Annotated in this window: 53 protein-coding genes (1 of these 53 running past the window's edge); 45 read left to right on the top strand and 8 right to left on the bottom strand. The window is 34.7% G+C overall.

Annotated features, from left to right (window positions below):
• A protein-coding gene (gene holA / locus FD26_RS04415; RefSeq protein WP_057867229.1) for a DNA polymerase III subunit delta crosses the window boundary here: on the top strand, window positions 1–830 show its 3' portion. Its footprint begins 184 nt before the window's first position; the window shows 830 of its 1,014 coding nt (coding positions 185–1,014); its start codon lies beyond the left edge, outside the window; the stop codon is at window positions 828–830.
• Between the two features lie 120 nt (window positions 831–950).
• Here holA and rpsT read toward each other — a convergent pair whose 3' ends face one another.
• On the bottom strand, window positions 951–1,199 hold the full coding sequence (rpsT, locus tag FD26_RS04410; protein WP_057867228.1) for a 30S ribosomal protein S20: 249 nt from the start codon (window positions 1,197–1,199) through the stop codon (window positions 951–953).
• A 216-nt stretch (window positions 1,200–1,415) separates the two neighbouring features.
• Between rpsT and rpsO the strand changes: the two genes are divergently transcribed.
• The 7 genes from rpsO (at window position 1,416) to yihA (ending at window position 9,441) form a co-directional block, all read left to right on the top strand.
• Window positions 1,416–1,685, top strand: a complete 270-nt coding sequence (gene rpsO, locus FD26_RS04405) for a 30S ribosomal protein S15 (protein ID WP_057867227.1) — start codon at window positions 1,416–1,418, stop codon at window positions 1,683–1,685.
• A 172-nt stretch (window positions 1,686–1,857) separates the two neighbouring features.
• Window positions 1,858–3,555, top strand: a complete 1,698-nt coding sequence (locus tag FD26_RS04400; protein ID WP_057867226.1) for a ribonuclease J — start codon at window positions 1,858–1,860, stop codon at window positions 3,553–3,555.
• A gap of 31 nt (window positions 3,556–3,586) precedes the next feature.
• Window positions 3,587–4,534, top strand: coding sequence for a hypothetical protein (locus FD26_RS04395; protein ID WP_057867225.1), 948 nt, complete (start codon window positions 3,587–3,589; stop codon window positions 4,532–4,534).
• A gap of 205 nt (window positions 4,535–4,739) precedes the next feature.
• A complete protein-coding gene (tuf, locus tag FD26_RS04390) occupies window positions 4,740–5,930 on the top strand; it encodes an elongation factor Tu (protein ID WP_057867224.1) in 1,191 nt (396 codons plus the stop codon).
• Between the two features lie 204 nt (window positions 5,931–6,134).
• Window positions 6,135–7,421 carry a trigger factor gene (gene tig, locus FD26_RS04385; protein WP_057867223.1) on the top strand — a complete coding sequence of 429 codons (1,287 nt, stop codon included), beginning with the start codon at window positions 6,135–6,137 and terminating at the stop codon, window positions 7,419–7,421.
• A gap of 139 nt (window positions 7,422–7,560) precedes the next feature.
• A complete protein-coding gene (gene clpX / locus FD26_RS04380; RefSeq protein ID WP_057867222.1) occupies window positions 7,561–8,808 on the top strand; it encodes an ATP-dependent Clp protease ATP-binding subunit ClpX in 1,248 nt (415 codons plus the stop codon).
• A gap of 48 nt (window positions 8,809–8,856) precedes the next feature.
• Window positions 8,857–9,441, top strand: coding sequence for a ribosome biogenesis GTP-binding protein YihA/YsxC (gene yihA, locus FD26_RS04375; RefSeq protein ID WP_057867221.1), 585 nt, complete (start codon window positions 8,857–8,859; stop codon window positions 9,439–9,441).
• A 49-nt stretch (window positions 9,442–9,490) separates the two neighbouring features.
• Here the strand turns inward: yihA and FD26_RS04370 are convergent, their stop codons facing one another.
• Complete coding sequence (locus FD26_RS04370; protein WP_057867220.1) at window positions 9,491–10,045, bottom strand: histidine phosphatase family protein; 555 nt, start codon at window positions 10,043–10,045, stop codon at window positions 9,491–9,493.
• 361 nt (window positions 10,046–10,406) lie between these two features.
• On the opposite strand from FD26_RS04370, the gene tyrS reads away from it, so the two are divergent.
• From tyrS to FD26_RS04340, 6 genes are all read left to right on the top strand, one after another.
• Window positions 10,407–11,651 carry a tyrosine--tRNA ligase gene (tyrS, locus tag FD26_RS04365; protein WP_057867219.1) on the top strand — a complete coding sequence of 415 codons (1,245 nt, stop codon included), beginning with the start codon at window positions 10,407–10,409 and terminating at the stop codon, window positions 11,649–11,651.
• 266 nt (window positions 11,652–11,917) lie between these two features.
• On the top strand, window positions 11,918–12,865 hold the full coding sequence (locus tag FD26_RS04360) for an aspartate carbamoyltransferase catalytic subunit (RefSeq protein WP_057867218.1): 948 nt from the start codon (window positions 11,918–11,920) through the stop codon (window positions 12,863–12,865).
• Window positions 12,822–14,096: a dihydroorotase gene (locus FD26_RS04355; RefSeq protein WP_103429326.1), complete on the top strand. Its 1,275-nt coding sequence runs from the start codon at window positions 12,822–12,824 to the stop codon at window positions 14,094–14,096. Before FD26_RS04360 ends, FD26_RS04355 begins: the two co-directional genes overlap by 44 nt.
• 16 nt (window positions 14,097–14,112) lie before the next feature.
• Window positions 14,113–14,805 carry an orotidine-5'-phosphate decarboxylase gene (gene pyrF, locus FD26_RS04350; RefSeq protein WP_057867217.1) on the top strand — a complete coding sequence of 231 codons (693 nt, stop codon included), beginning with the start codon at window positions 14,113–14,115 and terminating at the stop codon, window positions 14,803–14,805.
• Window positions 14,805–15,443: an orotate phosphoribosyltransferase gene (gene pyrE, locus FD26_RS04345; protein WP_057867216.1), complete on the top strand. Its 639-nt coding sequence runs from the start codon at window positions 14,805–14,807 to the stop codon at window positions 15,441–15,443. Before pyrF ends, pyrE begins: the two co-directional genes overlap by 1 nt.
• Entirely contained in the window at window positions 15,443–16,582 is a 1,140-nt protein-coding gene (locus FD26_RS04340; protein WP_057867215.1) for a quinone-dependent dihydroorotate dehydrogenase, read from the top strand. Before pyrE ends, FD26_RS04340 begins: the two co-directional genes overlap by 1 nt.
• A 42-nt stretch (window positions 16,583–16,624) precedes the next feature.
• On the opposite strand, the gene FD26_RS04335 is transcribed toward FD26_RS04340, so the two are convergent.
• Window positions 16,625–16,996 (bottom strand): hypothetical protein, encoded by a 372-nt coding sequence (locus tag FD26_RS04335; RefSeq protein WP_057867214.1) that lies wholly within the window; start codon window positions 16,994–16,996, stop codon window positions 16,625–16,627.
• Window positions 16,997–17,789: 793 nt separating this feature from the next.
• On the opposite strand from FD26_RS04335, the gene FD26_RS04330 reads away from it, so the two are divergent.
• The 6 genes from FD26_RS04330 to FD26_RS04305 all read left to right on the top strand — a co-directional run bounded on the left by FD26_RS04330 (window position 17,790) and on the right by FD26_RS04305 (window position 23,147).
• Window positions 17,790–18,122 carry an ArsR/SmtB family transcription factor gene (locus FD26_RS04330; RefSeq protein WP_057867213.1) on the top strand — a complete coding sequence of 111 codons (333 nt, stop codon included), beginning with the start codon at window positions 17,790–17,792 and terminating at the stop codon, window positions 18,120–18,122.
• Window positions 18,122–19,132 (top strand): NADP-dependent oxidoreductase, encoded by a 1,011-nt coding sequence (locus FD26_RS04325; RefSeq protein WP_082596231.1) that lies wholly within the window; start codon window positions 18,122–18,124, stop codon window positions 19,130–19,132. Before FD26_RS04330 ends, FD26_RS04325 begins: the two co-directional genes overlap by 1 nt.
• Before the next feature lie 305 nt (window positions 19,133–19,437).
• Window positions 19,438–21,078 (top strand): PTS transporter subunit EIIC, encoded by a 1,641-nt coding sequence (locus FD26_RS04320; RefSeq protein WP_057867212.1) that lies wholly within the window; start codon window positions 19,438–19,440, stop codon window positions 21,076–21,078.
• 4 nt (window positions 21,079–21,082) lie between these two features.
• Complete coding sequence (locus tag FD26_RS04315; protein ID WP_057867211.1) at window positions 21,083–21,568, top strand: PTS sugar transporter subunit IIA; 486 nt, start codon at window positions 21,083–21,085, stop codon at window positions 21,566–21,568.
• A gap of 67 nt (window positions 21,569–21,635) precedes the next feature.
• Window positions 21,636–22,343 (top strand): helix-turn-helix domain-containing protein, encoded by a 708-nt coding sequence (locus FD26_RS04310; protein ID WP_057867210.1) that lies wholly within the window; start codon window positions 21,636–21,638, stop codon window positions 22,341–22,343.
• 36 nt (window positions 22,344–22,379) lie between these two features.
• A complete protein-coding gene (locus FD26_RS04305; protein ID WP_057867209.1) occupies window positions 22,380–23,147 on the top strand; it encodes a DeoR/GlpR family DNA-binding transcription regulator in 768 nt (255 codons plus the stop codon).
• 70 nt (window positions 23,148–23,217) lie between these two features.
• Here FD26_RS04305 and FD26_RS04300 read toward each other — a convergent pair whose 3' ends face one another.
• Together FD26_RS04300 and FD26_RS04295 are read right to left on the bottom strand one after the other, a co-directional pair.
• Window positions 23,218–24,804, bottom strand: a complete 1,587-nt coding sequence (locus FD26_RS04300) for an L-lactate permease (protein ID WP_057867208.1) — start codon at window positions 24,802–24,804, stop codon at window positions 23,218–23,220.
• 188 nt (window positions 24,805–24,992) lie between these two features.
• Entirely contained in the window at window positions 24,993–25,256 is a 264-nt protein-coding gene (locus FD26_RS04295) for a hypothetical protein (RefSeq protein ID WP_057867207.1), read from the bottom strand.
• A 151-nt stretch (window positions 25,257–25,407) separates the two neighbouring features.
• On the opposite strand from FD26_RS04295, the gene FD26_RS04290 reads away from it, so the two are divergent.
• Window positions 25,408–25,905 carry an acyl-CoA thioesterase gene (locus FD26_RS04290; RefSeq protein ID WP_057867206.1) on the top strand — a complete coding sequence of 166 codons (498 nt, stop codon included), beginning with the start codon at window positions 25,408–25,410 and terminating at the stop codon, window positions 25,903–25,905.
• 59 nt (window positions 25,906–25,964) lie between these two features.
• Here FD26_RS04290 and FD26_RS04285 read toward each other — a convergent pair whose 3' ends face one another.
• Window positions 25,965–26,504: a hypothetical protein gene (locus FD26_RS04285; protein ID WP_057867205.1), complete on the bottom strand. Its 540-nt coding sequence runs from the start codon at window positions 26,502–26,504 to the stop codon at window positions 25,965–25,967.
• Window positions 26,505–26,669: 165 nt separating this feature from the next.
• Between FD26_RS04285 and FD26_RS04280 the strand changes: the two genes are divergently transcribed.
• The 14 genes from FD26_RS04280 (at window position 26,670) to FD26_RS04215 (ending at window position 43,092) form a co-directional block, all read left to right on the top strand.
• Window positions 26,670–28,175, top strand: coding sequence for a YfcC family protein (locus FD26_RS04280; RefSeq protein WP_057867204.1), 1,506 nt, complete (start codon window positions 26,670–26,672; stop codon window positions 28,173–28,175).
• A 27-nt stretch (window positions 28,176–28,202) separates the two neighbouring features.
• Window positions 28,203–29,537 carry a M20 family metallopeptidase gene (locus FD26_RS04275; protein ID WP_057867203.1) on the top strand — a complete coding sequence of 445 codons (1,335 nt, stop codon included), beginning with the start codon at window positions 28,203–28,205 and terminating at the stop codon, window positions 29,535–29,537.
• Between the two features lie 209 nt (window positions 29,538–29,746).
• The gene (gene aroA, locus FD26_RS04270) at window positions 29,747–31,051 is read left to right on the top strand and encodes a 3-phosphoshikimate 1-carboxyvinyltransferase (RefSeq protein ID WP_057867202.1); all 1,305 of its coding nucleotides are present in this window, start codon (window positions 29,747–29,749) and stop codon (window positions 31,049–31,051) included.
• 80 nt (window positions 31,052–31,131) lie between these two features.
• Window positions 31,132–31,950 carry a Cof-type HAD-IIB family hydrolase gene (locus FD26_RS10875; protein ID WP_075887755.1) on the top strand — a complete coding sequence of 273 codons (819 nt, stop codon included), beginning with the start codon at window positions 31,132–31,134 and terminating at the stop codon, window positions 31,948–31,950.
• 232 nt (window positions 31,951–32,182) lie between these two features.
• On the top strand, window positions 32,183–32,491 hold the full coding sequence (locus tag FD26_RS04260; protein WP_057867201.1) for a PTS sugar transporter subunit IIB: 309 nt from the start codon (window positions 32,183–32,185) through the stop codon (window positions 32,489–32,491).
• Between the two features lie 102 nt (window positions 32,492–32,593).
• Entirely contained in the window at window positions 32,594–32,929 is a 336-nt protein-coding gene (locus FD26_RS04255) for a PTS lactose/cellobiose transporter subunit IIA (RefSeq protein WP_057867200.1), read from the top strand.
• Window positions 32,930–32,934: 5 nt separating this feature from the next.
• The gene (locus FD26_RS04250) at window positions 32,935–34,380 is read left to right on the top strand and encodes a 6-phospho-beta-glucosidase (RefSeq protein ID WP_057867199.1); all 1,446 of its coding nucleotides are present in this window, start codon (window positions 32,935–32,937) and stop codon (window positions 34,378–34,380) included.
• A 40-nt stretch (window positions 34,381–34,420) separates the two neighbouring features.
• Window positions 34,421–35,878, top strand: coding sequence for a 6-phospho-beta-glucosidase (locus tag FD26_RS04245; protein ID WP_082596230.1), 1,458 nt, complete (start codon window positions 34,421–34,423; stop codon window positions 35,876–35,878).
• A 137-nt stretch (window positions 35,879–36,015) separates the two neighbouring features.
• Complete coding sequence (locus tag FD26_RS04240) at window positions 36,016–36,789, top strand: MurR/RpiR family transcriptional regulator (protein WP_057867198.1); 774 nt, start codon at window positions 36,016–36,018, stop codon at window positions 36,787–36,789.
• A gap of 139 nt (window positions 36,790–36,928) precedes the next feature.
• Complete coding sequence (gene celB, locus FD26_RS04235) at window positions 36,929–38,233, top strand: PTS cellobiose transporter subunit IIC (protein WP_057867197.1); 1,305 nt, start codon at window positions 36,929–36,931, stop codon at window positions 38,231–38,233.
• Between the two features lie 28 nt (window positions 38,234–38,261).
• Entirely contained in the window at window positions 38,262–39,347 is a 1,086-nt protein-coding gene (locus FD26_RS04230) for a DUF871 domain-containing protein (protein WP_057867196.1), read from the top strand.
• Between the two features lie 53 nt (window positions 39,348–39,400).
• The gene (locus FD26_RS04225; RefSeq protein WP_057867195.1) at window positions 39,401–40,564 is read left to right on the top strand and encodes a GNAT family N-acetyltransferase; all 1,164 of its coding nucleotides are present in this window, start codon (window positions 39,401–39,403) and stop codon (window positions 40,562–40,564) included.
• 279 nt (window positions 40,565–40,843) lie between these two features.
• Window positions 40,844–41,803 (top strand): GGDEF domain-containing protein, encoded by a 960-nt coding sequence (locus tag FD26_RS04220; protein WP_235525300.1) that lies wholly within the window; start codon window positions 40,844–40,846, stop codon window positions 41,801–41,803.
• Window positions 41,804–41,964: 161 nt separating this feature from the next.
• Entirely contained in the window at window positions 41,965–43,092 is a 1,128-nt protein-coding gene (locus FD26_RS04215) for a GGDEF domain-containing protein (protein ID WP_057867194.1), read from the top strand.
• A gap of 99 nt (window positions 43,093–43,191) precedes the next feature.
• On the opposite strand, the gene FD26_RS04210 is transcribed toward FD26_RS04215, so the two are convergent.
• Window positions 43,192–44,544, bottom strand: coding sequence for a uracil-xanthine permease family protein (locus tag FD26_RS04210; RefSeq protein WP_057867193.1), 1,353 nt, complete (start codon window positions 44,542–44,544; stop codon window positions 43,192–43,194).
• On the bottom strand, window positions 44,534–45,871 hold the full coding sequence (gene guaD, locus FD26_RS04205) for a guanine deaminase (RefSeq protein WP_057867192.1): 1,338 nt from the start codon (window positions 45,869–45,871) through the stop codon (window positions 44,534–44,536). Before guaD ends, FD26_RS04210 begins: the two co-directional genes overlap by 11 nt.
• Before the next feature lie 649 nt (window positions 45,872–46,520).
• Between guaD and FD26_RS04200 the strand changes: the two genes are divergently transcribed.
• The 10 genes from FD26_RS04200 to FD26_RS04155 all read left to right on the top strand — a co-directional run bounded on the left by FD26_RS04200 (window position 46,521) and on the right by FD26_RS04155 (window position 57,495).
• On the top strand, window positions 46,521–47,372 hold the full coding sequence (locus tag FD26_RS04200; protein ID WP_057867191.1) for a PRD domain-containing protein: 852 nt from the start codon (window positions 46,521–46,523) through the stop codon (window positions 47,370–47,372).
• A 13-nt stretch (window positions 47,373–47,385) separates the two neighbouring features.
• Window positions 47,386–47,727 carry a PTS lactose/cellobiose transporter subunit IIA gene (locus FD26_RS04195; protein WP_057867190.1) on the top strand — a complete coding sequence of 114 codons (342 nt, stop codon included), beginning with the start codon at window positions 47,386–47,388 and terminating at the stop codon, window positions 47,725–47,727.
• Between the two features lie 20 nt (window positions 47,728–47,747).
• Window positions 47,748–49,457: a PTS lactose transporter subunit IIBC gene (locus FD26_RS04190; RefSeq protein ID WP_057867189.1), complete on the top strand. Its 1,710-nt coding sequence runs from the start codon at window positions 47,748–47,750 to the stop codon at window positions 49,455–49,457.
• Window positions 49,458–49,469: 12 nt separating this feature from the next.
• On the top strand, window positions 49,470–50,906 hold the full coding sequence (lacG, locus tag FD26_RS04185; RefSeq protein WP_057867188.1) for a 6-phospho-beta-galactosidase: 1,437 nt from the start codon (window positions 49,470–49,472) through the stop codon (window positions 50,904–50,906).
• 282 nt (window positions 50,907–51,188) lie between these two features.
• Window positions 51,189–52,043, top strand: a complete 855-nt coding sequence (locus FD26_RS04180) for a PRD domain-containing protein (protein ID WP_057867187.1) — start codon at window positions 51,189–51,191, stop codon at window positions 52,041–52,043.
• A 13-nt stretch (window positions 52,044–52,056) separates the two neighbouring features.
• The gene (locus tag FD26_RS04175) at window positions 52,057–52,407 is read left to right on the top strand and encodes a PTS lactose/cellobiose transporter subunit IIA (RefSeq protein ID WP_057867186.1); all 351 of its coding nucleotides are present in this window, start codon (window positions 52,057–52,059) and stop codon (window positions 52,405–52,407) included.
• Between the two features lie 63 nt (window positions 52,408–52,470).
• On the top strand, window positions 52,471–54,207 hold the full coding sequence (locus tag FD26_RS04170) for a lactose/cellobiose PTS transporter subunit IIB (RefSeq protein WP_057867185.1): 1,737 nt from the start codon (window positions 52,471–52,473) through the stop codon (window positions 54,205–54,207).
• The gene (gene lacG, locus FD26_RS04165; RefSeq protein ID WP_057867184.1) at window positions 54,204–55,652 is read left to right on the top strand and encodes a 6-phospho-beta-galactosidase; all 1,449 of its coding nucleotides are present in this window, start codon (window positions 54,204–54,206) and stop codon (window positions 55,650–55,652) included. The genes FD26_RS04170 and lacG (FD26_RS04165) overlap by 4 nt, the downstream gene beginning before the upstream one ends.
• Before the next feature lie 91 nt (window positions 55,653–55,743).
• Complete coding sequence (locus tag FD26_RS04160; protein ID WP_057867183.1) at window positions 55,744–56,556, top strand: Cof-type HAD-IIB family hydrolase; 813 nt, start codon at window positions 55,744–55,746, stop codon at window positions 56,554–56,556.
• 84 nt (window positions 56,557–56,640) lie between these two features.
• A complete protein-coding gene (locus FD26_RS04155) occupies window positions 56,641–57,495 on the top strand; it encodes a PRD domain-containing protein (protein WP_057867182.1) in 855 nt (284 codons plus the stop codon).
• Window positions 57,496–57,671 lie beyond the last annotated feature (176 nt).

The following is a 57,671-nucleotide window of genomic DNA, read 5'->3' as shown; positions in this document are numbered from 1 at the left end:
TAATTAATGAAGTTATTTCAGCACCTTTTTTTGGTGAAAGACGATTAGTGTTTGTTGAACATCCATATTTTTTAACGGGCGAAAAAGTTAAGAATGCTGTTGAACAAAATCCGGATTTACTTTTAAAATATATTCAAAATCCTACACCATCGACAATTATGGTTATTTTTGCTTCATACGATAAGTTGGATTCACGAAAGAAAATTGTTAAACAGTTAAAAAAGTCTGCAGTAACAGTTAATGCTGGTCAGATGGAAGGACCAATTTTGACCAGAACAATAAATAATGACTTAAAAAATGATGGATATCAGATTGAGCCAGCGGCTTTGGATTTGTTAGTTAACAAAACTAAAGGCAATTATTCATTAATAATTAATCAATTAGATAAATTAAAAATGTACGCTTTACAGTCTAAAAAAATCAATCAGGCCGCTGTATCTGAATTAGTTCCACAATCTTTAGAGGATAATGTCTTTGATCTAATGACAGAAATCTTGAACAAAAATATCTATAAGGCAGAGGAATTATATAATCAATTTCTTTTACAAAAAATTGACCCTATTTTGTTAGTGGCTATTATAATCTCTCAGTTACGCTTGCTTATTCAAGTGAAAATTATGTCTGAAAGAGGCCTGTCTGAATCATCAATTGCTAAAAATCTACGTTTAAATCCTTATCGAGTAAAATATTCTTATCGCCAAGCAAGAACATTGGATCGCAAGAGGTTACAAGTGATGTATGGAGATATTGTTAATTTGGATTATCAAATTAAATCAGGACAAGGGGATAAGGAATTACTTTTTGATCTGTTTATAGCTAAATTTGCGTAAGAAACTATAATTGTAGTAATTTAAAATGAAAAAAGACCAGTGCAATCAACCATTTTAATGGTTAAACGCACTGGTCTTTTTATAAACAAAATAAAAAAGCAACCTAGCGGCTGCTTATCATTAATTCATCTTAGCAAGTCTTGACTTATCACGAGCAGCCTTGTTAGCCTTAATTAGGCCTTTTGACTTAGCCATGTCAATAGCACGGACAGCTGTTCTGAATAATTCATCTTTGTTGTCAGCGTTTTTAGCAGCAGATGTTTCAAAGTTCTTAATTGCTGAACGCATTGAACTTCTTTGTGCATTATTGCGAAGGTTAGCGCTCTCTGCAGTCTTTACACGTTTCATAGCTGATTTAATTTGTGGCATTAATTTCACCTCCGATTACCTAGTAAGCTTAAAACTCAATACATAGAATTATACATAATTAACTTTAGCAATGCAATGAAATGTCGATTTTTTTTCATCATTGCAATATTTCTTCTTTTGTAGTAAATTAGTTAGATGTATTAACCATGCTCTGTTTGACGAATCACCAACGCAGACATAGTTTGGCTAAATAATATAAGGAAAAGGTGAATTGAAATGGCTATTTCAAAACAAAAGAAAAACGAAATTATTAAACAATATGCACGTAAAGACGGAGACACTGGTTCTCCCGAAGTACAAATTGCTGTTTTAACATACGATATTAATGCACTTAACGATCACTTGAAAGTTAACAAGAAGGACCACCATTCATATGTTGGTCTATTGAAGAAGATTGGTCACCGTCGTAATCTATTAGGTTACCTACGTGGTAAAGATATTCAACGTTACCGTGAATTGATCAAGTCATTAGGTCTACGTCGTTAATAGTAATTAGGAGTATCCAGCGATGGAACTCCTATTTTTTTTGCTTATTTTTTCTAATCGCTCGTTGATATGTTAAAATAAAAAACAGGTATAGCTTAAATAGTCTTAAAAGACTTAAGAATCACAATAGAATATTATGATCTATGCTATTTTAATGAAATGAGAGATGAAAATGAGCAAAAAAATTAAGATAATTTTGTTAAGTGGTGTACGCGAAAATGGAAAGAACATGTACGCCGTCGAAGTAAATGATGAGATTTATATTTTAGATATTGGTTTGCAATATCCAGATAATGATCTTTATGGTATTGATTTGGTCGTACCTGATATGACTTATATCAAACAAAACATTGATAAGGTAGTAGGTGTGTTCTTATCACATGGACATGCTGATGCAATTGGAGCTTTGCCTTATCTGATCAGCGACTATGATATTCCAGTCTTTGGTTCAGAAATGACTATTGAATTGGCTAAAATCGTTTGTTCAAACGATCGTCGCAGTAAGAAATTTTCAAATTTCCATATTATTGACGAAAATACAGCTATTGATTTTGAAGAAGCTTCAGTATCCTTCTTTAAGACTACCCACTCAATTCCTGGTTCCTTAGGAACCGTTATTAAGACTAGTGAAGGTCAGATCGTCTATACTGGAGACTTTAAATTTGATCAAGCTGCTGCACCAACATATAAAACCAACTATGGTCGTATTGCCAAAATTGGTAGTGAAAGAGTTTTAGCCCTATTAAGTGATTCAGCTAACGCCGAGTCCCCATATGAAAATTCTAGTGAAAAGGATATTTATGAATATATCCTTGATACATTTAGTTATCACAATGGACGTATTATCGTAGCGCAAGTTGCTTCAAATATTCAAAGAATGCAACAAGTACTTGATGCAGCTGCTAAGACAGGTCGCCGAGTTTTTCTTTCTGGAACTGATGCTGAGAAAATTCTTAAGACAGCCATGCATTTAGGTTATTTGAAGATCAGCAATAAAGATTTAATTCTGAAACCTAAGGAATTAAAGACAGTCGATACAAATAAATTAGTTGTAATTGAAACTGGTAAGATGGGCGAGCCAGTTAAACTTTTACAAAAGATGGCTAATCCAGCTGCTAAGACTAAATTCCAAATTGAAGAAGGGGATCTTGTCTTTATTGCTACGACGCCATCACATGCTATGGATACAACGGTTGCCAAAGCTCGTGATGCTATTTATCGGACTGGTGCTGAAGTAAAAGCTTTGAGTGATGACAAACATTCATCAGGACATGCCAATAAGTCAGATTTGCAATTGATGATCAATTTGTTGAATCCTGAAAATGTTGTTCCAGTACAAGGCGAGTATCGTTTGTTAGATGCACATGCACGTATTGCTCATGAAACAGGCGTTCCTTATCAAAATATCTTCCTAACTAAAAAGGGTGATGTTTTGAATTATGAAAATGGTCAATTTTATCAAGGTAAAAGCGTTGATGCCGGCGATACTATGATTGATGGTATTGGTGTTGGCGATATTGGCAGCATTGTGCTTCGAGATCGTGAATTATTGGCCGAAGACGGTGTCTTTATTGCTGTGGCTACAATTGATCGTAAAAAGAAGAAAGTCGTTGCTAAGCCTAAAATTACGGCTCGTGGCTTTGTTTACATGCGTGCTAGTCGTGATTTGTTGAGCGAGAGTTCAGATATTATCGTGAATACAATTGTCGATTATATGCAAACTAGCAAAGATTTTGATTGGTCAGATCTAAAACAAGGCGTTCGTGATAAGTTGAATCATTTCTTGTATGAACAAACTAATCGACACCCAGTTATTTTGCCTGTCATTATGGAAGTTAATCAAAACAGACATCGTAAAGCTAAGAACTAGTTTAATTATTTAAGTATGGTTGAGGTATTTTATGGACGATTCAGATAATCTAAAAAAACTTATTAGTCAAGCTGAAGAGGCCTTTGACCAAGGAAATTGGGATGAGGCAACAGATTTATATACACAAGCATATGCCATGCAGCAGTCATTCTTAATCAATAGAGGACTTGCTGCTTCTTTATTGAATCAACAAAGACCCGGCGATGCGGAGGCTGTGATTTTAGATTATTTTAGTTATTACCTCAGCGAACCGGATACGGCAGAATTAGCATTAGACATTATTTTGGAAAATAATGATTTTTTGTTGGCTAATCAATTGCTTAGTTTTTATGACAGTAATTCTTTACCCAATATCAAACCAGAGCTTATTGATAGTTTTGTCAAAAGAATTAAAATAGCTGAAGATCGTCATGAAAGATCTTTTAAACCTGAAAAGGAAAAAATATCAGCTCGCTTATTGTCAATTGTCACTGAACCAACAGCTGAGCAAATTCAATTGTTAAGAAAGTTAAGAGAATTCAATAGGGCTGATTACATCAAAAATGCTAAAGTTTTATTGGAAAATCCCTTGTTACATCCGCTTTTGAAGAGTGAAGCTTTAGAAAATCTATTAAAATTAGGCGTTGATGAAACCATCGATATTTCGTTCTACGGTAAAAATAAAACTTGCAATCCAAGTCAACTAATGCCTATTATGTCAACTGATGTCTATTTGAAAATGTGTGACGAATTAGAAAAATTATTAACTGATGAGAACGAAACTCAGTTGGAGAACTTTAAAGGTGAATTGTCACTTTACGCGGCATTTGTCTATCCTTTTGGTGATGAAATAATAAAAACGCCAGAACTCTGGACAAAAGCAATGCTTTTAAGGTATGGTTTAGTAGATGATTCACAGGTAAGTGATAATCAGGGTTTAGACGATGTAAAAACTTGGTTGAAACGGTTCGATGAACTGATAAATACCTTTCAGGAGTGAAAAAGTTTAACTTTTTTCGCTTTGAGTATTTACAATTACGTTTACGGCCTGTATACTCCAAAGAGTATATTTTTAGTCGGTGATTTGCGTTGAATTGCTTTGCTTTCACCTCTGAAAGTAGTATAATTTTTCAGTAAAGAGTCGTCTAAAGAACATTTTCTTTGGATCAATCTTATGAAATGAAATTTTAGGAGGATTCTTTGTAATGGCAGAAAAAGAACATTATGAGAGAACAAAGCCCCATGTAAATATTGGGACAATTGGTCACGTTGACCATGGTAAGACTACTTTAACAGCAGCAATCACTAAGGTTTTGGCTGACAAAGGTTTAGCTAAGGCTGAAGATTACGCTGATATCGATAAAGCCCCAGAAGAAAAGGAACGTGGGATTACTATCAACACTGCTCACGTTGAATACGAAACTGAAAAGCGTCACTATGCACATATCGATGCTCCAGGACACGCTGATTACGTTAAGAATATGATCACTGGTGCTGCACAAATGGATGGTGCCATCCTTGTTGTTGCTGCAACTGATGGTCCTATGCCACAAACTCGTGAACATATCTTGCTTGCTCGCCAAGTTGGTGTTGAATACATCGTTGTATTCTTGAACAAGACTGATCTTGTTGACGATCCAGAACTAACAGATCTTGTTGAGATGGAAGTTCGTGAACTTCTATCAGAATACGATTTCCCAGGGGATGACATTCCTGTTATCCGTGGTTCAGCTTTGAAGGCTCTTGAAGGAGACCCTGAAGAAGTTAAACACGTTGAAGAATTACTTGATGTTGTTGATGAATATATCCCAACACCAGAACGTGATAATACAAAACCATTTATGATGCCTGTTGAAGATGTCTTCACTATCACTGGTCGTGGTACTGTTGCATCTGGTCGTATCGATCGTGGTGAAATTAAGATTGGTGACGAAGTTGAAATCGTTGGTTTGAAGCCAGAAGTATTGAAGTCAACTGTTACTGGTCTAGAAATGTTCCGTAAGACTCTTGATTTAGGTGAAGCCGGAGATAACGTTGGTATCTTACTACGTGGTGTTAACCGTGATCAAATCGAACGTGGACAAGTTCTTGCTAAGCCAGGTTCAATCCAAACTCACAACAAGTTCAAGGGTGAAGTTTATATCATGAGTAAAGAAGAAGGTGGACGTCATACTCCATTCTTCTCAAACTACCGTCCACAATTCTACTTCCATACAACTGATGTTACTGGTGTTATTGAATTGCCAGAAGGTGTAGAAATGGTTATGCCTGGTGACCAAGTTACTTTTGAAGTTGACTTGATTGCTCCAGTTGCTATCGAAAATGGTACAAGATTTACTGTTCGTGAAGGTGGCCGTACTGTTGGTGCCGGAGTTGTTACAGAAATCTTAGACTAATCTAAGTAGTAATGATAAAAAAAGAGTTGGTTAATCCGGCTCTTTTTTTTTGTATAAATTATTCAAAAATCTTTAAAAGTATCATATAATAGAAAAATGATGTCTTAAAGTTACCTAGAAATCACGTCGAATGTTTACAATATCACCATTTTAAGGTAATATTACAAAGTATGAGATCGTTGAAATACCGGAGGGATAATATAAATGTCTGCTAAGGCTAAATTTACAAAAAAAGAAAATAATACTGGTGAATTGAAATTTGAAATTGACCAGGACACAATCAAGCAAGGTTTGGATACTGCATTCAACCGTGTAAAGAAGAGTTTAAACGTACCTGGTTTTAGAAAGGGTCGTGTACCTCGTCAAATCTTCAACCGTATGTATGGTGAAGAAGCATTGTACGAAGATGCTTTGAATGCTGTTTTACCAACTGCATATCAAGATGCTGTTGATGAAACTAAAGTAGAACCAGTTGATCAACCACAAATTAACGTTGAATCAATGGAAAAAGACCAACCATGGGCAATTACAGCAACAATTACTGTTAAACCTGATGTTGAACTTGGTGACTACAAAGGTATCGAAGTTAAAAAACAAAAACGTAATGTCATGAAGGCTGATGTTGAAGATCGTCTTGCTGAATTACAAAAACAACAAGCTGAACTTGTTCTTAAAGATGGTAAGGCTGAAAAGGGCGACACAGTTGTTATTGACTATGTTGGTACAGTTGATGGTAAAGAGTTCGATGGTGGTAGTGCTCAAAACTACTCACTAGAACTTGGTTCAGGTACATTCATTCCTGGATTCGAAGATGACTTGATTGGTCATTCAGCTGGTGATGACGTTGACGTTAACGTTACATTCCCAGAAGATTACCAAGCAAAGGAATTAGCTGGTAAGAAGGCTATTTTCAAGACAAAACTTCATGAAGTTAAAACAAAGGAATTGCCTAAGTTAGATGATGACTTTGCTAAGGATGTTGACGAAGATGTTGATACTCTTGAAGAATTAAGAACAAAACTTCATGATGAAATCAAGGATCAAAAGAAAGAAACTGCTGAAGAAAATATTCAAGAAGAAGCAATTTCTGGTGCAGTTAAGAATGCTAAGATCGATTCAATTCCTCAAGCAATGATTGATACAGAAGTTGAAAATCAATTGAACCAATACTTAGCTAACTTACGTCGTCAAGGTATCGATCCTAAATTGTACTATCAAATGACAGGTACAAACGAAGATAGCTTGAAGAAACAATTTGCTAAAGATGCTGAAGAACGTGTTAAGACTGACTTAGTTATCGAAGCAATCGTTGCTAAAGAAGGTATCAAACCTTCAGAAGATGAAATTAAGGCTGAAATCAAGTCACTTGCTGATGAATATAAGATGGAAGAAAAAGCTGTTAGAAACGCTCTTTCAGATGATATGTTGGCACATGATATTGCAGCTAAGAAGGCAATTGAATTGATCGTTGATTCAGCTGTTGAAAAGTAATCGATTTCTTTTATTAAACTTTAGGAAGCCAAAGGGCTTCCTTTTTTGTAATTAGGGGTGGCAAAACTAATTGCTTTACTCTTAGTTATTAGCATGCTAGACTTTCACAGTATTGGAACTATTGAAGGAGAAATTGCATATGTTTGATAGTACAGAAAATACTGGTACAATCAGTTGTTCGTTTTGTGGCAAAACACAAGATCAAGTTAAAAAGATTGTTGCCGGTCCCGGAGTCTATATTTGTAATGAATGTATTGATTTGTGCAAAGAAATTATAGATGAAGAATTAAATGAAGCTACACCATTGGATTTAGATAATATTCCTACACCAGTAGAAATTAAAAAAATTCTTGATGATTATGTAATTGGACAAATTGATGCTAAGAGGGCACTGTCTGTTGCTGTTTATAATCATTACAAACGAATTAATAAAATGGAACACCTTAAAGAAGGGAAAACTGAGTTACAAAAGAGTAATATTGCTTTGATTGGACCAACTGGTTCGGGTAAAACCTTCTTGGCTCAAACTTTAGCTCGTATTCTAAAAGTTCCATTTGCAATTGCTGATGCTACTACCTTGACCGAGGCAGGTTACGTTGGTGAAGATGTTGAGAATATTCTATTGAAACTCTTGCAAAATGCCGATTTCGATGTTGATAAGGCTGAACATGGCATTGTTTACATTGATGAAATTGATAAGATTGCTAAAAAGAGTGAAAATGTTTCAATCACACGTGATGTTTCTGGTGAAGGTGTTCAACAGGCACTTTTGAAGATTCTTGAAGGTACTATTGCTAGCGTGCCACCACAAGGTGGAAGAAAACACCCTCAACAAGAGTTGATTCAAATTGATACAACGAATATTCTCTTCATTGTTGGTGGTGCTTTTGATGGTATCGAAACAATTGTTAAGAATCGTTTAGGCGATAAAACAATTGGTTTTGGTGCAGAGCAAAAAGCTAATATTGCTGAAGAGAAGAGCTTGATGCAGCAGATTATTCCAGAAGATTTGATGAAGTTTGGTATTATTCCTGAATTTATCGGACGTATTCCAATCGTTACAGCGCTTGAGAAGCTAACTGAGGACGATTTAGTTAATATCCTTACAAAACCTAAGAACGCTCTAATTAAGCAGTATAAGGAATTATTGGAACTTGATGGCGTTAACTTGATTTTTACCGATGGAGCATTGAAAGAAATTGCTAAGATGTCGATAGAAAGAAATACTGGTGCCCGTGGTTTGAGATCAATTGTTGAAGAGACAATGCTTGATACCATGTTTGATATTCCTGGACGTGATGATGTTGAAAGCGTGAAGGTTACTAAAGATGCTGTAAGAAAAGTAAAAGAACCAGAATTGATTTTGAAAGATGGAGAGGTTGCCTAGTAGGCAGCCTTTTTTTTGTATGGTAAAATTATGTTATTGAGGTGAAATATGCAAGTAAATAACGTATCGATGAATTTGAGTGCAGTTAGCTCTAAACAATATCCAGGTGAAGGATTTCCTGAGATCGCGCTTTTAGGCCGCTCTAATGTTGGAAAGTCTTCTTTGATCAACACGCTTATTAATCGTAAAAGCTTTGCCAGAACGTCAAGTACACCCGGAAAGACGCAGACATTAAATTTTTATAATATTGAAGACCAATTATATTTGGTTGATGTTCCAGGCTATGGTTTTGCCAAAGTTTCTAAGAAACAACGTGAAGAATTTGGAACTATGATTGAAGAATATTTGACGACACGTGATGTATTAAGAGGCGTGGTTATTTTAGTTGATGGACGTCATGCACCAAGTGAAGATGATATTTCGATGTATCAATTTGTCAGTTATTATAATATTCCTACGTTAGTGGTTGCTACTAAGATGGATAAGGTCAAGGTCAATCAATGGAATAAAACTGTCAGTCAAGTTAAAAAAACGATTGGTCTTAATCAAACTGATTCATTGCAGTTGTTTAGTTCTGAAACAAAGTATGGAAAAGATGAAGTTTGGGAATGGATCGAAAATCATATGGCTTAAAAAAAACTAGCAATCATTTTTAATAATTGATTGCTAGTTTTTTTATAGATTAATTTTTAAAATTAATTATTTTTTCAAATGTAAATTTATTATTATTAAAGCTAAATTTTAAAATACTACAATTAGTGAAGCCACTAGCTCGTAATTTAGCAGCATCAGTCCATAAATCTGAAAACATCATGATAGCTCCAGCATGGCTGACTACCAATACTGTTTGATTATCCTGATTCATAATTTTAGTCAAGGTATCATTAACACGTTTTTGAGCGAGTTGATCGTCCTCGCCTCCAAATTGAACGTAGTAGTTGCCAAAATGCTTTGCAGGATCACTTTGCGGATGCAGGTATTCGTGTTCGCCTTCAAATTTACCAAATGAAAGTTCTCTCAATCCTTTGAGACGCTTATAAGGCATATCTGTGACCGTTTCTAGGGTATCGCTTGCACGTTCTGCTGTGGAGCAATAAGCGGCATCAAAATGGATCTGTTGATCTTTAAAGTATTGTCCAGCAATTTGAGCCTGTTTAATGCCAGTTTTTGTCAGCGGTGAATCGCACCAACCTTGAATTTTATGTTGAACATTAAAAAGTGTTTGACCATGGCGCATAATATAAAGTGTTTTTTCATTTTTATTTCCCCCAAGATAAAAGCGATTACATTATACAATAAGTGTTCACACTCAAAAAAGGTCTTGAAATATTTTCTAGGGCTGTGTATCATCATATTTATAGATAGTTTTAGTTTTAATTTAAGTAGTGACTGATTTCAGTGAACAGAGAATTGACGGTTGGTGTGAGTCAAGCAGGATCAGTTATGAAATACAAAACTAAAATTCGAGTCCTACGTTATAGGAGTAAAGAGCAAGTTATTAAACTTGAATCTGGGTGGTACCGCGCTAAAGGCGTCCCTGCATTAATTGCAGGGATGCCTTTTTTTCTTATAACGAGGATAACTTGGGAGGAAAATTTATGAATATTATTGATGAATTGTCATGGCGTGGCTTGATCAATCAACAATCAGATGAAGAGGGCCTACGTAAGTTAGTCGATGAAAAAGATATTTCATTGTACTGCGGAATGGATCCAACTGGAGATTCGATGCATATTGGTCACTTATTGCCCTTTATGACTTTGGAAAGATTTGCTAATGCTGGTCATCATCCATACATTGTTATTGGTGGAGCCACTGGTTCAATTGGTGATCCTAGTGGTAAAAAAGCTGAACGTCCTATGCAAACCATGGATCAAGTTAATCATAATGTGGAGGCTTTGAGTAATCAGGCCAAAAGAATTTTCAGCAACTTTACAATGGTTAACAATTATGATTGGACAGAACCAATTGGTATCCTTGATTTCTTACGTGATTATGGAAAACTGTTCAATGTAAATACAATGCTTAACAAGGAAATCATTTCTAGTCGTTTGGAAGTTGGTATTTCCTTTACAGAATTTACTTATCAAATTTTGCAATCAATTGATTTCTTAACACTTTATCGTGAACACAATATCCAACTACAAGTTGGTGGTGGCGATCAATGGGGAAACTTAACTGCTGGACTTGATTTGATTCACAAGGCTGAAGGTCAGGATGCTAAAGTGTATGCTTTAACAATTCCATTATTGCTTAAGTCTGATGGTACTAAGTTTGGAAAGACAGCCGGTGGAGCCGTTTGGCTAGATCCTAAGAAGACATCTCCTTATGAATTTTATCAATTTTGGTTCAACCAAGATGATAAAGATGTTATCAATTTATTGAAGAAGTTTACCTTCTTAAGCCAAGAACAAATTGCTGAGTTAGAGGAATCAGTTAAAACTGCTCCTGAGAAACGTTTAGCTCAAAGAACTTTGGCTCAAGAAGTTACTAAATTCGTTCACGGAGAAGAAGCCTTAAAGACCGCTGAAAAGATCACTGACGTGCTATTTTCTGGAGAAATCCAAGAGTTGACTACTGCCGAAGTGGCGGAAGCCTTCCATGGTGTTCCTAGTGCAGAAATTCCCGCTGAACCAATTAATTTGGTTGATTTATTGATTGCTGTTAACGTTGATAAATCAAAGCGCCAAGCTCGTGAAGATATTCAAAACGGAGCCATTAGAATCAATGGTGAAAAACTAACTGAAACGACGACTGAGATTGATCCTAAAGACTCTTTTGACGGTAAATATATTGTTATTCGTCGTGGTAAGAAGAAGTACTTCTTAGCAACAATTAAATAAAAACTATTGACTGTAACTGTGAAATCGTTTATATTATTTGCAACGAAAACTTTTAATCAAGTCCTGTGAGGCTTGGAAGGTTACTTACACATTTGACAGAAAAAGTGTAAACTTCCTTTCCTTGTGGGATAGGAAGTTTTTTGTTTACTTAAAAAAATCAGGGAACTTTTAAATAGATCCAGCGAGGTCTAAAAGGTCAGGATAACACCAAACTTTTAGGGACTAGCTGGATAAAAAGCTAGCCCCTTTTAATTTGGAGGAAAACAATGAAAAATATACTTTCTATGTCACAATTATCAAACCAAGAGGTCTATAGCTTAATTAATTCTGCTATGGAGTTTAAGGCCGGTAAGAAGTCGAGTATAGGTACTAATAAATTTGCTATTAATCTTTTTTTTGAAAATAGCACTAGAACTAAATCTAGTTTTCAAGTTGCCGAAATGAAATTAGGGATGAATGAAATTGAATTTGAAGCTAAAACTTCTTCAACTACCAAAGGTGAAAGTCTTTACGATACAGTAAAAACAGAAGAGAGCATTGGAGCTGATATCGTAGTTATCCGTCACAGTGAAGATAATTACTATGAAGATTTAGTTAACAATCATGATTTAAAAATTCATATTATTAATGGTGGCGATGGTACTGGTCAGCATCCTTCGCAGTCACTGTTGGATTTGATGACGATCTACGAGCATTTTGGAAAGTTTGAAGGACTAAAGGTTGGTATTATTGGTGATTTAAGTCATTCCCGGGTAGCTCATTCAAATGCAGAAATTTTAACTCGTTTGGGAGCTAAAATGTACTTTGGTGGTTTAAATGCTTGGTATACTCCAGAATTTGCCGAGATAGGTCCCCACATGAGTGTCGATGAGCTTTGTCAGGAGATGGATGTGGTGATGTTACTCAGAGTACAGCATGAACGACTTTCAGCTGAAGAAAATCACAATTTTTCCAAGGCGGACTACTTCAAAAACTATGGTTTGGATCAGCGCCGGGTAGCGTTAATGAAACCAGAAACAATGATTATGCATCCTGCACCAGTAAATCGTGGAGCTGAAATAGCGGATGATGTTGTCGAATGCGATAAATCTTATATTTTTCCACAAATGGCCAACGGGGTGTTCATGCGTATGGCTATGATTGAAGCTGTTTTAGAGGGAGATAAGGCTAGTGAAGAAGTTGCTGATCAAAAACGTCAAACTGTTCTACGCTAATAAGCTAATCAATTGCGATATTTTAGTAGAAAATGGCAGATTTACTCAGATTGCTGAAAATATTGTCGCCAAAGATAGTCAAATTATTGATGCTAAATTTCAACTAGTAACTCCAGGTTTAGTCGACGTACATGTGCATTTTAGAGAACCCGGTCAAGTGCATAAGGAGACAATTGCTACTGGTAGCGAGGCCTCGGCTCATGGCAGTTTTACTACGGTTGGAGCAATGCCAAATGTTATACCTGTACCAGATGATGCTGAAAAATTTGCTAAGCAAATAGAGCTTAATCAAACTAATTCAATTATTAATACTTTGCAGTATGCTCCGGTTACTAAAGCGGAGACAAGTGATGAATTAGTTGATATTGAAACTTTATCTAAATTAGGGGCCTTTGCTTTTTCTAATGATGGTCACGGAATAATGAATGCACAATCCATGTTTCAAGCTATGGAACAAATTGCTGCCGTTCATAGTCATCTAGCGGCTCATGTTGAAGATAAAAATCTTTTTAATCGGGGCGTAATTAACTTCGGTTCAGTTGCTCAACGCTTAGGCTTGCCAGGGATTCAGCAAGTAGCAGAAACATCGCAATTAGCTAGGGATTTGGTTTTGGCTAAAGAAACTGGCGTTCACTACCATGTCTGTCATATTTCTACCAAAGATAGTGTTCAACTAGTGAGAATGGCTAAAGATGCTGGGATTAACGTTACTTGTGAGGTATCGCCACATCATTTGATTTTAAGCGATCAGGATATTTTGACAGATGACGCTAATTTTAAAATGAATCCGCCATTGCGTAGTGAAGTTGATCGTCAGGCTCTGATCGACGGTCTGCAAGATGGCACTATTGATATGATTGCTACTGATCATGCACCGCATGCCGAAAATGAAAAGAATCAAGGTTTTGAAAAGAGTGCATTTGGTATCACTGGAATTGAGACGGCCTTTCCAATGATGTATACGAAATTTGTTAAGACGGGAATTATTAGTTTGGAAAAGCTATTGCAATTAATGGCAACAAAGCCAGCAACCATTTTTGGACTCAAGGAAGCTGGAAGCATTAAATTAGGTCAGACAGCCGATTTTGCGATTATTAATTTAGAAGAACCATTCGAAATTAAAAAGTCAGCATTTTTATCTAAGGGTACAAACAGTCCTTTTATCGGTCAAATGGTCTTAGGACAAGTAAAACAGACTTACGTTAACGGAAAATGTGTTTATTCAAAATAGAGAATGAGGGGTAACAATGAGCAAACCAGTAATAGTAGCATTAGATTTTGCAGATGATTTTGAGTGTATTAATTTTTTGAACCAATTTCCTAAAGATGAGAAGCTTTTCTTGAAGATAGGGCTGGAAATGTTCTGTCAGTTTGGCTATCCGTTTGTCAGAAGTTTACGTGAACGGGGTTATAACATTTTTCTGGATCTGAAATTGCACGATATTCCGAATACAGTTAAAAGAACCTGTGAGATGATTGCCAAATGGGATGTCCAAATGTTAACAGTTCACGCCTCAGGTGGTTCAGAAATGATTGCCGCTGCTAAAGCCGGACTGGCAGGTTCAGCAACTAAATTATTGGCAGTAACTCAGTTAACTTCATTGGGTCAAAATGAATTGGCTAATGAATTGCAAGTACCGCTGGCTTCTCAGGATTATGTCACTCATTTATCAAAATTAGCTTTTGACAATGGTGCTGATGGAGTTATTTCTTCAGCTTTGGAAGTTCCAATGATCAAGGCTGCTACTAGTACAGATTTCTTATGTGTTACTCCTGGTATCAGACCAAAATCCGCTCAAGTAGGGGATCAAAAACGAGTGGCTACACCAGCTCATGCGAGAAATTTAGGCAGCGATGCTATTGTGGTAGGTCGACCAATTACTCAAGCAACAAATGGCTATCAAGCATATATCAATATTAATGAGGAGTGGAATAAATAATGGATAAAAAAGCAGTAGCAGAAAACATCGCTAGTCAATTATTGAGAATTAAGGCGGTAACATTGAGTCCTAAGGAACCATTCGTTTGGGCCAGTGGTATCAAATCCCCGATTTATACTGATAATCGTTTAACCATTGCTTATCCTAATTTTCGACAAACCATTGCTCATGATTTAGCTGATTTGATTATGGAAAATTATCCTGACGTAGAAGTAATTGGTGGCGTTGCTACAGCAGGGATTCCTCACGCTACCGGAGTAGCCAATATTTTAAATCTGCCTCTAAATTATGTTCGACCTCAAAAGAAAGATCACGGCAAAAAGAGTCAGATCGAAGGCCGCTGTCAAAAGGGCGATAAAGTCGTTTTGATTGATGATCTGATTTCGACTGGTGGCAGTATTTTAAAGGCTGTGAAAGCTGTTCGTGAAGAAGGTGGCGAAGTTATTGGAACTGTAGCGATTTTTTCTTATGATTTGCCAGAGAGTACTCAAAATTTTGCTGATGCTAGAACAAAACTATTTACTTTAACAAATTATCCAACCATGATCCAAGTGGCACAGAAGCAAAGCTATGTTGAAGCAGATGATCAAGAACTGTTGCAAAAATGGTATCAAGATCCAGAAAGCTGGGGTAAATAATGGATATATACAAAATTGTACGACCTGCTATTTTTAAGATGGACCCAGAAGTAGATCATCAAGTTGTTGCGACAGGTTTGAAAGCTTTTAATAAGATCCCTCAGGTGTTGCAGACGATGTTTCAAACTAAGAAGTATTCCAATTTAGGTGTAACAGTTAAAGGAATAACGTTTGATTCTCCTATTGGAATTGCGGCAGGGTTTGACAAAAAAGCAGAATTTTATAATAGTTTAGGTGCTTTAGGCGCTGGTTTTGTAGAAATTGGCAGTATTACAAAAAATTGTCAATCCGGCAATAAAAAGAAGCGTATTTTTCGTTTGCCAGCAGATAATGCAATTATTAATCGGATGGGTTTAAATAATTTGGGACTTGAGGAAACAATAAAGCACTTAGCTAATACTCCTAAACATGTCAAAATTGGTCTCAGTATAGCTCCAGGGCACGGCTTGAGCAGCAGTGACATGATTAATGAAATGGTCGCTGATATCAAAGAAATTCACTCTTTGGGAGATTATATAGCTCTCAATCAAAGTTGTCCGAATCAAAAGGGCGTAACAACGCTCCAAGAGATTCCGGTAGCTAAGCGATTGTTACAAAAAATTCATAATTTACATATTAAAGAACCAATTTTTTGTAAATTTGGCAATGATATTTCAGTGGAACAATTGATTGATTTAATCAAGGAAACCGATGGCTTGATGGATGGAATTATTTTGACTAATACAGCTTCTAATCCAAGTCCCGTGCACGCCGATTTGAAATCTAAATATAAGAATGAAGGCGGAGGTCTTAGTGGCAAACCAATATTTGAAAAATCGCTAAGTTTAACTAAGTCTATTCATAAGGCTTTTCCAGATTTACCAATTATGTTCTCTGGCGGTGTTTTTACCCCTGAGGATGCTGAACAAGCTCTCTTAGCAGGGGCTAGTTTAGTTCAAGTTTATACAGGTTTTATTTATAATGGACCAACATTGTTGAATCGTATTAACCGTTATCTTTCTAATAATGAAATTATGTTAAAATATTCGGAAAAAATTACTAAAGCTCCTGAACAAGATAAGCAAAATATTGCTGTAAGTCCCTTAACTAGGGAAGAAATTACCGTAGATGTTAATTCTGGAGCATCTTTCCACGAATAAAAAGCATCGAATGATCATGTGGTCATTCGATGCTTTTTAAGATTATATTTTATAGGTTGTTAAGTTTTCAAGCTTTTGTTGAATAGCTTGTTTTTGTTGGTCAGTGAGAACATTGCTAGTTCCAATAATATCAAGAATGTTACTACCAACTTCGATGATTTTTAGAACTTTGTCATTAGTTGATAAAACCCTATAAATAGCGACAAAATTTCGTAGTTCTAAGTAGTCAGTAGAATTCTGAATTTTATCTAAATTTAATAAATCTTTGGCAGTACTAGTGATGACTTGTTTGGCTCGTTGATTTTTCTTTTTATTATCTTGTCGTTGTTGATAGTAGGGAAGAAATAAAGCAACAGAAACAGCCAATAATTCTCCAAATCCTTCAACCCATTCTGCAAGTGAACCGATCTCCATAAAATTGCCTCCTGGACACTAATTATTTAAATTATGACCTGATAATAGCATTGTATTATGATAATAAATATAGCTATTATTGAAAAAATAATTCTTTTTTTGAGCCATTTTGATCAAAACTTACTACAATAGATAACGAAATCAAAAAATATTGTTTTAAAGGTAATAGGAGTTCTTACTCAAGTTTGTTTATAATGTGAGTATTTTTAAATTCCCGTCCTCCACAAAAAGTGGGAATGCTGTTGGAACTATGGTCTCATAGCTGAACGCATTCCCACTTTTTGCTCCAGACTAACTCCTACTTTGTTCACTTATTATTATAAAATTTGAATAGCAGATAAGAACGGCCACTGTTAAGAAATCCAAGCATAATTGTATGTCTGGAATATTTAATAGTGGCAGTTTTTAATTTAAAGTTTCTATTTAATATACAGAGACAAAAATTCTTACACTGCAAATTTGTTCAATAATATTAGAGCCAGGGACTTAATCGGTAGTAAAAAATCTGTGGGCTCTAAGTCGTGTCCACCACGTTCCAGTTGCCCACAGATTTTTTGCGGACGATGGTATATTTTAACCACATCAGTTAGTATGCTCATACTATAACAAAACTTGAGAAAGAACCTAATGAGAGGGGTTAAAGGTTAATTCTTAAAATTTAATTATCAAAGATTATGACATAATTTTTTCTTTGATCTCGAATATCTTTCTCAATGTTGAAATTTATTCTTAAAGGAATTATCATCATATCTATTGGTTTAATGGTTTAATCTTTTGAACGAACGGAGAACAAATGAACAATAAAATGGCTTTAGATTTAACTAAAAAAAGATTCATAGAGTGTCAAGATATGTTGATTGCCCTAGGGGATGAAAATCGTCAAAATATTTTATTAGCATTAGCTGATGAATCTTGTCGGGGCGGAGTCCGTGTGGGTGAGATAAAGAAACGAGTTAATTTATCAAGACCAGCAGTTTCACATCATTTAAAAATCTTACGAGAAGCCAATTTAGTTACAGTCAGACAGGTTGGAACAATGAACTTTTATTCAGCTGATTTAAAGAGTGAATTTGGAAAATTAACAGATTTAATTGAAGCAATTAAAATATTGGGGGCAACTAAATAATGGCTAAGATGAAAGCTTTTGTAGCAGCGAGTAAAAAGGCTCAACCTAAATTAACTAAAATTGATATTCCACAAATAGCAGATAATGAAGTTTTAGTAGAAGTAGCAGCAGCTAGTATCAATCCAGTGGATCAATTATATCGTCTGATGCAAATTGGGATGCAAATCAAGACCGAATATCCTTTTACCTTAGGAAATGACTTTTCAGGAACCGTTGTAGCCAAAGGAAAAAACGTTAATAAATATCAGTTAGGCGATCAGGTCTATGGACGAATCAAGGAAACTAATTCGGGAACATTTGCTGAATATGTAGCGATTGAAAGTCAATACATTGCTTTGATTCCTCAAAATATTTCTTTAATTGAAGCTGCTTTAATTCCCTTAGTGGGACTAACTGCTTATCAAGCGTTATTTGATAGGTTGAATTTACAAGCTGGCCAAAAGATTTTTATCAATGCCGGTTCGGGTGGAGTTGGCAGTCTTGCAATTCAGTTAGCTAAGGCAAAAGGTGCCTATGTAGCAACAACAATTAGTCCTAAAAATAAAGAGCTTGTTGAAAGTTTAGGTGCGGACGAGATTATTGATTATCATCAGACCGATTTTTCGAAAGTTCTGCATGATTACGATGCTGTTTTTGATACTCATGGCAAGGGTGACACGACCAAAGCCTTGCAAATATTGAATCCGGGTGGCAAGCTAGTAACCATTGCGGGAATACCAACTACTAAACTTGTAAAAGAACGGAACTTGAATCTTTTCCGGAAGCTAGTTATAAAATTAATTTCACGATCAATAGTCAAAGAGGTCCGTCGTCGCAAAGTTTCTTATCAGTTCTTACTAATGAATCCTGATGGCAATCAATTACAAAAATTAACTGAACTAATTGAAGATAATAAAGTAAAACCGATTGTTGATCGTACTTTCGAGTTTGATCAAGTTGAGGATGCCTTGAAGTATTCTGATCAAGGACATAATGTAGGAAAAGTCATTTTGACGATGAAAAAAGATTAATTAATAGTATAAAAAAGCTCGCTAATTCGTATTTTGAATCAGCGAGCTTTTTGAATCTGATTAGATATCGTTGAAGTATTTCTGAATCAAGTAAAAAAATCAGCGTTTCTAGTGGTATTTTAAGTACTTTATTTCTTAAACACTTACAAATGCTGAATCGTTTTAATTTAATCCGCATAAATAAGTTTTCTTTGGCATAAATGATGATATTATTGCAATCGTTAACAAATTATCAATTGAATATATTCGATAAAGTAAAATTTACCGGTTGCTAGTAGCCGTCTTTAAATAAAGAGGGTTTGATTATGTCAAAAAATAAAGGTGGAAGTACAGCTTTTGCTGCGTTGCAAAATGTAGGTAAGACGTTTATGCTTCCAATTGCATTGTTGCCTGTTGCAGGTTTGTTTCTAGGTATTGGTGCTTCATTTACTGGTGCATCATTTATTAAAATGTATCATCTTGAAGTAATTCTTGGACCAGGAACATTTTTAAATCATTTACTTACGATTTTTAATGATTGTGGTAGTGTCATTTTTAATAATTTAGGTCTATTATTTGCTGTTTCAGTTGCTTTAGGATTAGCCAAGAGTGAAAAAGGTGTTGCAGCTTTGTCAGCTCTTGTAGGTTACTTTATGATGTATGCAACTATGACTAGTGCCATTGTTAATTTTGGTGAACTAGGTCGCTTGAAGAAAATCGGTGGATTGCTAACCGACATGCTTGGATTTACTAATACTATGAATACCGGTGTTTTTGGTGGTATTTTTATCGGATTAATCTGTGTTTGGCTCCACAATAAGTATTATAAGATCAAGTTTCCTGATGCTATTTCATTCTTTGGTGGAACCCATTTTAGTCCGATTGCCGGAGCTCTTGCTGGTATCGTTGGTGGATTTATCATGGCATTCTTATGGCCATATATTGCGATGGGAATCGCTGGATTAGGTACTTTGATCGGTAAATCAGGTTACTTTGGAACCTTCTTTTATGCTTATGTTTATCGAGCACTTATTCCTTTTGGATTGCATCACGTCTTTTATCTACCATTTCGGCAGACAGCTGTTGGTGGTACCGCTCACATTGCTGGTAAATCAATTGTCGGTGCCCAGAATATTGTCTTTGCACAATTAGCTTCTGGACAAAAAATTTCTTGGGAAGCTGCACGTTACTTTGCCTTTGAATTTCCCGTTATGATTGGTGGATTTCCAGCTGCTGCCTTAGCTATGTATCATTGTGCTAAGAAGAATAAACGTAAGGATGTTAAAGGTTTGTTGCTTTCATCATCCCTGACTTCGATTTTAACTGGTATTACTGAATCACTAGAATTTACTATTTTGTTTGCATCACCATTCTTGTTCTGGGGTATTCACTGTGTGCTCTTTGCGTTTTCAGCAGTCTTTGTATCCTTGCTTAAAATTGGTGTTGGATTCACCTTCTCAGGTGGTTTATTAGATATGATTCTTTATGGTGTTCTTCCTGGACAAGCTCGTACCAATTGGATTGCCTTGGTACCATTGATTTTGTTCTACTTTGCTTTGTATTACTTTGTCTTTAGATTTGCTATCCTTAAGTTCAACTTGAAGACCCCTGGTCGTGAAGATGATGAAGAGGATGCCGTTTTACATACAAAACAAGATTATGTCAATGAAAAGAACTCTGAAGCTAATAATGATAGTGCTAATCAGGGTGCCGACTCTGATTCTAATAGTATTCCTGCCATGATCGTAAATGGTTTAGGTGGAAAAGCTAATGTCAGTACGTTAGAAGCTTGTGCTACTAGATTACGTGTTAGCGTTAAAAATCCTGATATTATTAAAAAGAATTTATTAAAATCAACTGGAGCTGTTGGTACAGTAGTACATGGAACTGGAGTTCAAGTTATTTATGGAACTAAAGTTTCAACTATTGGACCAGAAGTTGAAGATTATTTAGGAAATGAGGGTTAATAGTATGGGATTATTTAGTTTTAAGAGTAAAGTTGATTTTTATGCTCCGGTTTCAGGTAAATTAGTCGATTTAAAGGACGTTAGCGACGAAGTGTTTGCCAGTGGAGCAATGGGAAAAGGTTTTGCCATTATTCCTGATGACGGTAATATCTACAGCCCTGTGAAGGGAAAAGTTAGTCAGTTGTTTCCTACAAAACATGCGGTTGGTTTGCAATGCGGTAAGATGGAAGTTCTTATTCACATTGGGATCGATACTGTCGATTTGAAAGGAGAGCCATTTACAACAATGGTTTCTGTTGGCGACAAAGTTGATAATAATTCGGTTTTGGTTAAGACTGATTTCGAAAAAATCAAAAAAGCTGATAAAGATCCTGTAACGATGGTTTTAATTACAAATACTAATAATGTTTTAAAGAGTTTTGATTTAGTTGCCAATAATGGCGACAAAGTTGATCATGCTACCGAGATAGCTGAAGTAAAAGAAAAGTAGTTGTTGTAATACATGAATTTGAAGTGATCCTCCCATAATCCAATAAAGATTATAGGAGGTTTTGCTTTTGACAAAGTTTAGTTTGGATTTAAAATTAAAAATTGTAAAAGAGTATCTGAAAGGTACTAGTTCTTCTAAGTTAGAACAGAAATATAATGTAAAAAATCACTTTAGCGTTTATAATTGGGCAAATAGATATCAAAGATACGGCATTGATGGGTTAAAAGAGAGAAATAAACGTATCAAGTATGATGGTACTTTTAAATTAAAAGTTTTGGACTGGAAATATCGACATCACGCTACATATTCTGAAACCGCTTTGAATTTTGATATTAGTAATACGGGAACAATCGCTAACTGGCAAAAAAAATATAATGATTGTGGATCAGTAGGATTGTTTGGATCCTCAATACACTACGATCAGCAAACGATTGAACATTCAGAAATTGAAAGATTAAAACAGGAAAATGATATTCTGAAAGATGAGAATAATCGTCTAAAGGAAATCAATAAATTGATTAAAAATCGTTTGTCATTTAATGGTCCTAATATTTATGTTGAAGAAAAGAATATTTGCGATGCCAATGTCTTGGCACTGATTCAAGATATTAAACGTGAACATCAAGATTATGGATATCGTAGTGTGACAAAAGCTTTGAAACAAGCTGGATATTCGATAAATCATAAACGAGTGTTACGAATTATGAACGAGAATAAATTGATATGTAAAAATAAATCAAAAAATACGATTATTAAAGAAGGATCACTTCAATAAATAACTACTTAATTTTCATTGTGGGGAGATGAATTTATGATTCCAAGAGAACAAAGGGAACTGCAAATATTAGCTAAGTTAAAAACTGTCAACTGGATATCGACAAAACAAATTGCGGATCACTTTAATATTTCATTTGATACTGCGAGAAGAGATGTTTTGCATTTAACCTCAACTGGTCAAGCTATTAGGGTTCATGGGGGAATCATTTCAACTAAGTATAATGAAGTTCCAGAGTATCTTAATAGGAGACATATCTTGTTCCCAGTAAAAATTGAGATGGCTAAGATTGCCTCGTCATATGTATTACCAGGTAGATTATATTTTATTGGATCTTCAACCACTTTGTTGCAATTATGCGATTTATTAGGAGAAGTGGATACAACAGTTGTAACTAACGCGATTGATAATGCTGAACATCTGATGAACAATAAGTTTCTCAAAATTGAGTTATTGGGAGGAATAGTTGATCGAACTAATCGTTATACGTCTTCTTTGGATACTTTGGTACGATTAAACGACTATATTTTTGATATATCATTTATCGGAGCTTCTCGGATTACAGATGATGGGGATATAACTGTAATGGGAAAGGCTGATGCCGCCATTTTGAAAAAAGTTGTGCAGCGTAGCAAAAAGATTGTTTTGGTAACGCAAAATTATAAATTTACGACTAGGAAGACTTCACCATATGTCGTAGCTAATTGTCAGGATATTGACGTTTTAATTACCGATAAAGAATTGGATGATCAATATAAAAAATATTTTCGAAAGAGTAATATATTTAGATTTATTAAAAGTTAAGAAATTCAAAAAAGCTCTATAATTTTAGGCCAATAGTCTATTAATTATAGAGCTTTCTTTTGAATATATATTAAATGAATAATGTGAAGATATAACCGACAATTCCGACTAGTAGTCCATAAATTAAGGCAGGAGCTACTGTTTTACGTAAAATATTGCCTTCTTGTCCGGAGAGTCCTACGACGGAACTAACAGAAACAATGTTATGAACACAAATCATATTACCAGCAGCGGCTCCAATCAATTGGGCAGCTAAGACTAGCTCTTGACCAACGCCCGCTTTGGTAGCAATATCTGCTTGAATTTGTCCAAAAGTCAATGTAGAAACAGTTGTACTTCCGGTAACAAATGATCCTAGTTGGCCTAAGAAAGGTGCAATAATAATCCAAATAGGAGAGAGATATTTGGAAATTATTTTAGCAATATACATTGGCATACTTGGTAAATCGCTATTGTTTAATCCTGAATTAGTAAAAATTTGAACCATTATCAAAGTAACACTTAAAGCTAGAGCAGTTGACCTCATTGAAAATACTACTTTTTTAGCTGTAGGTAAAAAACTTTTGACTGATTTAACTTGAATCAAGAGACCAATGATGACAGCAATTGTCAGTAGGGTACCTGGCGAGTAGAGAAATTCCCAATCAGAACTAATTGTCTTAAAACCGAGAATGTTTTGCCAAGACAGGTTCAAATTTTGCACTAAGAACTGTTTTAATGGTGCGATAGTTCTAGTAGCAAGTAACATTAAAATAACTACAATATAAGGTGACCAAGCAGTTAATAAGGACATTGAATTGTTAGAAGCAACGATCTTTTGGGATGTAGTCCAAGGATGTTCAAAGACATTTTTGGGCAAAAGAAATTTTAGTTTAATAGAAATAATAGCAATAATAATAGCGCCAAATGGTGCTAAGATAGCTACAAATTCATAACTTACAAATGTAGAGACCAGTAAAGCTAGAAGGCTATAGACTAACCCAATAAAGAGTGACCATGGCACAAGTGCTAAAAAGTCTTTAAGTCGATTTGATTCCTTTTTTCCAAAGAGAAAAGTTAGCATAAAAATTAGCATCAAAGGCATAAAAGTACCAGAGAAGAGATCTAATTGGGTAATTTTTTGGCCGATAGCATTTAAAAAATCGGCTTTTTCACTAACGTTACTTAGCCCCACTGTCAATGGCGTACCTACAGCCCCAAATGAAGCTGGAGTAGAGTCAGCTACCAAGGCCAGGGTAACTGCTCCCATAGGTGAGAATCCTAAAGCTATCATCAAAGGAGCTGTAACCATGGCTGGTGTTCCAAAACCGGAAACACCTTCGATTAAGCCTCCGAATAAAAAGGCTACTAGAATGAGTTGTAGACGCATATCAGCTGAAATTTTGTGAAATCCAGCATTGATTCGTTCAATTGCACCAGTATGCTGCAAGATGTTTAACATCATTAAAGCTCCAAAGAGAATCCAAAGAATTGGCAAAGCTTTGTGAATGGATTGAAAAATTGAAGCTAACAATACTTTTGAAGGCATTTTCCAAATAAAATAGCCTTCTAGTAAGACAATAAAGGCACTGATTGACATCCCCTTAGTGGCCGGCATGTTGAGAACGCCGAGTAATACCAATGGCAAAATAACAGCAGATAGTGCAATAAGAATCATAAATAACTCCCTCTTAAACTAATTTAGTCTATTATATAATTTTTTGGCGTCTAACAGGGAACGATAAGCTGAAAAATAATTCGTGGAAAATGAAATAGTTGCTTTAAAAAATTCTTATAGGCGAAATTATCTGGAATGTTGTTGGATTTAGCCAGTTATTCCCTTGTTTTAGAGGAAAAACATTAGTTCTATAGCATTTGCATAGGACCGCCATCAATTCCTTTAGTTACAGTGACTTCTGTGGGATTGATCGTAGTGTTTTCAGTTAAAATTTTGTTTAGATGATTTTTAAAGTCTTCTTCGCTAAGTTGAGATTTAATATGCCAGGCAGAAAAGTTAGCATTAGCACTAATTTTGCCTAATTTATCAAGGGACTTGATAGTTTTGGGATCAACCAATTTTTTAGAAGCGATATCAACAAAGTAATTAGTGTACCAGAGTAAAAATGCCATAATAGGCCTCCTGTTCGATTTTATAACTACAATAATAACTGTTATTAGTAATGGATAAAAGAATGATTCAATATTAAATTTACCGAGAAAATAAGATAAATAATTGTCGAAAGGTATTTCAAAAAGTACAATAAATTTAGAGAGGTAAGTTATGGGACAAAAAACATGTCAACAAACGAAGACCGTCAGTGAACGGATTATTTTTGATTGCGATTTAAATGATAAACAGACGCTTTTTGGTGGAAAAACATTAAGTCTATTGGATGAAAATGCTGGACTAGCTAGTTTTAAGCTAGTAAACGCAAAAATTGCTACAGCTAGTTATGATCATATTAATTTTTGGCATCCAATAACAACTGACAAGTACATCAAGATAGAATCATTTGTGACAGGAGTTCATGATCGTCAAATTGAAGTTTTTACTAAAATTATCAGTCATGATTTAAAAATGAATCTGTCAGAGATAGCTTTTACTAGTTTCTGTAATTTGATGGTATTGCGTTCAGCCACTCAAATTGAAATTCCTGAGATTACTCCTGAAACTGATGAAGAGAAGTATTTGTGTCAAGGGTTTGCACAACGTTTGGAACAGCGTCAACGTGATTATTCACAAAAAGATGAGTTTTTAAGTCATTTGATGCTTGATTAAAATTTAACACTAAGTAGGCTCTGGTTAACCAATAATGGTTGTCCAGAGCCTTCTGTGTTTTATATCTTTTTATTTAAAACTTCCAAAGCGTTACTCAATCGAAACAGGGTATTCTTAGAGTCATGCAATTGATCGTAAGATAAGTCTAAGTCTATTTCACTTTGGTTTAATTCAAGTTCCAAAAAGAATGGTTTTCTCAACCAAGGAAGAATTGATTGGGAAGCAGGCTTAATCGTAAGTAAATCAGCACTAGAAAAAAGCTTATCTTGTTCAATAACTTTAAAGCTTTTGATTTGAGAATAACTAATAAATTGATAATCAATATTATCGGGGAAAAGAACGATTTTTAGTCGATCAGGATAAGAAGTCATTTTATAATAAGAAATTCCGTGATTTTCTAATTGCCAATGACCGAATAATTTTTCTAAATTGGCGGGATAATAAATAAAGAGCAACAAGAATAAAATTGTCAAAAATGAAAAAATTGCTACTTTTAAATTGATGATCCAGCCTAGTCCTCCTGACAGTAAACTTAAGATTATGCTTATAATAATTGGACGATGATTGATCGTTTTTCCAAATGCAATTGTACCGGTCATATTCATGTCTCCTTTTTGGAACTACTAACATTGTAGTATTTTGCGAGCGCTTACACAACTGATGATACAGGAAAATTTATTTAAAAATATTTCTCTACAAAGCATTGTAATAGTTTATTTTATCGTATATCCTGAGATTATATTCTAAATAAGGGGGATTGAGTCATGGGAAAAAAGGCAAAGAAGCGGCAAATGCCATCCGCTTACACAATTCTATTTTTCTTAATAATCCTAGTTGCTATTTTGACTTGGATTATCCCTGCTGGTCAGTATGCGACTACTAAAGCAGGAAATATTATTGCGGGTACATACAAAGCCCGAACAAGCAGTCCTCAGGGAATCTGGGATGTTTTTTTAGCACCAATTAATGGTATGGTCGGTACTAGTGAAACTGAGGGTTCCATTTCAGTATCACTCTTTATTCTTGTTATTGGTGGCTTTTTAGGAGTTGTCAATAAAACCAAGGCTTTGGACGATGGTATTAGTTCTACAGTTCGAAAGTACAAGGGCAAGGAAAGGGCTTTAATTCCAATTTTAATGATCTTATTCGCTATAGGTGGCTCTACTTACGGAATGGGTGAAGAGACAATTGCTTTTTATCCTATTCTAATTCCAGTCATGATTGGAGTAGGCTACGATTCGATCACGGCAATTTCTTTAGCTTTAATTGGATCGCAAGTGGGGTGTCTAGCATCAACAGTTAACCCATTTGCTACAGGCGTTGCTTCACAGACTATCAATATTTCACCAGGTAATGGATTAATTCCAAGATTTATTTTACTGATTATTGTAACCGGTATCAGTATTGCCTATGTTATGCACTACGCATCTAAAGTTAAAAATGATCCATCGCAATCATATGTGTTCGAACGTCGTCAAAAAGATTTGAAAGAATTTTCAATGACAGACAGAACTGTGAATGAAAAATTAACGGGGAAACAACAAGCTGTACTCTGGTTATTTGCGATTACATTTATTGTCATGATTGTCAGTTTGATTCCTTGGACAAGTTTGAATCCAAATTGGACATTTTTTGAAAGCTTTACTAAATGGCTTACACATGTTCCATTTTTAGGTGCCTTGATTGGAAAAGATTTAGCACCGCTTGGAACATGGTACTTTACTGAAATTACAACCTTGTTCTTTATGATGTCAGTTGTGATTATGTTTGTTTTCAGGATGAAGGAATCCGAATATATCGATGCATTCTTAGGTGGTATGAACGATTTCTTGAGTGTTGCAATTATTGTTGCAGTGGCTCGTGGTATTCAGGTTATTATGAATAATGGTTATATTACAGCAACTGTTTTGCATGCTGGTGAAAATGGACTTCAAAGTCTATCAGCTGGAGTATTCATCGTTTTGACATATATTTTCTATATCCCAATGTCTTTCCTAATTCCATCTACATCTGGATTAGCAGCTGCAACAATGGGAATTATGGGACCACTTGGTAAGTTCTCACACGTAGACGGTTCTTTAGTTATTACAGCTTATCAAGCAGCTTCTGGATTAGTAAACTTAGTAACACCTACATCTGGTATTGTGATGGGTGCTCTGGCTATTGGACATGTAAACATCGTTTCATGGTGGAAGTATATGTGGAAACTAGTTGCTATTTTATTTGTGGTCATAGCTGTATTCTTAGTAGTTTGTTCAATGTTTAAGTAACGTTAAAAAATTCTGGGGGTATTTGAAATGGAACAATTTATTACAGATAAGATTCAGGATGAAGCTATCAACGATTTAAAACAATTGGTTGGAGTTGCTTCTTTTAATGAACCAGCACAAGATAAAGCACCTTTTGGTAAGGGTCCTAAGGCAGCACTTGATAAAATGATGGAGCTAGCTGATAATTTGGGCTTTAAGACTTATGAAGATCCTGAAGGTTACTATGGTTATGCTGACATCGGCGAAGGTGATCAAACTTTTGGTATCGTGGGTCATTTGGATGAAGTTCCAGCTGGAAATTTAGATGCTTGGGATGTTGAACCTTATCAATTAACTGAAAAAGATGGCAAGCTATATGGCCGTGGAACTCAGGATGATAAGGGACCAACTGTTTCAGCTATTTATGCTATTAAAGCTATTTTAGATAAAGGCTATAAGTTTAATAAAAAGATTCGAGTTATTTTTGGTACCGATGAAGAAATTCTTTGGAGATGTTTAGCTGAATATAATAAGAAGGAAGATCCAATTGATTTAGGTATTGCGCCTGACGCTGAATTCCCATTGATTTATGCTGAAAAAGGTTTGCAACAATCATATTTGACTGGTCCTGGATCAACAGAGTTAAATCTTGATTTGGAGAATGCATTCAATGCAGTTCCCGGCAAGGCTATCTATAATGGCCCTAAACAGTCAGAAGTTATGGCTGCTTTGAAGAAGCATAATTTTGATGCAGAGCAAAAGGATAATGAAATTGAAGTCCATGGTAAGTCGGTTCATGCTATGAATGCTCCTGAAGGAATTAACGCTGTTGTTAGATTAGGAATTGCCCTAGCTGATGTTTTCCCAGATATCAAGGTTTTGCAATTCTTGAAGTCATTTGGAGTAGATGCTAACGCAACTAATCTCTTGGGAGATGTTTCAGATGATGTCTCGGGTAAATTGACTTTTAATATTTCTAGTTTAAAAATCACTCCAGAAGAATCTAGAATGCAGATTGATATGAGAATTCCTGTGAAGATTGATCATGATGAATTGATTGAACAAGTTTCTGAAGCCGTAGCTAAATTTGATATGAAGTATGAGAACTTTGATTATGTCGCTCCTCTTTATGTACCAACTGATAGTAATCTAGTTAAAACTTTGATGAAAACATATCAAGATTTAACTGGCGATATGGATTCAAAACCTGCTATTTCTGGTGGAGCAACATTTGCTAGAACAATGCACAATTGTGTGGCTTTTGGTGGTATGTTGCTAACGACACCTGACTTTATGCATCAAGCCAATGAAAATTGGAGTAAAGCTGATATGAGAAAAGCTATGGAAATTTTTGCTGAGGCGATATATCGTTTGTGTGTTTAAAAAATTCCAAAAGTTTATATAAATAGGGCAATTGCCCTATTTTTTTGTATTTAAGACTAATAATTTGTTTTATGTCTGAAAATTAGTTAGCGTAACAGTATGGGAATAAGTGATGATAACTCGAATTCTTTTTTACTTTATTACGCAAGAGTCGGTAATTTTAAAGGAAACGAGAAGTCTGCTCATTAATATATTTGAGGTGTAGCAACATGTTTGATTATAATACGCAACCACGCAAGTTTAAATTTCACGGTGAAATAACAGTTGCAGGAGATAAAAGTATAGCTCATCGTGCCATAATTTTTGGGGCGTTGGCGAATGGTGTGACTCAAATAAGCAATTTTACTTATGCGGATGATTTGACCGTTACAGCGAAGGTCTTTCAAAAGTTAGGGGCTAAGATACACACCGAGGTTAGCAGCAAGGCTATGATTATTAAAGGAATGGATCACCAATTAAGAGAGGTCGATCAACCTTTGGATATTGCAAATGTCGGAACCCTAGAGAGTCTTTTATTAGGCGTTTTGGCTAGTAGCAATCATACGTATGAAATAACTGGTGGAAAATATCTGAGTCAGCGACCTAACAAAAATGTCGTTGAACTCTTGAATAAAATGGGAGCAAATTTCCGATCTACAACGGCTAATGCTTTGCCACTGAAGGTAACCGGGAAAGACGATCTACAAGGGATCGTTTATCATCAAGATATCTCTAGTGCTCAAATCAAAAGTAGCTTGGTTTTAGCAGGTATTTATGCCAAAACTAAAACAACTATTATCCGCAAGCTGCCAACGAGAAACCATACGGAGAATCTGGCAAATTATTTTGGTGCAAGGATCGATATCAAACCTGATATTATTACGATTTATCCGGGGTATAGTAACTTGACGGGTCAAAATCTCACAATACCGGGAGATTTTTCCTCGGCAGCATTTTATATTGCGGGAGCATTATTATCTAGCGGCAGTGAGATAACTTTGCCTAAAATAGGGCTTAATTCAACGAGAATAGGCATGCTAAATGTTGTTAAACAAATGGGAGCAAAGATTCAAGTTCAAAATCAGTCGACTAATAGAATTGAACCTTATGGCGATTTAATAGTTAAATCGCAGCAATTGCATGGAACGACCATTACTGCTAAACAAGTTCCGTTTATAATTGACGAGATACCGTTAGTTGCGTTAGTAGCCTCTCAGGTCAGTGGGAGAACCATTATTAATGGAATTCACGATGTTCATTTACAAATTAGTGATCGTATTAGAAACATGCGTGTTGAGTTAGCCAAATTGGGAATTGTTATGCAAGTTGATGACGATTCGATTGTTATTGATGGCGATCAAAAAATTAAAGTAAAAGATGATGTCGATAGCCATAATGATCATCGAATTGCAATGATGCTCTGTATTGCGTCAATTTTGACTGATTCACCATTCAAAATTAAAAACATTGAAGCAATTGATACATCGTATCCTGGATTTATAGCTGATTTAAATAAGGTCCTTGTCACTAAGTAATTGTGAAAGGGGCTTCTTTTTTATAAAGCTGTGTCGTATGATTAATATAAATTGCATCAATGTAAGGGGTTACTTAATTAATGATTGAATTTATTGGAACTGACTTGGACGGAACGTTGCTTAATAGCTACAGTAAAATATCTTCTACAAATATCCAATCGATCCGTAAAGCGGTCAATTCCGGGGTAAAATTTGCCATTTGTTCGGGAAGGACTTTGCATTCGGTTAATAAGTTTTTTGAAAATGATTTAAAAATTCCCGGTTATCGAGTTGTTTTGAATGGGGCAGTAGTAGTTGATCCTAAGGGAAAGAAAATAATCGATCAGCCTTTAGATCCAGCTATCATTGAGGAAATTTTAAAGCGCTCAAAATTTGATAAATTTAAAGTTGCTTTAGATGGTTTGAACGATGTCCATATTTATGACCCTAATCATAGTTGGACTACTTATTTTGAGGGGATGAGTCGGCATCATATTAGAGAACAGTCAATTAACGATTTAATGAAAATTAATGCTGACGATAATTTTAAAATATACAAAGTCTGTTTTAGTTGTCCCCCAAAACAGTTAGAAATCCTCCAAAAAAGATTAGAATCATTTACCTCCTTGCCAATAACTATCAGCCGATCAGGTAATTATTATTTTGAAATCAATGGGCAGGATATTACAAAATTGTCGGCTCTGCAATCTATTTCTGAATTTGAGAAAATTCCAATGTTGAATTTTATGTGTTTCGGTGATTATGGCAATGACTTGGAAATGATTAAGGAAGTAGGTTATGGCGTTGCGATGGGAAATGCTATTGAGAGTGTTAAAAGAGTCGCCTGGAGGACTACTGAGACGAACAATAAAAATGGCGTTGCAATGATGATCGATCAAGTTTTGAATAAAGAATTTTAATAAGGAGTCAATGACTAGAGTTTATAAAGTCAGTGGTTGCTTTTTATTTTGCGATAAAAAATAAATTCAGATAAATTTGATCTGGTTATCAAGAATTTTTGTTTTTTAATAAAAATATCTTGATAATTCAAGGGAGACGTTATACAATCTAGTTGTTCTATGAAAGCGTTTTTAGTAAACGTTTTTAATAAAAAACAAATAAATAAATTTAAATCAAGAGGGGTATTTAATTATGGCTGAAAAGACAATTATGTTATGTTGTGCAGCAGGTATGTCAACAAGTTTATTAGTATCAAAAATGCAAAAGGCTGCTGAAAGCGATGGTATTGATGCAGAAATCTTTGCTGCTGCCGCTGCTGATGCTGATGCAAAATTGGAAGAAAAGCATCCTGACGTATTGATGCTTGGACCTCAAGTAAGATATCTAGAGGGACAATTCAAAGCTAAGTTGAGTATTCCCGTTGAAGTTATCAATATGCAAGATTACGGTATGATGAACGGTGAAAAAGTTCTTCGTGAAGCTGTAAAATTGATTGGTTAATTATTTTTATTAATAAAAAAGAACAAAGGGGCGCATTTTAGCACCCCTTTCGTTATTTAAAAATGAAGTAAGCGCTTAAAATTATCGAGGGAGATTTTTAAAATGGCTGAAAAAGAACATGATGAACAATTACAAACAGTAATGGGATTAATTATTAATGGTGGGAATGCTAAGAGTTCTGCCTTTGAAGCAATTAATGCTGCTAAAAAGGGACACTTTACAGTTGCTGATCAAAAGCTTAAGGAATCAGATAAGTTTTTAGTTGACGCTCATAATTCTCAAACTGATATGTTAACTAAAGAAGCCAATGGTGACCATGCTAAAGTTACTCTATTGATGGTTCACTCACAGGATCACATTATGAATGCTATTACATTTAGAGATTTGGCTGGAGAAATTGTGGATCTATATAAGAGATTAGACAAAGAAGGAGAATAGTTCTCATGAGTGAAGGAATTCAAATGCCCGAAGGTTTCCTTTGGGGTGGCGCTGTAGCAGCTCATCAACTAGAAGGTGGCTGGAATGAAGGCGGCAAAGGCATAAGTATTGCTGACGTTATGACAGCAGGAGCTAAAGGAGTTGCTCGCAAGGTAACTGATGGCGTTAAGGATGGAGAAATTTATCCTAATCATTGGGGTAATGATTTCTATCACAAATATCCAGAAGATATCAAACTATTTGCCGAATTAGGATTGAAGTGTTTTAGAACTTCAATTGCTTGGACGAGGATTTTTCCAAACGGCGATGAGACAGAGCCCAATGAAGCTGGTTTAAAATTTTATGATGATATGTTTGACGAATGTTTGAAATATGGCATTCAACCAGTTATTACGCTGTCCCATTTTGAAATTCCATATCACTTAGTTAAGGAATATGGTGGTTGGAGCAATCGGAAAATGATTGAATTCTTTGATCGTTTTGCCGAAGTCTGCTTTAAACGTTACAAGGATAAAGTTAAATATTGGATGACATTTAATGAAATCAATAATCAGGCTGATTGGTGCGACCCACATCCACTTCTACAGGATTCAGGTTTGCAATTGACTAAGGATGACAATTGGGAAGAAGAAATGTTTCAAGCCGCTCACTATGAATTCGTAGCCAGTGCGCATGCGGTTGAAATTGCACACAGAATTGATCCTAAATTACAAGTGGGATCAATGATTGCAATGTGTCCGGTTTATCCATTAACCTCTAAGCCAGCTGATATTATGAAGGCTGAACGCACTATGCAATATCGTTATTACTTTGGCGATGTCCAAGCACTAGGTTTTTATCCTGAATGGATTGAAAAATATTGGAGCCGCAAGCGATATGATCTTGATATTACTGCCGCTGATTTAGCCGCTATTAAACGAGGAACTGTAGACTATGTTGGCTTCAGTTACTACATGTCATTTACAACCAAAGCCAATGAAGGCGAAACTCATTTTGATTATGATGAGCATAATGATTTAGTTTCTAATCCATATGTTGAGAAGTCTGATTGGGGCTGGCAAATTGATCCAGTTGGTTTACGCTATGCTATGAATTGGATGACAACACGTTGGCACAAGCCTTTGTTTATCGTGGAAAATGGTTTTGGGGCCTATGATAAATTAGAAGAAGATGGCAGCATTCATGATCCTTACCGCATTTCTTATTTTCACGATCATATTTTGGAAATGGAAAAAGCTGTTAAAGAAGATGGAGTGCAATTGATTGGTTACACGCCTTGGGGTCATATTGACTTGATTTCGGCAAGTACTGGTGAAATGAAGAAGCGTTACGGGATGATTTATGTTGACCAAGATGATGAAGGCAATGGTAGTTTGAAACGCTATAAGAAAGATTCATTTGATTGGTATAAAAAGGTTATTGCTTCAAATGGACAAGATCTTGCTGAATAAGATAATAATTTAAATTAGTCAGATTGAGGGAGTTTTTTATATGACTGAAATAACAAAAAGTGGTTTAAGAAAAGATTTTCTTTGGGGTGGTGCAGTTGCTGCTAATCAACTTGAAGGAGCTTGGGATGTTGACGGCAAGGGTGTCAGTGTTTCAGACATTATGACAGCTGGTGCTTATCAAAAACCTCGTGAAATTACTAAGGGTATTATTCCTGGTAAAAATTATCCTAACCATGAAGCAATTGATTTTTATCATCAATATAAAAGCGATATTAAGTTATTCGCTGAAATGGGATTCAAATGTTTTAGAACGTCAATTGCCTGGACGAGAATTTTCCCGAATGGCGATGAGGCAGAACCTAATGAAGCTGGATTAAAGTTCTATGATGATATGTTTGATGAATGTCTTAAATATGGGATCGAACCAGTTATTACTTTGTCACATTTTGAAATGCCTTATCATTTAGTTGAAGAATATGGTGGCTGGAGAAGCCGTAAGGTAATTGATTTCTTTGTTAAATTTGCGACAGTTTGTTTTAAACGTTACAAGGACAAAGTTAAATATTGGATGACATTTAACGAAATCAATAATCAGACTACATTTACCAATGATTTTTCAATTGCAACTGATTCTGGTTTGATTTTTAGAGACAATGAATCAGAATCTGAACGTGAGGCCTTGATGTATCAAGCTTCTCATTATGAAGTTGTGGCTAGTGCCTTGGCAGTTAAGATTGGTCATAAGATTAACCCTGATTTTGAAATTGGAAATATGGTTAACTTTACACCAGTTTATCCAGCATCATCTGATCCTAAAGACATTCTGTTGGCCGAAAAAGCTATGCAAAGACGTTATTGGTGGGCTGATGTTCAAGCTTTGGGAGAATATCCAGTTGGTATGGAAGCATACTTTAAGAATCATGATCTCAGACCAGATATTACAGCTGAGGATCGTATTGTTCTAAAAGAAGGAACGGTTGATTACGTTGGTTTCAGTTATTACAATTCAATGACTGTTAAGTATAGCGATGATAATCCAGAATTTAAATTTATTGGTGACCGAGAAACTGTTAAGAATCCTAATTTGAAATATAATGATTGGGGTTGGCCTGTTGATCCAATTGGTTTGCGTTATTCAATGAACTGGTTAACAGAACATTATCACAAGCCCGTTATGATCGTAGAAAATGGTTTTGGTGCTTATGATAAAGTTGAAGCTGATGGCAGTATTCACGATGACTATCGAATTGATTACTTGAGAGCTCATGTCAAACAAATGATCACAGCGGTTAATGAAGATGGAGTAGATCTTTTGGGTTATACGCCTTGGGGATGCATTGATTTGGTTTCTGCTGGAACAGGTCAAATGTCTAAACGTTACGGCTTCATCTATGTAGATAAGGATGATGAAGGTAATGGTACACTTGAACGTTCAAAGAAAGATTCATTCTATTGGTATCAAAAGGTAATCCGTTCAAACGGATCGCAATTAGATTGAATCAAGTAAATAAGCTGAGACAAAACCAGAATAGTTTGTCTCAGCTTATTTGTTTTATGGAATAAGTAATTTGTTACATATATAATAATTAGTGTATTTACTAAAAATGATATAGACCAATTAAAGGAGATTAAAATATGTTTCCATATCAAAAAGTTCATGAGCTAAATCGTTTAGAGCTAATTGTTTATAAGTATATTATTGGGCATACTAAAGAAGTTCAAGATATGACAATTAGAGAGATGGCTGATGCCGCACATGTATCGACGACTACGATTCTGAGATTCCTAAAAAAAATGGATTACAGTGGTTTTTCGGAATTTAAATTTGCTTTGAAGCAGAGTCTAAAACAACCAGCTAAATCTCAGCAAGATCCAAGTATGGAACCGATCAAAAACTTCTTTCAATTAGTGGCTGATGAAGAGCCATTTGATAATAAAATTAATCAAGCTGCTGATATGATCAATGCATCTGATTTAGTACTCTTCTTTGGGGTAGGCAACAGTGGACGAATTGCTCAGTATGGGGCTAGTATCCTTTCTAGTTATGGGATTTATTCTTTGCCAATTATTGATCCTTTCCAACCTGAGCCTTTTTCAGATCGTGACTTTAGCAAGACTTTATTAATTTTAGTTTCTATTTCAGGGGAGACCGATCAAGTTTTGGAGCAGGCACGTTATTACAAGAAGAATGGTGCTGAAACAATTGCTTTGACAGCTAACTCTTATTCAGTCTTAAATCAGATTACAGACTTTTCGATTTCTTATGATACGCCACAGAATCGTAAGGGGCATATTAATGTAACAACTCAAGTGCCAATTGTCTATACTTTAGAACAAATATCCAATTGTGCTTATCATAAGATGGTAGACCACATTGATAATAAGTTTACGGAACATGTTACAGATTAGTAACATGTTTTTTGTTTGATAACTTATTATTTTGTTTATAAAAACAGACATATTTTAATGAAAAGGTTTACAATGGTCCTTGTAAGCGGATTACAGTGTTTCTGCTTAGTAACAAATTTTATTTGAGGGGGTTTTGCATATGGCTGAAAAGAATTCTAGCAGCTTTGTCCAAGATAAGATAATTCCACTTGCCGGCAAGCTTGCTTCTTCTCGTCATTTGATTGCATTGCGTGATGGTATGACATTGGCTGTTCCAATGATTATCATTGGTTCAATCTTTATGATCATCGCTCAATTTCCAATTCAAGTCTATCTAGACTTTATGGCTAGTATCTTCGGCAAGAATTGGGCAACAGTATTACAATATCCAACCAACGCTTCATTCCACATTATGGGATTGATTGCTGTCATTGGTATTTCCTTTAACTTGGCTAAGAGTTATAAGGTTGATCCTATCTCTGCTGCAATTGTTTCATTAGGTGCTTTTGTCCTAACGATTCCATTGAAGACAGATAAGGCAGGGGCTTTGTGGATTCCATTGACACAATTCGATTCTGCCGGTTTATTTACAGCTATTATTGTCGGTCTATTCATTACTGACTTCTATGTTTGGATGGTTCATAAGAACTGGACAATCAAAATGCCTGACACAGTTCCACCAGCAGTAAGTAACTCATTTGCTGCATTGTTCCCAGGCTTAATTATTTTACTTTTTGTTTGGGTAATTCGTTTGGGTGTTGAAGCAACACCAATGCAAAGTATTCCAAATATCATTTCCTTCTTCTTGGCTGATCCATTAGGTCATTTAAGTAACACTCTACCCGGTGCTTTGGTAGCTGAATTCCTTGTTTCATTCCTATGGTTATTCGGTATTCACGGTGCTAACGTTGTTTCTGGTGTTATGATGCCTATCTGGCTAACAGCTTTGAACCAAAACCATGCAGCCTTTACTGCTGGTAAAGCATTACCAAATATTGTTACGACATCATTCTTTGATAACTTTGTTCACATGGGTGGTTCTGGTGCCACAATTGGTTTGGCATTCTTATTAGCTTTTGCTGCTAAGAGTAAAGAATTAAAGACTCTAGGTAAATTGGTTGCTGGACCTGCAGTATTCAATATTAATGAGCCTATTGTCTTTGGACTTCCTATTGTTATGAATTATAAGTTAGCTGTTCCATTTATTTTGACTCCACTTGTTAACGTTACAACAACTTATATTGGTATGGCTACTAACTTGGTTGCAAGACCAATGGGTGTCTATATTCCATGGACAACTCCACCAATTCTATCTGGATTTATTGCAACTGGCCATATTTCTGGTTCTGTTATGCAAATTATCAACATTGTGCTTGATACTTTAATTTACTTCTACTTCTTCAAGTCAATGGATAAAGATAAATTGGCAGAAGAACTTGGACAGACTAAAGAAGCTGCTAAATAAGATTAATTAATTTTTTGGAGGTCATGTTTTGAGAAGACTTGGACTATCATTATATCCTGAGCATTCTACCTTAGAGGAAGATAAAAAATATCTTGATACCGCAAGTAAGTTGGGGTATTCTCGAATCTTTGCATCACTATTAGAATTAGGCGATGACAAAGATAAAACAATTAATCGCTTTAAAGAGACGATTGCCTACGGGAATAAGCTTGGCTTCGTTACGATTGTTGATATGAACCCTAGATTATTTAAAGCTCTTGATATTAGTTATGATGATTTATCATTTTTCCATGATCTGGGAGCCTCAGGTATTAGACTTGATGAAGGTTTCTCTGGTATGGAAGAGGCTAAAATGACTCGCAATCCATATGGATTGAAAATTGAAATTAATATGAGTTCAGGTACACACTACTTAGACAATATTATTTCCTATCATCCCGATACCAATAATCTTCTTGGCTGTCATAACTTTTATCCTCAAAGATATACTGGTCTTGGTGAAGAATTTTTTACCAAGTGGTCAACATTCTTTAAGAATCGTAATATTCACTCAGCTGCCTTTGTCAGCTCACACAATGCAACATTCGGTCCTTGGCCAGTTCAAGATGGTCTGCCAACGCTGGAAGATGATCGCGATTTGCCAATTTCAACGCAAGTTAAACATCTGCTGTTAAGTGGAGTAGTTGACGATGTAATAATTGGTAATACCTATGCATCAGATGAGGAACTTAAAGAAGCGGCAACTGCTTTCTTTGCTCCATATCCAGTTCTAAAAGTAGATCTTTCTGCAAACATTACTGATCTTGAAAAGGAAGTTATTTTGAAATCTACTCACGTTTATCGTGGGGATGCATCTGACTATTTGCTTCGCAGTACTATGACAAGGGTTGAGTATCGTGATGGAAACTTTCCAGCTCATGATACAGATGATATTAAACGTGGCGATATCATTATAGTCAATGAAACTTACGGACAATATAAAGGTGAGACGCAAATTGCTCTACGTGATATTAAGAATGATGGTCGTCGCAATGTAGTGGGACATTTGAATTCAAATGAGGCCTTCTTGTTGAATTACATTAAGCCTTGGAGTAGTTTCAAATTAACTGAATAAAATCTAAAAATACTATTCTCAATTGAATAGTATTTTTTTATAGGGAGGGTAATATGAATAAATATTTACTTGATGAAAATAAATTTGATGATTTTTACGATCTATATTTATATTCTTTTAATCGTCAGCCTTCACAACAACGGAAAAATGTTTTAAAAGAAAGATATGAACAATCGCTTGTCTACGGTATTATGAATGGTAAAAAACTAGGTAGTGGTTTGTTTAGTATTCCTTTTGAGATCAATTTCCATGGTACTAATTTTAGAATGAATGGAATCGGCGATGTCATGAGCGCCCCTGAGTTTGGTGGCCGTGGTGGAGCTAGTACTTTATTAAAAACGGCCTTGACGGATATGTATCATAATCAAGTTACTCTCTCATATTTAACACCGTTTTCCTTCGGTTATTATCGCCAGTTTGGTTATGAACAAGTCTTTGATCATACAAAAATTACTGTGAAGAATAATGACTTGCCAAGGGTTTCTCAAACCGATCAGGGTTATATTGAAAGAATTAACATTAAGGATATATCTGATAATTTGAAAAAAATTTATTTTGAAAATAACCATTTAGGTGGCCTGGTTAGATCTAAGTGGTGGTGGGATCATATGCTGGATAAACATTCAAATTATCAAGTTGCATTGGCCTTTGACAATCAACGAACTCTGATAGGATATTTGATCTATTATACTCAAGAGGATAAATTTATTATCCACGAATGGATTAATATGAGTCCTTTGAGTCGGCAATTGTTGCTTAAATTTGTTACTAAACATCAATCTATTTTTTCTACATTTATTTATGAATCACCAGATGCTGATTTCAAGTCTGATGTATTGAGCAATCCATATTCAGCACGGGTAGAAGTGATTCCATATATGATGGCCAGAATAGTTAATTTGAAAGACTTTGTAAGTCGTTATCCAGTTCAAAAGATGCAGCTAGCTAAAATATATTTTCGAGTAGAGGATTCTTTGGAGTGGAATCAACATACTTGGGCTTTGGCAATTAATGATGGAATTGTTGATTTTAAAATTGCAGATGGTCATAAAGCGGATTTGGAATTGGATATTCAAGATTTAACTAAAGCAATGTTTGGCTATCGAACATTGAATTCCTTGGCTGAGTATGGTCGTATAAAGGGAGAACAAGATAAGATTTCTGCTTTAAATCAAATATTTGTTAAGAATAAACCACAGTTAATAGATTATTTTTAACATTAATTATAATAATTACTTATTTAAAAAATAAGTATATTATTCATTGAAAAATATAAAATAGATAGTACCATCAAGTTGTAGACACTTTTGTATGAAAGGGGTTATGCAATTGACATGGCATGAGTGGCAAGTATCGCCAATTATAACGAGTATATTTTTTGTGTTGGGCGTTTTTACGCTTTATCAAGTACTATTTGATTGGATAAAAACCATTTTGCATGCAAAAAAATTCAAATCGAAGATGATTTAGTGAATTCCTGGTTTGGTGTTATTTACATGCTAGTATTTATTTTTGGTATGCAATTCACGATTGTAGGTAAAGAAATTTCTTGGGAATTTATGAACTTTATTATTATTGCTTTGATTTTCTGTGCTTATTTTCTTAATATTAGAGTACCAATTTACCTTTTTATTCCAATTATTTTAGTTTATATGGTATTCAATGGATCACTGGTTTATTGGCAATCATGGTGTCATGCTATATCTGTTATGATAACTTATTGGTCATTTAATAAAATCAGACGGATTCAAGTTAGAAAGCATCCCTTTATTAACTATATGTTAGTAGGTGTAGTTTGGGGCGCGATTATGTGGTACTTTGTAGCCTTGAAGTTCTCACTTAGTTTAGATGTTTATCTACAGGAATTTGCTTATTTAATAATCTTTGAGGCACTGCTTTATAGCTATGTAGCAATGCTGCTACGAGAAAGTACGTTGAAGCTGCATCTTTTAGCTTTTGCAAACCATGATGCTTTAACCAAAGCTCAAAATTATGCAGCCTATACTTCTGAAATAAAGTATTTATTTTCTAACAGTCAACAGAATAACTTGAATTTATCAATGATGATGTTTGATATTGATAAATTTAAAAGTATCAATGATACTTATGGTCATTTAGCGGGTGACCGAGTTTTACAAAATGTGGTTAGTACCGTTCAAACGGTGATTGATAATAACGATCCTCGAGTGAGGTTGTATCGGACTGGTGGAGAAGAATTCAATATTCTTTTTCCCGGATATGATTTGCAATCGACAAAAACAATAGTTAAGGAAATATTTTTATCATTAAATAATTTAACTGTAAATGTTAATGGTAAATCAATTAGTATAACTGTTTCCGTAGGTGTATCGTCGCTTTCAAATTATGATCAGGAACCTAACGATTTTTATAGTCGAGTTGATACTAATCTTTATCATTCTAAGAAAAATGGTCGCAAACAAATTACAGCTATTTAAGGAAGTCTCTATCTAAATTTTTTGGATGGAGATTTTTTATGCAAAAAACAAGAATTATTTTATTTTTTTATAAAAATATTACATTAAATTTAACTGGTATTAATTATTATTAATAGTATTGTTATACTTGCTTTGAATTAATCTAACTGGGGGGTCATTTTTTGACGTGGAGCGTGTGGCAGGTATCGCCATTTATTACTAGTATTTTTTTCATTCTGGGTGTATTTACACTTTATCAAGTTATCTATGATGGTTTAAAAACTTTGTTGCATGCTAGAAATATCAAAATAGATGACGATTTGCTGAATTCTTGGTTAGGTGTTATTTATATGTTGATTTTTATTTTTAGTATGCAAGCGACATTAGTTGGTACGCCTATTTCATGGCAATTTATGAACTTTCAATTGATTGCTTTAATTTTCTGTGCCTATTTTTTAAATATACATGTGCGATGGTATTATTTGATTCCATTAATGTTAATTTATATGATTTTTAATGGATCAATTATTTATTGGGAATCTTGGTGTCATGGTCTTACTTTAATGATTTTTTACCTGACTTTAAATTATTTTCGAAGACATCAAAAAAATGATTATCCATTTATGTATTATATTTTGGTAGGAACATTCTTTAGTTCTTTGTTATGGATGTTTATGAAAATTAAATTAAATTTAACTTGGTCAACCTATTTGGAAGAATGGTCTTATTTTATTATATTTGATACTTTACTTTATAGTTATGTTGGCATGATTCTCCGTGATAGTCAGTTAAAGCTGCACCTTTTGGAATTTGCTAATCATGATGCCTTAACTAAAACACAAAATTATGCTGCTTATAGTTCGCAGATTAAATATTTATTTAATGATTGCGCTAATAATAAACTTCACTTGTCGATGATGATGTTTGATATTGATCATTTTAAAAGTATTAACGATACTTATGGTCATTTAGCGGGAGATCAAATTTTACAGCATGTAGTGGATGTTGCTCAAACGGTGATTGATGCTAATGATCCAAAAGTAAAACTTTATCGGACTGGAGGGGAAGAATTCAATATTCTTTTCCCAGGGTATGATTTGGCTGCTACGGAATCTATTGTGCGAGAAATCTTTTTAGCGCTCAATCATTTAACCGTTAATATCAATGATCAGACAATTAGAATGTCAATTTCAGTCGGCGTCTCGACAATTTCAAGTCAAGATACTAATCCGATTGATTTTTATAAACGAGTTGATACTAATCTTTATTATTCTAAGAAGAATGGTCGAATGCAAATTACGACTGCATAAAACAGCTTTTCTAAATATAAAAAACAGTGCTGCAATCATCGTTTGATGGTTACGGCACTGTTTTTTAGTTGAACAAGCGGATCAGAAAGAAAACTGCTATTAAGCAGCTTTAACTTTATTTTTAGTAGCTTTTGTTTTAGGCATAACCAAATTAAGAATGATAGCAGCAATAGCTGCCATAGCAATTGGTGAACCTAACAAGTATTGTAAAATTTGAGGAGCATTTTTAGTTACATTAGCTGGTAGTAAAACTAAAGCTAATGTTAAGACGATTGGAATACCGATAATATAAAAATCACGATCAGTCGTTTCCAAGCCTCGAATAACGTTTAAACCGTTTAACATAATGGTTACTGTAATAATGGCAAAGACTCCACCGATAACGGGAGCAGGGATAGCAGCAAGAAAGGCTGATAATTTACTGAAGAAACCAAGAATCGAGAACCAGATTCCAGCAAATAAGAAAACACGTTTACTAGCAACTCCGGTAATAGAAATGACACCTGCATTAGTTGAATACCCAGTAACAGGAGTAGTTCCTAGAAGGGCAGCAATCATACAGCTAAGACCTTCACCAATAATTCCGTGATTCCATTGTTTATTAGTAATTTCATGATTAGTAACAGCGCCCATGGCGAACCAAGTACCAGTAGTTTCAGTTGTAATAACAGCGTAGATAATAATGAAAGTAATGATAGCTGAAGGACTAAAATTAATACCCCAATGAAGAACGGTTCTTTGGGGGAGACCAAACCAGGCAGCATCATTTACTTCTTTCCAGTTAAAGAGTCCCATCATAGTAGAAACAATTGTCCCCACACCTAAAGCTAAGATAATAGAACTGGTTCTGAAAAAGCGACGTACCTTAGGAAACTTTAGACTAATGCCAACGGAAACTAGTAATGTTAAGGCTGTAATTGAAGCTAGGATAATATTGTTGTCAATTTTGCCGGGAGCATTAAAAATATTACTATTTAATGCGGTAGGGATCAGAGACAAACCTACGCAAGTAATAATAGTTCCCCCAACGAGAGCTGGGACTAAACGATTAATGATTTTTTGGAAAATACCGGTAGCACCTAAAATAACTAAAATGATCGAGCCAACTAAGAGTGCACCGATCAACGTACCCATTCCGTTACCTTTAAGACCACCAGAGGCAAGTACGACACCAGCAGCAGCACCAAGTGGAACGAATGAAGGACCTTGAGAAACTGGCATTTTCATGAAGACAAAGGTTTGTAAGATTGTACCAATTCCAGCGGCTAAGAAAGTAGATTGCAATAATCCCATTTGATCGCCTAAACCCATAGCCATCATACTAGCCAAAATAATAGGGGGAACGTAAATATCCATAGCTAAGACGTGTTGAAGCCCTAAGAAGCCAGCTTCTCCCATACCGATTTTATCGTCAGGGCCAACTAATAAACTGCTTTTATTATTATTTTCCATTATTCTCTCCTAATTGGTTATGTACTAATTTTCCAGATACATAAACTTGTTCGATATTTTCTTTGCTTTTGTGATAAACAAGTCTTTCAAAAATTTCTTGAGAATTGTTTGAAGAGACATCGAAGTATTGATCGTGAACAATTTGAAAATCAGCCTTAAAGCCAGGCTTAATTTGTCCCGAATTGAGATGCAACGCTTCGGCACCACCAATAGTAGCTAGATAAAAGGCATTTGCAGCTGTTATTCGCGACTGCTTTTGACCAGAATCTTGTAACATTTGTGATGACATAATAGCTTGTTGCATATTGCGATAAATACTAGGAGAAAATCCTCCGGAGATATCGGTACCGAGACCGATTTTGACGTTCTGTTGATGAGCAGCATTGACCCACATTATTCCGTTTCCAAAATAAATATTAGAAATAGGGCAGTGGGCAATAGCTGTCTGAGTTTGACTAAATAATGTTAAATCTTGATCTGTTAATTGTGTTCCATGAGCCATGACCGCTTTGTCAGTCAACAATCCGAATTGATCCAGTACCTGAGCGTCTCGTTTATGGAAACGCTTCACGGCATATTGAGCCTCCCATATACTTTCGCTGCAATGGGATTGAATGGGCAAATTATATTTTTGGGCCAATTCGCCTAGACCCAGCAAAGTTTCATCTGTACAGCTAGGAACAAATCTTGGTGTGATGACAGGCGTTAATTCAGCCTGTGTTTTTTCTTGAAAAGCCTGCAATTGTTGAATAAAGTTTTCGGTTTGATCAATAGCCTCGGCAGCAGAACTATCACGGTAATAATCTGGAGTTTGATCTGGATTATCCATTGCAATTTTACCAATAAAAGCCCTTTGTCCTAACTGAGCACAAACCTTTGCTAAAACTAGATTAGCGTCAGTATGAATTGAACCAAAGTACAAACCGGTTGTCGTTCCATTAGCTAAAAGTTCATTAACCAAACTGTGATAAATACTTTCGGCATAGTTAAGATCTTGAAATTTAGCTTCGAGTGGGAAAGTATAGTCGGTCAACCATTCGTTTAAAGGTTTGTCCAAAGCCAATCCAGCTTGAGGCCATTGCGGTGCATGAATATGTAAATCAGTGAATCCTGGTAATAGAAAACTTCCGTTAGGAATTTTATGAAGAACATGGTTATCTATTGCAGCTTGTTTGACTGACTGATAATCGCTATCAGTAGCGGATATAACGCGGTCAATTGTTCCTGACTGGTCTACACATGTAAGTACTTCTGGTGTAAAATCCGCCTTGTCAAATGTTGCTGAAGAAATAACAGTTCCTTCAAAAACAATTTGATAGGTGATAATCTAACACTTCCTTAAAAAATTTATGTTTTAAGAATAACATGAATGATTATGTAAATAAATAGTAAATAGTTCGTATTTTACTCATCAAGATAATTAAAGAATTAAAAATATAGCAAAATAGTAGCTACTTTATACAATTAAATAATTATGTATTCGCTTTATATCGTTGGAAAATAAGGATTGGGTAAAATAGACTTTAATTTTTTAGGTAAGTAAAAGATGCCCAAAAAATCTTAAAAAAAATGTTGCAGAAAGATAAAGTGTCTATTTAAGGTACGTTTTGTAAAAGATATTTACATAAGAATTCAACAAATTGAAATAACTCTTAAGCTAATAAATAAATGACTCAAAAAATAATTTCGTGAAATCGTTTACAAAATAAAATAATTGTTTTATACTTAATTTTGTTGAAAGAAATGAACATGGCTCAGTGAGTTGTTACTATTAGATTACGCGAGATCACTTAGCATTTCAGAATAGTAAAGTTCCTTTTTGCTATAGAAATGTTGGTGATCTTTTTTATTTGGTGAGTGAGTTGTTACTATTAAATTAGGCGAGATCACTTAGCACTTCAGATTATGTAGAAATTACATTGTGAAGTGCTAGTGGTCTCTTTTTTTAGCCTTGATGAAAGGGGGATAAGAAGAAATTGGTACAAATTGTACAAGTTTTTAATAATAACAGTGCTCTAGTTGACATAGGAGATCATCGTCAGGCTATTGTTAATGGAACCGGTATTGCTTTTAACAAACATAAAGGATCAGATATTGTTCCGAGTAAGGTTGATAAAATATTTTATTTGGATACTAAAGCATCGCAGGAAAATCTCTATTTTCTAATCAAAGATATTCCAATCGATATCGTTACAACGACTTATGAAATTATTGATTATGGTATTAAAAAATATAATTATAATGTCCTAGATTATGCCTATATAACTTTGGGAGATCATATTTATGGTTCATATCAGCGATTAATGTCAGGCAATTATCAGGAAGCTTTAATTCCTGATATGCAGAGTCAGTACCCGTTAGAATATAAAATTGCAGCCCATGGTTTAGAAGTTATCAATAATAATTTAGGCGTTAATTTTCCGGAATCTGAAATTAGAAGTATTGCACTTCATTTTATTAATGCTAAAGGCGAAGAGTCTAGCGCTAGTAAATTGAAAAAGAATGAGAGTCAAGATATTAATGAAATTGTAAATAAAGTACTTAATAAATATAAAATTTATCGAATTAATGCTAATAGTAATTATTACGATAGATTTATGATCCACTTGCAGTATTTGGCAGGTAGACTAGATAAACCTGAAGATAAGAAAGAAATTAATTCAAATTTGGAATTAGAAATGAAAAGATCTTATCCAGAGTCGTTTGAGATTGCTAATGAAATTTATAACGAATTGCAGTTTAGTTTGGAAAAAAGTTTAGGAAGCAATGAATTAATTTATTTTATTATTCATATTCAACGTTTAATTCAAGAAGAAGTAAAAAATTAGTGAGGTAATGATTATGGCAGTTACAAAAGAAGATATTTCAATGACCGGTTTTGCAATCGTAGCTTATGCGGGGGATGCTAAAACAGCGGTAATTAAAGCTTTGGACAAAGCTCGTGATGGTGAAATTGAAGAGGCTCGTAAATTGGTTAAAGAAGCCAATCAATCAATTAATGATGCTCATAACGAGCAAACTAAGTTGCTAGCTAATGAAGCCGGCGGCATGGATATGGACGTTACATTTATTATGGTCCATGGTCAAGATACTTTAATGACTACAATGATGTTGATTGATCAGGCTACATATTTTATTGATCAGTACGAACGGATTAATAAAATTGAAAATAAATTAAATTGATAATGGGGAGGTATTAAAAAATGGATGTCATTACTAATAAAGTCGAAAAAATGAAACCAGGATTTGAAAAGATTGCTTCTAATGCATATGTTTCAGCTATTCGTGATAGCTTTATTGCATCAATGCCAATTATTCTTTTCTCATCTTTGTTTATTTTAGTTGCATACGTGCCAAATGCTTGGGGGTATCATTGGCCTACAAATATTGAAAACAATATTATGATTGCTTATAACTATTCAATGGGTCTTTTAGCTTTGTTTGTTACTGCAACAACTGCCAAAAATTTAACTGACACTAAGAATCTAGATTTGCCTAAGACAAATCAGATGAATGCCGTCTCTGTTATTTTAGCTTCCGAAATTGCTTTTATTATTAGTGCTATTGTTCAAAATAAAGGTGGGGCTGATTTAACATACTTAGGTACACAAGGTCTAGTTGCTTCATATGTAGTTGGTTTGATTGTACCTAATATTTATTATATGTGTATTAAAAATAACGTCACAATAAAGATGCCACCACAAGTACCACAGAATATTTCACAAACATTTAAAGATGTTATTCCAATGTTCCTATCTGTTACTGTTTTCTGGGCTTTTTCCCTAGTTTTAGCCACTTTTACGGGTAAAAACTTAGCACAATTGATCATATCATTATTAGCTCCAATCTTTTCAGCTAGTGATTCATATGTAGGACTAGCAATTATTGCTGGGGCTATGGGTTTCTTCTGGTTTGTAGGTGTTCAAGGACCTTCAATCGTTGCACCTGCTGTAGCAGCTATTGAAGTCACTAATACGGCTCAAAATTTGAAATTGATTCAAGCTGGTCATCAAGCAACACATGTCTTAGCTCAAAATGCTCAAGATTATGTTATGAATATGGGTGGTACGGGTTCAACACTTGTTTTAGTTTTCTTATTCCTATTTTTGGCTAAATCAAAACAATTAAAAGCACTAGGTAAAGCTGCCTTTATTCCTGTTAGTTTCTCTGTTAATGAACCAATTTTGTTTGGGGCACCAATTATCATGAACCCTATTTTCTTTGTACCTTTCGTTGTTACACCAATGGTTAACATTTGTTTGTTTAAGTTCTTTATTGAAGCTTTAGGTATGAACGGTATGATGTATACCATGCCATGGGTAATACCCGCACCAATTGGTATTTTAATTAGTACTGGTTTTGCACCATTAGCATTTGTTTTTGTTGCTTTAAGTTTGGTTCTTGATGTATTTATTTGGCTTCCATTTATGAGAGCATACGATAATGAATTACTTGACGGTGAAAATAAGAAAGCTGCAGCTGAAGGAATTGCTACTGAAACAGTTAATGTTACTGATGAGGGTAGTGACGATACAGGCTCAACAGTTATGGCTTCTACAGAATCTAATAATGATGCAAGTGGAAACAACGTATTTGATAAAGACACGGCAGTAATGGTTATCTGTGCTGGTGGTGGTACTAGTGGTATCCTAGCAAATGCCTTGAACAAAACAGCTAAGGAACGCAACTTACCATTGTCTGCTGCTGCACGTGCTTATGGTCAAGATATGAATATGATACAAGACATGGACCTAGTTATTCTTGCCCCACAGATGGAAAGTATGAAGGGGAACGTCCAGAAGATTACTGATAAATATGGTGTTAAATTAGCCACAACTTCAGGTAAAGAATATATTGAATTAACTAGAAATCCAGAAAAATCATTAAACTTTGTTAAAGCAAATCTAGCATAGGAGGTTTTATTAATGTTTAAGTTACCGAAAGATTTTTTAATGGGCGGCGCTAGTGCGGCCTATCAAGTTGAAGGAGCTACCAAGGAAGATGGAAAAGGGAAAGTTCTTTGGGATGATTATCTTGAAAAACAAGGACGTTTTAGTCCAGATCCTGCAGCTGATTTTTATCATCGTTATGACGAAGATTTAGCATTATCAGAAAAATATGGGGTTCAAGCAATTCGTGTGTCAATTGCTTGGTCAAGAATTTTTCCAGATGGAACTACGGATCATTTGGAAAAAAGAGGAGTAGATTATTATCATAAACTGTTTGCTTCATGTGCTAAACACAATATTATTCCTTTTGTAACGTTACATCATTTTGATACTCCTGAAAAACTTCATGAAATTGGAGATTGGCTAAGTCCAATAATGCTTAATTCGTTCGTTGATTATGCCAAATTTTGTTTTAAGGAATTTCCAGAGGTTAAGTATTGGATAACTATCAATGAGCCAACTTCAATGGCCATTCAACAACATGTATCAGGGACATTCCCTCCTGGGGAAAAAGGTAGAGTTGACCATGCTTTCCAAGCAGAACACAATCAAAATGTTGCACATGCTAGAATAGTTAATGCCTATAAAGAAATGAATTTAGGTGGAGAAATTGGTGTGGTGCATGCGTTACAAACGGTTTATCCTTACAGTGATAGTCCAGAGGATAAACATGCTGCCGCTTTGCAGGATGCTTTTGAAAATCGTCTGTATCTTGACGGAACTTTAGCCGGTAAGTATGACCCTGAAACTTTGGCTTTAGTTAAGGAAATATTAGATGCTAATAATCAGCCAATGTTTAAGACTACACCAGAAGAAATGGCTGCCTTGAATAAAGCAGCTCATCAATTAGATTTTGTAGGTGTAAATAATTATTTCAGTAAATGGATCAGAGCTTATAACGGCGAATCAGAGACCGTTCATAACGGTACAGGAGCTAAAGGAACTTCTGTTTCTAGATTGCATGGTATTGGCGAAGAGAAAAAGCCAGATGGAATTGAAACGACAGACTGGGATTGGCCAATTTATCCTAAAGGGATGCATGATATTTTAATGCGTATTCATGATCAATATCCTCTATGTCCAGCAATTTATGTTACTGAGAACGGAATTGGTCTAAAAGAGAGTCTTCCTGAAGGTGCTGACTCTAATACTATTATTGATGATCCTAAGCGAATTGATTATTTGGAAAAGTACTTCAAAGCTATTGCTGAAGCTATCAATGATGGCGCTAATGTTAAGGGTTACTTTATGTGGTCATTGCAAGACCAATTCTCATGGACAAATGGCTATAGCAAACGTTATGGATTATTCTTTGTCGATTTTCCAACTCAAAAACGTTATGTTAAAAAGAGTGCCTTTTGGTTCAAGAAACTTAGTGAGACACATGAAATTCCTGAAGAAAGTATCGTTTAAATTAGAAATGGAGAAGCCCTAAAAGTTTCTCCATTTTTTGTTTAATATTGAGTTTAAAAATTGTTTTTAATAATTTGTAAAAAAATGTTTGGAAACGTTTACAAACGTTTGGAACTGAGCTATACTGATTCTTGTTGAAAGATGAATAACTAGTAAATTGTTACTATTAAATTAGGCGAGATTACTAGATACCCATAAATATATAACTGTTTTTCACTACAGCTGTATATTTATGGGTATCTTGTAATCTCTTTTTTTGTGTTCTGAAAGGAGGATAGTTGGATGGTTGAGATAGCTCAGATTTTTAACAATAATAGTGCATTGGTTAACCTAGGAGACCATAAACAAGCGATTGTTAAAGGCAAAGGAATTGCTTTCAACAAGAGTAAAGGATCAAATTTAGAAACAAATAAGATTGAAAAAATATTTTATTTAAATACTAAAGCTTCCCGCGAAAATTTATTCTTTTTGATGAAGGATATTCCCATTGATGTGGTAACAACGACTTATGAAATTATTGATTATGCTAAAAGAAAGTTTCATTACAACGTTTTAGATTATGTATATATAACTTTAAGTGATCATATCTATGGAGCATATCAGCGTTACTTAGCACATAGCTATGAGGCAAGTTTAGTTCCTGATATGAGTAATCAATATACCACTGAATATCTAATTGCTAGTCATGGTTTGGACATTATTAATGCTAATTTGAATGTGAATTTTCCTGAATCGGAGATAAAAAGTATTGCTCTGCATTTTATTAACGCTAAGGGTGAAGAAATACATCAAGATTCTGCAAATCAAACTGAAGCAATCAATATCAATAAAATTGTTAAAACTGTTTTAACTGATAATGCTATTTTTCGTAAAGATGGAAATGGAAATTATTATGATCGTTTTATGATTCATCTGCAATATTTAACTGGCCGACTAGATGACCAAAATGAAGATAATGAAGAGTTTAATCAGAAATTGGAAGATGAGATGAAAACGTCATATCCACGATCTTTTAAGATTGCTGATGAGATTTATGACCGGCTTCAGAATCAACTTGATAAAAAAATTAGTAGCAGTGAATTACTCTATTTCATTATTCATATTCAACGTTTAACAAAAGAAAAAATAACAAAATAAGAGGTAAATTATTATGGCAGTTACAAAAGAAGACATTTCAATGACAGGTTTTGCAATCGTGGCTTATGCAGGAGATGCTAAGACGGCTTTACTCAAAGCCTTAGATAATGCACGCGAAGGAAAAATCGAAGAGGCTAGAAAATTAGTTGATGAAGCAAAACAGTCGATTAATGACGCTCACAATGAGCAAACAAAGTTACTAGCTGATGAAGCTGGTGGCATGGATATGGACGTTACATTTATTATGGTCCACGGTCAAGATACTTTAATGACAACTATGATGTTGATGGATCAATGCAAATTCTTTATTGATGAATATGAACGCATCAACAAAATTGAAGAAAAATTAGACATGAAGAACTAATTAATTGAGAAATTATTATTTAAAATAGTATTCAAAAAAACTAACTCTGGGGGTAAAGTACTTATGAATACGATCGTTAAACAAATTGAAAAAGCACAACCGTTTTTTAAAAAACTCTCAGCCAACATTTATTTACAAGCTGTTCGTGATGGCTTCATTTCATTAATGCCAATCATTATTTTCTCGTCATTGTTTATTCTTGTTGCTGATGTTCCTAATATTTGGGGCTTTTATTGGCCAACAAATGTTAGTGATGGATTAATGAAAATTTATAACTATTCAATGGGTGTTCTATCATTAATGGCTGCAGCTAACGTTGCCAGAGCACTTACTAAGAGCTTAAACTTACGTTTGCCAAAAATTAATCAAATTCCTACAGCCTCAGTAATGTTTGCATCACAGGTTGCCTTTCTGCTAGTTGCTGTAGATCCATTTACAAACAAACTAGGTTTATATTTTACTGAAGGATATATGGGTACTAAAGGTTTATTAGCAGCCTTTTTAGTAGGATTTATCGTTCCAAATTTGTATTATGTATGTTTCAAGAATCACATCACAATTAAAATGCCCGATCAAGTACCACAGAACATTTCTTCAGCTTTTGCTAATATTATTCCATTCGCATTGTCGACATCATTCTTTGGTTTGTTTGATATCTTCTTTAGAATGGCAACTGGTACTAACTTGGCTGCTTGGATCATTCAAGTGCTAGCTCCATTATTCACGGCCGCCGATGGTTATGTCGGATTAGCTATTGTCTATGGTGCTATGGCTTTCTTCTGGTTTATTGGTATTCAAGGACCATCAATTGTTGAACCTGCTGTTACAGCTATTTATTTAACTAATGTTGAAACTAATATGAAGATTGTTCAAGCAGGTGGTCATGCCACAAAGATTCTTGCACAAGGTACTCAATACTTCGTTGCTACTTTAGGTGGAACTGGAGCTACATTAGTCATCACTTATATGTTTGCACTCTGGGCAAGATCAAAAGAATTGAAGACAGTGGGACGTGCAGCCGCAATTCCTGTTACATTTGGTGTTAATGAACCGATTCTATTCGGTGCTCCACTTATTTTAAATCCAATTTTCTTTATTCCATTTATTGGTGCTCCAATTTTGAATGTTTGGTTATTCAAGATTTTCGTTGATTATTTTGGAATGAATGGATTTGTCTTCAATTTGCCATGGCCAACTCCTGGTCCTATCGGATTGATTATGGGAGTTAGATTCTCTATTCAAGCCGTGATTTTAGCCGTTGCTCTAATAGTGATGGATGGGGTTGTTTATTATCCATTTTTCAAAGCTTATGATATGCAAAAAGTTGCTGAAGAAGCAGAAAAAGATAAAATTGCTGCTGAAAATTCTGATCCTGATACAGATGCCAATGTGGCTACTGATGCCGTTGTTGCAACAGCTGCCGGAGACATTCCTCTAGGTTTAACTAAAGATAAAAAGGCTTTAAATATTCTAGTTATATGTGCTGGTGGTGGGACTTCTGGTATCCTTGCCAATGCTTTGAATAAGATGGCTAAGGAAAAGGATTTACCTGTTGAGGCCGCTGCTGCCGCTTATGGTGCTCACAGTGATTTATTACCCGATATGGATGTAACGGTACTTGCTCCACAAATGGATGCTATGAAAGATTCACTCAAACAAGAAGCCGATCATAGCGACGTTAAAATGATCACGACCACAGGTAAACAGTATATTGATTTAACAAGACATGCTGATAAAGCATTGAAGTTCATTGTTGATAAATTACAAAATGACGATAAAACCGAAGGAGATAAAAAATGACATTGATTAATCGTGTGAAATCATTACCAAAAGGTTTTGTACTTGGTGGTGCTACAGCTGCTTATCAAGTTGAAGGTAATACTAAAGTCGACGGTAAAGGCAAGACTATGTGGGATGACTATTTGAAGAAGCAAGGTCGTTTCAGTCCTGATCCTGCAAGTGATTTTTATAATCGTTATCCAGAGGACATTGCTTTATCAAAAAAATATGGTCTCAATGCGATTCGTGTTTCTATTGCTTGGACAAGAATTTTTCCGAATGGAACTGGTAATCCCAATAAAAAGGGCGTTGCTTATTACCATCGCTTATTTAAAGAATGTTTAGATAATGGAATTGAGCCATACGTAACATTGCATCATTTTGATACGCCTAAGACATTATTTGACCAGGGTGATTGGCTCAATCGCAAGCAAATTGACTATTTTGTCGATTATGCTAAATTCTGTTTTAAAGAATTTCCAGAAGTAACTAATTGGTTTACTATTAATGAATTAATTTCTTTAGCTCAATCACAGTACATTGGAGGCAATTTCCCACCCAATCATCATTTTGATGTTTCTAGTGCTATTCAGGCGGAGCATAATGAATTGTTGGCTCATGCTCGAGTTGTCAATTTATTCAAAGAAATGGGATGCAAGGGTAGAATAGGCTTGATTCATGTAATCCAACCAGTTTATCCAATTGTCGATACACCAGAAAATAGACATGCTGCGGCCTTGCAGGATGCTTTTATCAATCGTTTTCTGCTAGATGGTACTTTCTTAGGTAGATATAGTGATGAAACGATGGCTTTAATCAATGAGATATTAGAAAAGAATAAGGCACATTTAGATATTCAGCCTGGTGATATGGATATCCTAAAAGAGGCAAGTACTCAAAATGATTTCTTTGGCCTTAATTATTATCAAAATCAATATGTCAAAGCCTATGATGGTGAAAGTGGCAATACTTTCAATGGTACAGGTGATAAGGGCACAAGTTCCTTTAGATTCCATGGAGTTTGTGAAACAGTAAAAAATCCTGGTATTCCGACTACAGATTGGGATTGGAATATTTATCCTGCTGGTTTGTATGATGTTTTAACTAGAATTCATAAGGATTATCCAAATTGTAAGACCATTTATATTACAGAAAATGGTGTGGGTATGAAGGAACAAATTCCAGAAAATGCACCAGATGATTACGTTTATGATGATGACAAACGAATTGATTATGTCGATCAACATCTACAAGCCTTACTAAAGGCTCGTAATAAAGGTGTTGACGTTAATGGCTATTTCATCTGGTCGCTACAGGATCAATTTTCCTGGGCTAATGGTTACAACAAGCGTTATGGATTATTCTATGTTGATTTTAATAATCAAAAACGTTATGTCAAAAAGAGTGCTTTATGGTTCAAAGAACTAGCTGATACGATGAAAGAAGTTTCAACAAATGTGAAATAAAAAATAACTTTGGGATATTTCTTTTATCTCAGAGTTATTTTTTTGAAAACTATTACAATAAAAGTTAAAGATAAATAAAGGAGTCAATATTATGAAATATAAGTTAATTGCTCTTGATATGGATGACACCCTTTTGACGAGTGAGAAAACCGTTTCTCAAAAAAATCGGGAAATGATTCAAAGGGCCTTAAACAAAGGAATTAAAGTTGTCCTTTGCTCAGGAAGAACTCATAACGCCGTTATAGGTTTTGCTAAAGCATTAGGAATTGCGGGACCAGATCAATATATGATCACTAATGGTGGAGCTATTATTGAGAATATGGATGGTAAAATTGTTTTCCAAAAAATGATGAGCAATCAATTTTATCGTGGGTTCGTACAATTTGTTAAAGACAATAACTTGCATTACAACGTAGTGGATCAATCCGGCAATACATACAGCAGTAGTAATGAATGGTTAGATAAGTATACGATTATGCAGGCTTTTGAAAATGATAATGGTTTATATCTTAAAGAACCCGACCAGTTACCAGCTGATTTTGAAATTGTAAAGGCCATTATTAATGGCAATCAAAAAGAATTGGATAAGATTTCCGATTTGGTGCATCAAAAATTTGATCAGAATTATTTTGTTGTTCGCACAGGAATTGGTTTTCTGGAGATTTTTCCGAAAGATGTTAATAAAGGCGCGGCTTTAAAAGTATTAGCAGAAAAGCTGCATTTTACTCTTTCTGAAGTAATGGCCATGGGTGATCGCGACAATGATATCCATATGTTAAAAATTGCTGGTAAGGGTGTGGCCATGGGCAATGCTTTATCAGAAGTAAAGAGCAATAGTGATGATGTTACTGCTGATAATAATCATAGTGGCGTTGGTCTAGCTATTGAAAAATTTGCTTTATAAGATATATGACGCTTACATTAATTTTTAAATTTAAACTTAAATTATTAAAAATCATTTATAATTAATTGTATAAGGAGGGAGATTATGCAATTAATTATTCAACAAATTTTTAATAATAATACAGTTTTGGTTGATTTAGGGGATAATCAATCAGCAATCGTTAAAGGCAAAGGCATAGCCTTTCATAAGTCAAAAAAATCTTTTCTAGATAGCTCAAAAATAGAAAAGATTTTTTATTTGGATTCAGTTGATTCACAGAAGAATTTATATTTTCTCTTGAAAGATATACCGATAGATATCGTAACAACAACTTATGAGATTGTTGATTATGCGAAGAAAAAATTTAATTATCCAGTAATAGATTATGTTTATATTACTTTGAGCGACCACATATACGGGGCTTATAAGCGCTATCTTGCTGGAAAATATCAGGCAAGTCACATTCCGGATATGAGCAATCAATATATAGATGAGTATTTAATCGCTAGTAAGGGTTTAAGTATAATTAATCATAATTTGAATATTAAGTTGCCTGATACAGAAATTAGAAATATTGCGTTACATTTTATTAATGCTCACGATAATAAAAATAGAATGCAACAAGTCAATACAGAAATAGATTTTGCTAAACTAATTAAAACCGTTTTGGTGAGAAATAATATTTTTCGAACTGAAAGCAATAGTAATTATTACGATCGATTTATGGTTCATTTGCAATATTTGAAACAGCGATTGGATAATACATCTCAAGATACTAAGTTTGATCGCAAAATTGAATTAGAAATTGAACGAGATTATCTGGGATCAACTGACATTGCCAAACAAATTTCTAATAAAATTAAACAAATTAAGGGAGTTCAACTAACTAGTAAAGAATTATTGTACTTTATCATTCATATTCAAAGAATTACTCAAGAAGACGGACTGCATCAACATTAATAAAATTCTCATAATTAATGAATTATAACGGTATAACGTTGGACTTTTATTAAAAAATATTTAATAATACTAATAAATCATTTAAAAAGTTAAAATTAAATAATTATTTTGAAAAATAATATTTAGAAATGGGGGCAAATTTATGGCTAAGGTAGATTGCAAATTTAATCCGAATT

The organism is Companilactobacillus crustorum JCM 15951 (genome assembly GCF_001434585.1).
GTDB classification, from domain to species: Bacteria; Bacillota; Bacilli; order Lactobacillales; family Lactobacillaceae; genus Companilactobacillus; species Companilactobacillus crustorum.
This window is presented reverse-complemented; position numbering and strand designations above follow the sequence as displayed.

Coding starts and splice junctions, on each gene's coding strand:
- rpsT (WP_057867228.1), bottom strand. CDS start 1,199: ATGCCACAAATTAAATCAGCTATGAAACGTGTAAAGACTGCAGAGAGC.
- rpsO (WP_057867227.1), top strand. CDS start 1,416: ATGGCTATTTCAAAACAAAAGAAAAACGAAATTATTAAACAATATGCA.
- FD26_RS04400 (WP_057867226.1), top strand. CDS start 1,858: ATGAGCAAAAAAATTAAGATAATTTTGTTAAGTGGTGTACGCGAAAAT.
- FD26_RS04395 (WP_057867225.1), top strand. CDS start 3,587: ATGGACGATTCAGATAATCTAAAAAAACTTATTAGTCAAGCTGAAGAG.
- tuf (WP_057867224.1), top strand. CDS start 4,740: ATGGCAGAAAAAGAACATTATGAGAGAACAAAGCCCCATGTAAATATT.
- tig (WP_057867223.1), top strand. CDS start 6,135: ATGTCTGCTAAGGCTAAATTTACAAAAAAAGAAAATAATACTGGTGAA.
- clpX (WP_057867222.1), top strand. CDS start 7,561: ATGTTTGATAGTACAGAAAATACTGGTACAATCAGTTGTTCGTTTTGT.
- yihA (WP_057867221.1), top strand. CDS start 8,857: ATGCAAGTAAATAACGTATCGATGAATTTGAGTGCAGTTAGCTCTAAA.
- FD26_RS04370 (WP_057867220.1), bottom strand. CDS start 10,045: ATGCGCCATGGTCAAACACTTTTTAATGTTCAACATAAAATTCAAGGT.
- tyrS (WP_057867219.1), top strand. CDS start 10,407: ATGAATATTATTGATGAATTGTCATGGCGTGGCTTGATCAATCAACAA.
- FD26_RS04360 (WP_057867218.1), top strand. CDS start 11,918: ATGAAAAATATACTTTCTATGTCACAATTATCAAACCAAGAGGTCTAT.
- pyrF (WP_057867217.1), top strand. CDS start 14,113: ATGAGCAAACCAGTAATAGTAGCATTAGATTTTGCAGATGATTTTGAG.
- pyrE (WP_057867216.1), top strand. CDS start 14,805: ATGGATAAAAAAGCAGTAGCAGAAAACATCGCTAGTCAATTATTGAGA.
- FD26_RS04340 (WP_057867215.1), top strand. CDS start 15,443: ATGGATATATACAAAATTGTACGACCTGCTATTTTTAAGATGGACCCA.
- FD26_RS04335 (WP_057867214.1), bottom strand. CDS start 16,996: ATGGAGATCGGTTCACTTGCAGAATGGGTTGAAGGATTTGGAGAATTA.
- FD26_RS04330 (WP_057867213.1), top strand. CDS start 17,790: ATGAACAATAAAATGGCTTTAGATTTAACTAAAAAAAGATTCATAGAG.
- FD26_RS04325 (WP_082596231.1), top strand. CDS start 18,122: ATGGCTAAGATGAAAGCTTTTGTAGCAGCGAGTAAAAAGGCTCAACCT.
- FD26_RS04320 (WP_057867212.1), top strand. CDS start 19,438: ATGTCAAAAAATAAAGGTGGAAGTACAGCTTTTGCTGCGTTGCAAAAT.
- FD26_RS04315 (WP_057867211.1), top strand. CDS start 21,083: ATGGGATTATTTAGTTTTAAGAGTAAAGTTGATTTTTATGCTCCGGTT.
- FD26_RS04305 (WP_057867209.1), top strand. CDS start 22,380: ATGATTCCAAGAGAACAAAGGGAACTGCAAATATTAGCTAAGTTAAAA.
- FD26_RS04300 (WP_057867208.1), bottom strand. CDS start 24,804: ATGATTCTTATTGCACTATCTGCTGTTATTTTGCCATTGGTATTACTC.
- FD26_RS04295 (WP_057867207.1), bottom strand. CDS start 25,256: ATGGCATTTTTACTCTGGTACACTAATTACTTTGTTGATATCGCTTCT.
- FD26_RS04290 (WP_057867206.1), top strand. CDS start 25,408: ATGGGACAAAAAACATGTCAACAAACGAAGACCGTCAGTGAACGGATT.
- FD26_RS04285 (WP_057867205.1), bottom strand. CDS start 26,504: ATGACCGGTACAATTGCATTTGGAAAAACGATCAATCATCGTCCAATT.
- FD26_RS04280 (WP_057867204.1), top strand. CDS start 26,670: ATGGGAAAAAAGGCAAAGAAGCGGCAAATGCCATCCGCTTACACAATT.
- FD26_RS04275 (WP_057867203.1), top strand. CDS start 28,203: ATGGAACAATTTATTACAGATAAGATTCAGGATGAAGCTATCAACGAT.
- aroA (WP_057867202.1), top strand. CDS start 29,747: ATGTTTGATTATAATACGCAACCACGCAAGTTTAAATTTCACGGTGAA.
- FD26_RS10875 (WP_075887755.1), top strand. CDS start 31,132: ATGATTGAATTTATTGGAACTGACTTGGACGGAACGTTGCTTAATAGC.
- FD26_RS04260 (WP_057867201.1), top strand. CDS start 32,183: ATGGCTGAAAAGACAATTATGTTATGTTGTGCAGCAGGTATGTCAACA.
- FD26_RS04255 (WP_057867200.1), top strand. CDS start 32,594: ATGGCTGAAAAAGAACATGATGAACAATTACAAACAGTAATGGGATTA.
- FD26_RS04250 (WP_057867199.1), top strand. CDS start 32,935: ATGAGTGAAGGAATTCAAATGCCCGAAGGTTTCCTTTGGGGTGGCGCT.
- FD26_RS04245 (WP_082596230.1), top strand. CDS start 34,421: ATGACTGAAATAACAAAAAGTGGTTTAAGAAAAGATTTTCTTTGGGGT.
- FD26_RS04240 (WP_057867198.1), top strand. CDS start 36,016: ATGTTTCCATATCAAAAAGTTCATGAGCTAAATCGTTTAGAGCTAATT.
- celB (WP_057867197.1), top strand. CDS start 36,929: ATGGCTGAAAAGAATTCTAGCAGCTTTGTCCAAGATAAGATAATTCCA.
- FD26_RS04225 (WP_057867195.1), top strand. CDS start 39,401: ATGAATAAATATTTACTTGATGAAAATAAATTTGATGATTTTTACGAT.
- FD26_RS04220 (WP_235525300.1), top strand. CDS start 40,844: ATGCTAGTATTTATTTTTGGTATGCAATTCACGATTGTAGGTAAAGAA.
- FD26_RS04210 (WP_057867193.1), bottom strand. CDS start 44,544: ATGGAAAATAATAATAAAAGCAGTTTATTAGTTGGCCCTGACGATAAA.
- FD26_RS04195 (WP_057867190.1), top strand. CDS start 47,386: ATGGCAGTTACAAAAGAAGATATTTCAATGACCGGTTTTGCAATCGTA.
- FD26_RS04190 (WP_057867189.1), top strand. CDS start 47,748: ATGGATGTCATTACTAATAAAGTCGAAAAAATGAAACCAGGATTTGAA.
- lacG (WP_057867188.1), top strand. CDS start 49,470: ATGTTTAAGTTACCGAAAGATTTTTTAATGGGCGGCGCTAGTGCGGCC.
- FD26_RS04180 (WP_057867187.1), top strand. CDS start 51,189: ATGGTTGAGATAGCTCAGATTTTTAACAATAATAGTGCATTGGTTAAC.
- FD26_RS04175 (WP_057867186.1), top strand. CDS start 52,057: ATGGCAGTTACAAAAGAAGACATTTCAATGACAGGTTTTGCAATCGTG.
- FD26_RS04170 (WP_057867185.1), top strand. CDS start 52,471: ATGAATACGATCGTTAAACAAATTGAAAAAGCACAACCGTTTTTTAAA.
- lacG (WP_057867184.1), top strand. CDS start 54,204: ATGACATTGATTAATCGTGTGAAATCATTACCAAAAGGTTTTGTACTT.
- FD26_RS04160 (WP_057867183.1), top strand. CDS start 55,744: ATGAAATATAAGTTAATTGCTCTTGATATGGATGACACCCTTTTGACG.
- FD26_RS04155 (WP_057867182.1), top strand. CDS start 56,641: ATGCAATTAATTATTCAACAAATTTTTAATAATAATACAGTTTTGGTT.